This is a genomic window from Rhodoferax ferrireducens (assembly GCF_031458075.1).
GTDB classification, from domain to species: domain Bacteria; phylum Pseudomonadota; class Gammaproteobacteria; order Burkholderiales; family Burkholderiaceae_C; genus Rhodoferax_B; species Rhodoferax_B ferrireducens_A.
This window is the reverse complement of the sequence record NZ_JAVDXT010000002.1, coordinates 1,078,974-1,135,906: the sequence shown is the minus strand read 5'-3', so window position 1 is coordinate 1,135,906 and position 56,933 is coordinate 1,078,974. Positions and strand designations below refer to the sequence as shown.

Below are 56,933 nucleotides of genomic sequence, written 5' to 3'. Positions count from 1 at the left end.
GCGTCGGCAGCTCGGTGCCCGCATCCACAATCGCCAGGGCCAGCAGCCAGTAGTAACCGGTAAAACCCAACATGCTCAGGCCCAGCGCGGCCCAGGCCTGCTGCCGCGTTGGCCGGGGCCGAGAGCGCCAGCCCGCACACACCAGCACAGCTGCAAACGCGCCATAGACCACAAACCGCCCCACGGCCACATCCACCGGCGCAAAGCCGCTGAGCACCCGCGGCGCGATGAACACCAGACCCCACAGCGCACCGGCCGCCAGCCCGGCCAAAATCCCCGTCAGCATTTCAAAGTCATATCAAGCACGGAAAAAAACACCGACCGCGCCTACAGACGCCCCCTCCAGAACACCGCGGAACTGGCTACGCCAGGCCGCAGGTGTTGCCCCCTGCAAGGGGGTTGGCGAAAGACGCGAAGCGCTGCAGCCTGGGGGTGAGCCAATTCATTCAGGCAGCACCGAAACCGTCATCGGCGGCAATCACCGCACCGTTGATGAAATGGCTCTGCCCACTGGCCAGCATCACCAGCAGCGCGTCCAGGTCTTCCGGCTTGCCCACGCGCTTGCGCGGCAGCATGTTCACCAGCTTCTGGCCTTGCTCGGTGCCCCAGTGGTGGTGGTTGATTTCGGTGTCGATGTAGCCGGGGCAGATGGCGTTCACATTGATGCCGTACTTGCCCCATTCCACCGCCATGGCCTTGGTCATCTGGATCACCGCGGCCTTGCTCATGCAGTACACGCCGATCTGCGGCAGCACCTTCAGCCCGGCCATGCTGGCGATGTTGATGATGCGCCCGCCGGTGAAGCTGCCCGGCGCCGAGCCCTGAGCGCGGGCCAGCATGCGCTTGCCCACTTCTTGCGCCACGAAGAACGCGCCGCGCACATTGGTGTTGAACATGAAGTCGAAGTCGTCTTCGCTCACGTCTTGCAGCCGCTGCGTGGTGCTGACGCCCGAGTTGTTGACCAGGATGTCGATCGAGCCGACCTCGGTCTCGGTGTGCGCCACAGCCGATTTGATGGAGTCGCTGTCGCTGACGTCCAGCTCGACCACGGTGGCATCGCCGCCCTCGCCAATGATGTGGGCGCGCAGCTCCTTGAGCTTGTCGACCCGGCGGCTGGCCAGTACCACGGCCGCGCCGGCGTGTGCCAGAGTGCGGGCGAATTGCGCGCCCAGGCCGCCCGAAGCGCCGGTAACCAAAGCCACCCGGCCCGAAAGATCCATGCTGTATGCCATTGCGAGTGTCTCCAAGATGATGCAGGAATGGCCCGATTGTGACAGTGCCCCCATGCCAGTCCGCATAAAATCGCGGCGATTTTGTCCCTTGTCGTAACAGCGCCGTAACTGCTGCCGGCAGCCCCACACCAGAAAAGAATGACATGACCAACGAAGAGATCCTGGCCCAGTTTGGCCCCCGTGAAGCGATGGAGTACGACGTGGTGGTGGTCGGTGGTGGCCCGGGTGGACTGGCCACGGCCATCCGCCTGAAGCAGCTGGCTGCGACCAAGGGCACGGACGTGTCGGTGGTGGTACTGGAAAAAGGCTCCGAGCCGGGCGCCCACATCCTCAGCGGCGCCATCATGGACCCGATTGCGCTGAGCGAGCTGTTCCCCAACTGGAAGGCCATGGGTGCTCCGCTGAACCAGCCGGTGTCCGACGATGCAATGATCTTCCTGGGTGAAAAATCATCGTTTCGCACACCGAATCTGCTGCTGCCCGACTGCTTCCAGAACCATGGCAACTACATCATCAGCCTGGGCGCGCTGACCAAATGGCTGGGCGAGCAGGCCGAGGCGCTGGGCGTGGAAATCTTCCCTGGCTTCGCCGCGGCCGAAGTGCTCTACAACGCCGACGGCTCGGTCAAAGGCGTGGCCACCGGCAATATGGGCGTCAGCAAGGAAGGTGAGCCCACCGCCGACTTCCAGATCGGCATGGAGCTGCACGCCAAGTACACCGTGTTCGCCGAAGGCGCACGCGGCCACCTGGGCAAGCAGCTGATCGCCAAGTTCAAACTGGACGATGGCAAAGACCCGCAAACCTACGGCCTGGGCATCAAGGAAGTCTGGGAGATTGACCCCAAACGCCACCAGCCCGGCTTCGTGATGCACACCGCCGGCTGGCCCATGGACAGCAGCACCTACGGCGGTGCTTTTCTGTACCACATGGAGGGCAACAAGGTCACGCTGGGCTTCATCACCGGCCTGGACTACGCCAACCCCTACCTGAGCCCGTTCGAGGAGTTCCAGCGCTGGAAGACCCACCCCAATGTGCGCTGGTACCTGGAAGGCGATACCGAGCACGGCGTGGCCCCGGCCAAGCGCCTAGGCTACGGCGCGCGGGCCATCACCGCCGGCGGACTGTCCAGCCTGCCCAAGACCGTATTCCCTGGCGGCGCGCTGGTCGGCTGCGATGCCGGCTACCTGAACGTGAGCCGCATCAAGGGCAGCCACGCCGCCATCAAGACCGGCATGCTGGCCGCCGAAGCCGCCTATGACGCGGTGACCAGCGGCCGCCAGCACGACGAGCTCAGCGCCTACCCGGCGGCATTTGAGAAAAGCTGGCTGCACACCGAGCTGCACAAGGCACGCAACTTCAAGGCCTGGTTCAAGAAGGGCTTGTTCACCGCCACGCTGATGAACGGCATCGAGCAGTTCCTGTTCAAAGGTCACATCCCCTGGACCCTGCACCGCGACAGGCCCGACCACGCCTACCTCAAGCCCGCGGCCGAATGCAAGCCCATCGTGTATCCCAAGCCCGATGGCAAGCTGACCTTCGACCGCCTGAGCAGCGTGTTCATCAGCAACACCAACCATGCAGAGAACCAGCCCGCGCATCTGACCTTGAAGGATGCCAGCGTGCCGGTCAACATCAACCTGCACACCTACGCCGGCCCCGAGGCGCGCTACTGCCCGGCCGGCGTGTACGAGTTCGTGAAAACCGATGCCGGCCAGGACCGACTGCAGATCAACGCGCAGAACTGCGTGCACTGCAAGACCTGCGACATCAAGGACCCGACGCAGAACATCGTGTGGGTCACGCCGGAAGGCGGCGGCGGGCCGAACTACGCGGGCATGTGATTGCTAGGCCGAATTTCAGGCATGAAATAAGGCTCTAGCGCAGGTAAAACCTGCGGGATACGCTCCTTTTTTTGACATCAAAAACAGGAGCGTTTTGCTTTCAGGCGGCGCGCGGCCAGAGCTGGGCATCGGTGATGGCGCGCACATCGACGCGCACCGGCAGGATGCCATCGCGGGCCGAGCGGTCGGCCACGGTTTGCAGCGCGGTGATGTCGGCCTCGCTAACCGGGCGTCCCGTCACCGCGGCGCGCGCGGTGATGGTGCGCGCAGCCTCGATCGGCAGCCGGGTCAGCTGGGTGTAGGCCTGGGCATAGGCTTCGGGATGCGCCAGCGCCCAGTCGCCGGCCCGGGCCAGGCGGTCCAGAAACTGCACGATGGCTTTGCGCTTGCCGGCGTCGGCCAGGGCCTCTTCGCTGGCGGTGATAAAGCCTAAAGCGGTATTGATGCCGCGCCCGTCGCGCAGGATGCGGCCGCCGTTTTGCAGCGCAATCGTGTAGTACGGGTCGAAGATCGCCCAGGCGTCGATCTGCTTGGACGAAAACGCGGTGGACGCATCGGTGGGCAGCACGAACTTGATGCTCACCTCGTCGCGCCGCACGCCGGCTTCTTCGAGCGCACCGTACAGCTGGTACTGCGAAATGCTGCCGCGCGCCGACGACACCACTACCGTCTGGCCGCGCAGATCGGCCACGCTGCGGATGGAAGAATTGCCCTGTACCACGATGCCCAACGAATCGGCCTTGCCGACACGGGTGGCGACGATCTTCAGCGGCGTCTTGCCCACGGCTGCGGCCAGCACCGGCAGGTCGCCGGCCATGGCCGTGTCCACCGCGCCGCTGCGCTGGGCCTCGAACAAGGGCGCCGCGCCCTGGAAGTTGGCCCAGCGCCAGCTGAACGGCGCGCCGTCCAGCGCCTTCGAGGCTTCGAACAGCGCACGCAGGCCGCCGGCTTGGTCGCCCAGCACCAGAGCCGGTGGCGTCTGGGCGCGGCCCAGCAAAGGCAAAGCAGAAAGCGCCGGCAGCGCCGCAGCACGTTGCAGCCATTGGCGGCGCGAAACAGAGGAATGGTGTAGATCGGTCATGCCGCGAAGTTAGCAAGCCGGGCCGCGCGGCCCAACAACGCATTCCAACTATGGACATGCGTTTTTCTGCGTTGGCTTTCTGCGCTGCGCTGGTTACGGTGCAGGGCATGAACACTTCTGTACTGACCCGCCGCGAATGGCTGCAAGCCGCAGCAGCGCTGGGCGCTGCCGGCCTCGGCGCCGCCCAGGCGGCCTCCCCGACCTCCTCCCAAGACCTCAGCGGCGTGACCTTGCGCGTCGGCACCTACAAGGGCCTGTGGCGCCCGCTGTTGCAGGCCTCGGGCCAGGCGAATACGCCATACAAGCTCGACTGGCGTGAATTCAACAACGGCGTGCTGCACATCGAAGCCATCAACGGCGATGCGCTGGACCTGGGCTCGGGCAGTGAGATCCCGGCCGTATTTGCCGCGCGGCAAAAGGCCAAGGTGCGCTTCGTCGCCGTGACCCATGAAGACCTGAACAACCAGGCCACTCTGGCACGCAAGGACTCCTCCATCCGCAGCATCGCCGACTTCAAGGGCAAGCGCATCGGCTATGTGCGCGCCACCACCGCCCACTACTACCTGGCCAAGCAGCTGGCCGAAGTCGGGCTGTCGTTCAGCGACATCGATGCGGTCAGCCTGACACCGGCCGATGGCCTGTCGGCCTTTGCCCGCGGCGACCTGGATGCCTGGGCCATCTACGGCTACAACGGCCAGCTGGCTCGCACCCAGTACGGCGCGCGCACCATCAAGACGGCAGTGGGCTATCTGTCGGGCAACTTCCCCATCTACGCCAATCCGCGTACCCTGGACGACGCGCCCCGCCGCGCCGCCATTGGCGACCTGCTGCAGCGCCTGCAGCGCTCCTTTGCCTGGATCAACGGCAACTACCTGGCCTATGCCAAGGCCCAGTCGGCCGAAACCCGGGTGCCGGTGGGCGACCTGGTCGAGCTGTTCAACGGCCGCAGCGGCGACTACAGCCTGGCCGCCGTGGACGACAAGGTGGTGCGCAGCCACCAAGACGTGGCCGACACCTTCCAGAAGCTCGGCGTGCTCGATGGGCCGGCGAATGTGCTGCCGTTCTGGGACCGCAGCTTCGACAGCCTGCTGCGCCGCGCCTGACCCTCCCCCTACCCCATTTTTGCCAAGGACACTCCATGAGCCAGAACGATGTTGAATTCATCGGCATGATCCAGACCCACAAGGTTTCGGAAATCCATGCCGCCCAGGGCCCGGCCATCGACCGCGACTATGTGCGCGCCTTCGCCCAGGCGCACGAGCAGGCCGGCTTTGACCGCGTCCTGGTGCCCCACCATTCGACCAGCCCCGATGCGACCCTGACGGTGGCCTACGCGGCCTCGGTGACCGAGCGCATCCACTTCATGCTGGCCCACCGCCCCGGCTTTGTGGCGCCCACGTTGGCGGCGCGCCAGTTCGCCTCGCTAGACCAGTTCAGCGGCGGCCGGCTGGCGGTGCACTACATCTCCGGCGGCTCGGACGACGAGCAAAAGCGCGACGGCGACTGGCTGGACCACGACCAGCGCTATGCCCGCACCGACGAATACCTGGACGTGCTGCGCAAGGTCTGGACCGCCGACAAGCCGTTTGACCACCAGGGCGCGCACTACCGTTTCCAGAACGCGTTCTCCGACGTCAAGCCGGTGCAGAGCTTGAACGGCCGGCCCCATGTGCCGGTGTACTTCGGTGGTGCGTCGGAAGCCGCGATTCCGGTCGCCGGCAAGCATGCCGATGTGTACGCGCTGTGGGGCGAGTCGCTGGACCAAGCGCGCGAACTGACCACCCGCGTGCGCGCCGAAGCCGCCAAGCATGGCCGCCAGGTGCGCTTCTCGGTGTCCTTCCGCCCCATCCTGGCCGAGACCGAAGACAAGGCCTGGGCGCGCGCCGAGTCCATCCTGGCCGAGACCAAGCGCCTGCGTGTGGTGCAAGGCTTTGGCGTCGGCGGGCCGCAGCAAAGCGAGGGTGCCAAACGCCTGCTGGCAGCGGCCGACAAGGGCCCGCGCGTCGACAAACGACTCTGGACCGCGGTGGCACAGGCCATCGGCGGCCGCTCCAATAGCACGGCCCTGGTCGGCACGCCCGAGCAGGTGGCCGATGCCCTGCTCGACTACTACGACCTGGGTGTCACCACCTTCTTGATCCGCGGCTTCGACCCGCTGGAAGATGCCACCGACTACGGCCGCGCGCTGATCCCGCGCACCCGCGAACTGGTGGCCCAGCGCATCGCATCGCAAAGGAAGGCCGCATGAGCGCCGTACTCTCCATTGACCGCAACAGCACGAACACTACGCGCCTGCCGCTGAACCCGCATCCGCAGCAGAAGTTCTGGTTCGACCCGATTCCGCCGCGCACCAGCATCGAGGCCGAGCGCCGGCACCGGCAGGAGCGCTTGGCGGGCGCCTTCCGGCTGTTCGCCCGCTTCGGCTTTGCGAAAGGCCTGGCCGGCCACATCACCGCGCGCGACCCCGAGCTGAGCGACCATTTCTGGGTGAATCCGCTGGGCGTGCATTTCTCGCGCATCAAGGTGTCGGACCTGCTGCTGGTCAACAGCAAGGGCGAGACCGTGATCGGCGACCGGCCTCTGAACAAGGCGGCGTTTGCCATCCACGCGGCAATCCACGAATACAACCCGAAGATCGTCGCCGCAGCGCACACCCATTCGACCTACGGCAAAGCCTGGTCGACCCTGGGCCGCAAGCTCGACACGCTGACGCAGGACGCCTGCGTGTTCCACGACGACGTGGCGCTGTTCGACGACTTCACCGGCATGGTGGTCGATGAAAGCGAGGGCCTGCGCATCGCCAAGGCCCTGGGCGACCGCAAGGGCGCGATCCTGCAGAACCACGGCATCCTGACCGCCGGCCCAACGGTGGAAGCCGCGGCCTGGTGGTACATCGCGCTGGACAACGCCTGCCACACCCAGCTGCTGGCCGAAGCTGCGGGCACGCCCAAGCCCATAGACGAAGCCACGGCCCGCCACACGCACGAGCAGATAGGCAAGCCCGAGGGCGCGCTGCATTCGTTCGAAAGCCTGTACGAGGGACTGGTGCAGGCCGAGCCCGAACTGCTGGACTAGCGCGACACGGGCGCATTGCCAACGTTGCCAACATTGATTTAGCGCAAACACCGGTGGAGCCCCCTGGCTACACTGGTGCGCACAACCAATGGAGGCATCGCATGAAAATTCTCCTCGCCGTGGACGGCAGCGCCCACACCAAGAAAATGCTGGCCTACCTGGCTACCCACAACGAGTTGTTTGCCACCGTCAACGACTACGTCGTGCTGACCGTGCAGCCCACGATACCGCCGCGGGTACGCAGCGCGGTGGGCAAGGAGGCCGTAGACAGCTATGCCCTGGAAGAAGCCGAGAAAGTGCTGGCCCCGGTCAGCGAGTTTCTGCTGCGCCATGGCATCGATGCCAAGACCAGCTGGAAGATGGGGCGGGCCGGCGAAACCATTGCCCAGTTTGCCGATGCCGAGAAATGCGACATGGTGGTGATGGGCTCGCACGGCCACAGCGCGCTGACCAATCTGGTGATGGGCTCGGTGGCCACCCAGGTGCTGGCGCACTGCAATGTGCCGGTGCTGCTGGTGCGCTAAAAACAAGGAATTTTTCAGACACCAAATCGCCCTCTGGCGCAGGCAGTACCTGCACCGGCCGCTCCTGTTTTTGACATCAAAAACAGGAGCGTTTTGCTTTAATGGCTGCTATGCTTGGCCGCCGGCTTCTTGCCGAACAAGGCACCGATCTCGCCCACCACGCCACGGCGGAACAGCAGCACGCAGACCACAAAGATTGCGCCCATGATGACGGTGACCCAGGAGCCCACCTTGTCGGCCAGCAGGTTCTCCAGGCTGACGATGGTGAAGGCCCCCGCCACCGGCCCGAGGATGGTGCCCAGCCCGCCCAGCAGGGTCATCAGCACCACCTGGCCCGAGGTATGCCAGTGCACGTCGGCCAGCGAAGCCAGCTGGAACACCAGCGACTTCATCGAACCCGCCAGCCCGGCCAGCGAGGCCGAGATCACAAACGCCAGCAGCTTGAACCGGGCCACGTCATAGCCCAGCGAGATGGCCCGCGGCTCGTTGTCGCGGATGGCTTTCAAAATCTGGCCAAACGGCGAATGGATGGTGCGATGGATCAGCCAGAAGCCGGCCAAAAATACCGCGAACACAAAGAAGTACATGGCGATGTTGTCGTTCAGATCGACCACCCCGAACAGCTTGCCGCGCGGTATGCCCTGCATGCCGTCCTCACCGCCGGTGAACGGCATCTGCAGCGCCACAAAGTAGACCAGCTGCGCCAGTCCCAGCGTGATCATGGCGAAGTAAATGCCCTCGCGGCGGATCGCCAGCATGCCAAACAGCGCCCCCAGCACGCCGCCAAACGCGGCCCCCGCCAGCAGGCCGAGTTCGGGCGACAGCCCCAGGTCGCGGCACAGGTAGCCGGTGATGTAGGCCGAGCCGCCGAAGAACGCCGCATGCCCGAACGACAGCAGCCCGGCAAAGCCCAGCAGCAGGTTGAAGGCGCAGGCAAACAGGGCAAAGCACAGCAGCTTCATCAAAAACGTGGGGTACAGCACGAAGGGCGCGACGCAGCCCGCGGCGATCAGTACCGAAAATAAGGCAATAGTGCGCTGGCGTTCAGTCATAGTGTTCATTCCAATCCATCTCGACTTTTAGGCTTGCTTGCCGAACAGGCCTGCGGGCTTGACCAGCAGCACCAACACCATGACCACAAAAATCACCACCGCCGAGGCCTCGGGGTAGAACACCTTGGTCAGCCCCTCGACCACGCCCAGCCCCAGGCCGGTGAGGATGGCGCCCAAGATGGACCCCATGCCGCCGATCACCACCACCGCAAACACCACGATGATCAGGTTCGAGCCCATCACCGGGTTCACCTGCATGATGGGCGCCGCCAGCACACCGGCAAAGGCGGCCAGCGCTGCGCCCACCGCATAGGTGGCGGTCAGCAGTACCGGCACATTGATGCCCAGGGCCTGCACCAGGTCCGGTCGCTGGGTGGCGGCGCGCAGCGTGGCGCCCAGGCTGGTGCGCTCTATCGCATACCAGGCGCCGAAGCACACGGTGAGCGCAGCCACCACCACCCAGGCCCGGTAGATCGGCAGGTACATGAAGCCCAGGTTGAAGCCGCCCTGCAGCAGCTCGGGCACCTCGTAGGACTGGCCCGACACGCCAAAGTAATTCTTGAAAACACCCTCGGCAATCAGGGCCAGGCCGAAGGTCAGCAGCAGGCCGTACAGGTGGTCCAGCTTGTACAGATGGCGCAGCATGGTGCGCTCTATCAGCACAGCCACCAGCCCCACCACCAGAGGCGCCAACAGCAACGCAGCCCAGTAGTTGATGCCCAGGTGGGTAAAGGCCAGCCAGGCCACGAAGGCGCCGACCATGTACTGCGCGCCATGGGCGAAGTTGATGATGTTGAGCAGGCCGAAAATGATGGCCAGGCCCAGGCTCAGGATGGCATAGAACGAGCCGTTGATCAGCCCCAGCAGCAGCTGGCCAAAAAATGCGGGTGACGGTATGCCGAAGATGTCCATAGCGGATGTTTCCCTCGTAGCGCAAAAGAATCCGGGGCCGCAAGCGGCCCCGGGGGAATCAACTTACTTTTTGATCAGAGCGCAGCGCGATGCCGACAGTGGCTGGAAAGCCTCGGCCGCAGGGATCACCGCCTTGACCTTGTAGTAGTCCCACGGCGTCTTGGATTCGGCCGGGGTCTTGACCTGCATCAGATACATGTCGTGCACCATGCGGCCGTCTTCGCGGATGCTGCCGTTCTTGGCGAAGAAGTCGTTGATCGGCATCTTCTTCATCTGCGCCATCACCTTGGCCGTGTCGTCGCTGTTGATGGCCTTGACCGCCTTCAGGTAGTGCATGGTGGACGAGTACTGGCCCGCCTGCACCATGGTCGGCATGCGCTTGTGCTGGGCGAAGAAGCGCTTGGACCAGGCCCGGGTGTCGTCGTTCAGATCCCAGTAAAAGCCTTCGGTCAGGTACATGCTCTGGGTGGTCTTCAGGCCCAGCGAATGGATGTCGGTAATGAACATCAGCAAGCCGGCCAATTGCTGCTTGGGCGTGATGCCGAATTCGGCCGCCTGCTTGATGGAATTGATGGTGTCGCCACCCGCATTGGCCAGGCCGATGATCTGCGCACCCGAGGACTGGGCCTTGAGCAGGAAGGACGAAAAGTCCGAGGTGGGGAACGGATGCCGCACGCCGCCCACCACTTCGCCGCCATTGGCCTTGACCACGTCCGACGCATCTTTTTCCAGCGCGTGGCCAAACGCGTAGTCGGCCGTCAGGAAGAACCATTTCTTGCCACCGGCCTTGGTCACGGCCTTGGCCGTGCCGTTGGCCACCGCATAGGTGTCGTAGGCCCAGTGCACGGTCACGTCGTTGCAGCTCTCGTTGGTGATGGCGGTAGAGCCAGCGCCGTTGACGATGGCGATGCGGTTCTTTTCCTTGGCGATCTTCTGCACTGCCAGCGCGGTGGAAGACGTGACCAGTTCGGTCACCACGTCGACCTTGTCGCGCTCTATCCACTCGCGCGCCTTGTTGCTCGAGATGTCGCCCTTGTTCTGGTGGTCGGCAGAGACCATTTCGACCTTGAACGTGGGCTTTTCTGCAGCCACGAAGTCATCAATGGCCATCTTGGTGGCGATCACCGCGCCGTTGCCGGCGAGGTCGGAATAGGTGCCCGACAAGTCGGTCAGCACGCCGATCTTGACGATGCCATCCGACACCTGGGCCTGGGCGGCGCCGGCCAGCAAGACACTGAGGCCTACAGCAAGGGCAAGGGGGGTGGGGGTGAACTTCATGGGTTGTCTCCTCTGGTCAACGGTGGATAAAAAAACCGGCTTAAACGCCGAGCAGGGCTTGCATGGCACTGGTCTTGGCTGCCAGCTCATCTTTTTGCACAACCATGGCCACCTGGCCATGCTCCAACACATAGTGCCGGTCCGCCAGGGGCGCGGCGAAGCGGAAGTTCTGCTCCACCAGCACGATGGTGTAGCCGCGGGTCTTCAGCAGGCGTATCACCTCGCCCAGCTTCTTGACGATCACCGGGGCCAGGCCTTCGGTGATTTCATCGAGCAGCAAGGTCTTGGCGCCGGTGCGCAGAATCCGGGCCATGGCCAGCATCTGCTGCTCGCCGCCGGACAGCCGGGTGCCCGGGCTGTTGCGGCGTTCCTGCAGGTTGGGGAACAGCGCATAGATTTCATCCAGTGTCATGCCGCCGCTGGACACCACCGGAGGCAGCATCAGGTTTTCTTCGGTGGACAGGCCGGCAAAAATGCCCCGCTCTTCCGGGCAGTAGCCCACGCCCAGGCGCGCAATGCGGTGGGGCGCCAGGCTTTGTACCTCGACTCCGTTGAACAGGATGGAGCCGGTGCGCTTGCCGACCAGGCCCAGAATCGCCTTCAGCGTGGTGGTCCGGCCCGAGCCGTTGCGCCCCAGCAGCGTGACCAGCTCGCCGCGGCTCACATGCAGGTCGACGCCGTGCAGGATGTGCGACTCGCCATAGTAGGCGTGCAGGCCCTTCAGGCGCAAAACTTCTTGGGAGGTATCGCTCATGCTTCCACCCCCACATAGGCTTCCAGCACCCGCGGGTCTTTGGACACGGTGGCGTAGTTGCCCTCGGCCAACACGCTGCCGCGCTGCAGCACGGTGAGCGTGTCGCACAGCGACTCGACCACCGACAGGTTGTGCTCGACCATCAGGATGGTGCGGTTCGCCGACACCTTGCGGATCAGCTCCACCACCCGGCCCACGTCTTCATGGCCCATGCCCTGGGTGGGCTCGTCCAGCAACATCAGCTCGGGGTCGAGCGCCAGCGTGGTGGCGATCTCCAGTGCGCGCTTGCGGCCATACGGCATCTCGATGGCCACGGTATCCGCAAAGCTTCGCAGGTCAACTTCTTCCAGCAAGGCCATGGCCCGGTCGTTCAGCGCATCCAGCCGGCGCACCGACGACCAGAAGTTGAACGAGTCGCCGCGCTTGCGCTGCAGCGCCACGCGCACGTTCTCCAGCGCGGTCAGGTGGCCAAAAGTGGCCGAGATCTGGAACGAACGCACCATGCCGCGGCGCGCCACCTGCACCGAGCTTTCGCGCGTGATGTCGATGCCGTTGAACTGGATATGGCCCTGGGTGGGCTGGATGAACTTGGTCAGCAGATTGAAAACTGTTGTTTTACCGGCACCATTCGGGCCTATCAGCGCATGGATGCTGCCGCGTTTGACCTGCAGGTTCACATTGGAAACGGCGGCAAAACCCAGGAACTCCTTGGTCAGGCCCTGCGTCTGGAGAATGGTGTCGTCAGGCAATGTTTTAAGCAAAAGTATTTCCTTTCTGACTCAATCCATAGACTTTACTTGCGCGCGCAGCAGAAATTTCTGGATTTTCCCGGTTGACGTTTTGGGTAATGTGCAGAACACGATGTGTTTGGGCACCTTGAAGCGGGCCAGTTGGGTGCGGCTGAAGTCGATGATGTCCTCGGCCGTGGCCTGGACGCCGGGCTTGAGCTCGACAAACGCGCACGGCACCTCACCCCATTTTTCGTCCGGCTGGGCCACCACCGCGGCCAGCATCACCGCCGGATGCCGGTGCAGCACGTCTTCGACCTCGATGGACGAGATGTTCTCGCCGCCCGAGATGATGATGTCCTTGCTGCGGTCCTTGATCTGGGCGTAGCCGTCGGGGTGCATCACCGCCAGGTCGCCGGTGTGGAACCAGCCGCCGGCAAAGGCCTCGGCCGTGGCGGCCGGGTTCTTCAGGTAGCCCTTCATCACCACGTTGCCGCGGAAGAAGATTTCGCCCATGGTGGTGCCGTCGGCCGGCACCGGCTGCAGGGTCTCGGGGTCGAGCACCGCAATCGCCTGCTGCAGTGGGTAGGCCACACCCTGCCGGCCGTTCAGGCGGGCCCGCTCGTCCAGGGGTTTGCTGGCCCAGGATTCCTGCTTGGCGCAAACGGCCGCCGGGCCATACACCTCGGTCAGGCCATAGGTGTGGGTGACGTCGATGCCGGCTTTCTCGCAGCCTTCGATCACCGCAGCCGGCGGCGCTGCGCCCGCCATCAGGCCCAGCACGGTGTGCGTGATGCCCTCGCGCAGCGCGGCCGGCGCATGGATCAGCATGTTGAACACGATCGGTGCACCGCACAAATGGGTGATGTGGTGCTCGCGGATCAAGCCAAAGATGGCGGCCGGATCGACCCGGCGCAGGCAGACGCTGGTGCCGGCCACCAGGGCCATGGTCCAGGGAAAGCACCAGCCATTGCAGTGGAACATCGGCAGCGTCCACAGATAGACCGCGTGGTGCGGCATCTGCCAGGCCAGCACGTTGTTGGCCGCGTTCAGGTAGGCGCCGCGGTGGTGGGTGACCACGCCCTTGGGGTTGCCGGTGGTGCCGGATGTGTAGTTCAGCGCAATCGCATCCCATTCGTCGGCCGGCAGCTGCCAGGCGAACTGCGGGTCGCCCTGGGCGATGAAGGCCTCGTAGCTGGTGTCGCCCAGCGCCTTGCCGTCGGGCGCCAGCGGGTCTTCCACCTCGATCACATAGGGCCGCTGCCCGCCCAGCAGCGACAGGGCTTTCTCCACCACCGGCGCAAATTCGCGGTCGATCAGCAGCACCTTGGCCTCGCCGTGCTGCAGCATGAAGGCGATGGCTTCGCCATCCAGCCGGGTGTTCAAGGTGTTCAGCACTGCGCCCGACATGGGCACGCCGAAATGGGCTTCCAGCATGGCCGGCACGTTGGGCAGCATCACGGCCACGGTATCGCCCTCGCCTATGCCGCGGGCCTGCAAGGCACCGGCCAGTTGGCGGCAGCGGGTATAGGTTTGGGCCCAGGTCTGGCGGCGGTCGCCGTAAATGATGGCCAGGCGGTCGGGGTACACATGGGCCGAGCGCTCGATATAGCTCAGCGGCGACAAGGCCACAAAGTTGGCAGGGTTCTTGTCCAAACCCTGTTGGTACGGGTGGGTGCTGCGCATGGATGCCTCCAGTTCCTGTTCACCGAATACCGGTCCAGGCTTATTTTGTTGACGGGATTATGAGCACAGCTTTTTGACAAGTTACTGACGGGTTACCCAGCCGATCACAGGGAGTTTCCCGTAGTTAAAAATATATAAGAAATTGCCTTCCCGCGCTTATTTCACCTGCGCCAGCAGCTATTTAAATGGTAGCAATTAGGCGCTACTGATAGCGTTGCGCAGATAGTCGGCCAGGCTGCGCTGTGCGGCGCTCAGCGGCAGCGCGGCCCCGACCAGGGCCAGTTCGCAGGGCGACAGCGCGGGATAGCCGTCGGCCGGCCCCAGCACGCGGTGCTCGGCCAGCACCGCGCTGGTCGGCAGCACGCTGACGGCCAGGCCCGAGGCCACCGCCGCCTGGATGCCGGCCAGGCTCTGGCTGCCGAACACGATGCGCCAGCGCCTGTCGGCCTTGTCCAAGCTACGCGTGGCCCGCAGCCGGTAGATGCAGCCCTGTGGATACAAGGCCAGCCGCACCTCGTCCGCCGGCGGCACATGCGTGGTGCCGGCCACCCACACCAGGGGCTCGGGCCAGGACGCGATGCAGGGGCCGCTGCCGGGCTCGCGCTTGAGCAAGGCCATGTCGATGCTGCCGGCGGCCAGAGCACGCTGCAAATCAACACTCATGCCGCTGGTGGTTTCCAGCCGCACATGGGGGGCGATGGCCATGTAGCCAGACAGGATGGCCGTCATGCGGCGCGCGTCGAAATCCTCTGGCAAGCCGATGCGCACCGTGGCCAGCGCGCTGGAGCTGGCCAGCGCGTCCTCGGCCTCCTGGGCGATGGCCAGCAGCCGGCGCGCATAGCCGGCCAGCATCTCGCCGCGCTCGGTGGGGGCCACGTTCTTGCCGGTGCGGTCGCGCTGCAGCAAGGCATGGCCCACGCTGTCTTCCAGCCGCAGGATCTGCTGGCTGACGGTGGACTGCGTGCGGTGCACCCGCTCGGCCGCGCGGGTGAAGCTGCGCTCGTCCACCACGCACACCAGGGTCTTCAGCAGGTCGAGGTCGAGCATGGTTTCGTTAGTGATTATTCAAATCAGAAATCAATATTAAATCAATTTGCAAATATGCATCGCATGTTCCACAGTGCAGGCTCGATCCACCCACCGCACACCACCATGTCCCTGCACCACACACCCCGGCCGCAATGGCTGACCTTCGACTGCTACGGCACCCTGATCCAGTGGGACGAGGGGCTGCAAGCCGTCTTCGCCGAGATTCTGCGGACCAAAAACGCTCCCCACGTCGACCCGGCCACACTGATCGCCGTGTACGACCGGCACGAGCACGCGCTGGAGCAAAGCCCGCCGCACCGCTCGTTCCGCGAGGTCTCGGGCACGGCGCTGCACCTGGCGCTGGCCGAGCTGGGCTTGCCCAGCCAGGCCGACGACGGCCTGCGCCTGACCGAACGCATAGGCGCTATGCCCCCCTTCCCCGAGATGGTGGGCGCGCTGCAGCAGCTGAAGGCGCGCGGCTACCGGTTGTGCATCATCTCGAACACCGACGATGACATCATTGCCGGCAACGTGGCCCAACTGGGAGGCTGCATAGACCGGGTCATCACCGCCCAGCAAGGCGGCGCCTACAAACCTGCGCGCCAGCTGTTCGAATATGCGTATGCCCAGCTGCAGGTGGCCAAGGAGGATGTGGTCCACATCTGCGCCAGCCCGCACCTGGACCACGCGGCCGCCCGCGACATCGGCTTCCGCTGCGTCTGGATCGACCGCGGCCGGCGCAGCCCGCTACCCGACTACAGCCCCGACGCCACCCTACCCACGCTGGCCGGCGTGCCGGCGCTGTTTGACACGCTAGGCTGGTGAGCAGGGGAGCTTTTACAAAAAATACGGCCCTCGCGCATATTCCACCAGCGCAAGCAGCTATTTAAACCATAGCAAACTACGGAACGGCCCGCAGCCGCCGGTGCTTGGCGAAGAAGGCCCACAGCAGCGCGCTGGCGTCCGGCCCCACACTGTCGTTGAAGCGCAGCGTGCCATCGCCGCCGCTCCAGGCGTGCTCCAGCCCGGCAATGCGGCACACCGACACGATGGGTTTGCGGCCCACACGGTAGTCCTGCGTCTGGAAGGCATGGCGCGGGCTGCGGCCCTTGGGCCGGGCGGGACTGAGTACGGTGACCGGGGCCAGGTCGGCGATGCCATTGATGCGCAGAAACTGCTGTGCCACCTGCTGCTGGTTGACGATGCGCACCACCTTGTCGGCCTCGCCGTGCAGGATGATGGCGGGCATGCGCGGAAAGCCGCCGCCATCCGCCAACGCATGTACCGCCTGCGCCACATGGGTGCCACCGCCGGTCTGCATCGCGCCAAAGGCCGCCATGCGGTTGTCCGCGGTGCCAAACACCGGGCCGGAATGCAGGCCCACAGCGGCAATGCGAAAGGGGTAGCGCAGCGCGATGATCTGGGCCAGCGCCGCGCCGGCCGAAATGCCGGCCAGGTAGACCCGGCTTGCATCCAACCCCAACCTGGCCACCACCTGCGTGACCATACCCGCCACCAGTGCGGCCTCGCCGCCGCCATTTTGCGTGGCGCGCTGGTACCACTGCCAGCAGCGGTGGGCGTCGATGGTCAGCAGCTGCTGTGGATACAGCACCGCAAAGCCTTTGCGCTGGGCCAGCTGGTTCATGCGCGTGCCCTGGGCGAAATCCGGCGCGGTCTGGGTGCAGCCATGCAGCATGACGACCAAGGGCAAAGGTTTGAAGGCCTGCGCCGTGCTGCGCTGTGGCAGGTACAGCCAGTAACTCATACGCTGGCCGTTGGGTGCGGCGAAGAAGGAACGCGTCCAACTGCCCGGCAACATCGCCGGTGGCGCGGATTTGGCGGCGGGCTTCGCGACAGGCCTGGCCGTTGGTTGGGCGGCAGGCCTGGGCGCCGGTTTCGGGGGCGCGAGCGCTTTTTTGACCGCGGCCTTGGTCGCCTTCTTGGTCGCCACCGTCAAACTTCTGACCAGCTTCTTCTGCTGGGTCTTGGCGATACGGGTTAGGCTTTTCAACCACAGACTGCTGAGACTTCGGGCCATGGGTGCAATCCTTGGTGGTGGTGGCGTTGACCGGGCGGTCAATCTCGATCGGGGGCGATCGCTTCGGCGTAGTCGTACAAGGCACCCAGAATTTCTTCGCCGCGCTCGTCCGCGGTTTCCGACAGGGCATCGATCTCGCTGAACAGCGTGTCGATGGTGCGGGCACCGCCCTCCCCGTCAAACAGGCGTGCGGCGCGGTGTTCCTCCCAACGCTGCTGCTCTTCAGGCGACAGGCTGGCCGGGAAGTTGCGCGCACGGTAGCGGAACAGCAGCTCGTCCAGCCGGCTGTCGTCAAAGCTGCTGCGCACCTGGGCCAACTTCTCGGGCGACAGCGTGCGCAGATCGCTCAGGCGGCGGCGGTCGTGGTCGCCGACAAAGCCGCCGTACAAGTCTTCGTCCACATCGCGCGCGGGCTCGGCCGGCCGGCTGAACACCTGCGGCCAGATGGCGCTCAGGTCGGGTAACGCCCGAATCTCGGCCGCGTGGGTTCGCAGCGTATCGCCCACCAAGCCCCAGCGCGCGGCCAGCTCGGGCGTCAAGGTCTTCAGGTTGGCCACCACCATGGGCGACTTGTTCAGGTGGATGGTCTTGATCGGCAGGCGCTCTACCCCTTCAGGCAGTTCGTCGGCCTTGCTGAAGAGGCGCAGGCGGATCTCGTCGGCGTTCATGCTGCCCAGTGCGGCGGGGCTGTGCGCCAGGTCCCAGGCGATCAGTTCATTCTTGTTATTCGGGCGCATGGCCAGCGGCCACATCAGCGCAAGGCAGCCACGCTCGGCCGGGAACATGCCGGAGATATGCAGAAACGGCCGCGCCGCCTGCACCGTGGTGGGCAGGCCCAGCTCGGCCGCGACCCGGTCTTTCTTGTGCAGGCCCAGGCAGAAGTCGAACAGCTTCGGCTGGGCGTTGCGGATCAGCCGGGCCAGCGCAATGGTGGCGCGCACGTCGGACAAGGCATCGTGCGCAGCCTCGTGCAGCAGGCCGTTGGCACGGCTCAGATCTTCCAGGCGGAAGCTGGGGCCGCCTTCGGGTTTGGTGGGCCATGCTATGCCGTCGGGGCGCAATGCATAGGCGGTGCGCACCACGTCCAGCAGGTCCCAGCGGCCACAGCTGTTTTGCCATTCGCGCGCATACGGATCGATCAGATTGCGCCAGAACATGAAGCGCGTGATCTCGTCATCGAAACGGATGGTGTTGTAGCCCACGCCTATGGTGCCGGGCTGGCTGAAGGCCTGCTCGATCTGGGCCGCAAACGCGGTCTCGGGCACGCCGCGCTGCAGGCAGATCTGCGGGGTGATGCCAGTGATCAGGCAGGACTGCGGATCGGGCAGAAAGTCCGGCGCCGGCTGGCAGTACAGCATCATCGGCGCACCGATCTCGTTCAGCTCGGCATCGGTGCGGATGGCGGCGAACTGGGCCGGCCGGTCGCGCCGCGCATTGGCACCAAAGGTTTCGTAGTCGTGCCAGAGGAAGGTGTGCTCGGACATGGCCTGTCGGGGTTTAGCGCTTGGCCAGGGCCAGGTCGACGCCACGGTTCGCCAGCGCGTCGGCACGCTCGTTGCCCGGGTGGCCCGCATGGCCCTTGACCCAGCGCCATTCGATCTTGTGGCCGGCGGTGTTCACCAGCGTGTCGAGCCGCTGCCACAGGTCGACGTTCTTTACCGGCTCTTTGGAAGCGGTCATCCAGCCGCGGGACTTCCAGCCCTTGAGCCATTCGGTCATGCCCTTGAGCACGTACTGGCTGTCGATGTACAAGGTGATACTGCAAGGCTGCTTGAGTGCGCTCAGGCCCTCGATCACGGCCATCATTTCCATACGGTTATTGGTGGTGGCCAGCTCGCCGCCAAACAGTTCTTTCTCGGTACCGCCCCAGGTCAGCAAAACGCCCCAGCCGCCCGGGCCAGGGTTGCCCTTGCAGGCGCCATCGGTATACATGTCAACGTGGTTCAAACACAGCTTTCTATATCAATCAAACAGGGGTCGTTTTTACCAGATGGCTTAGCGGCCATCGTGGGCGTCACGGTGGGCTTTGCGGTTGGCGATGGGGACCGGCGCGTTGGCCAGCACCTTGGGCGCCTTCCAGCTGGGCCCCAGCAAGCGCATGCCGCGCACCCGCTTGACCGCCACCACAAAATACACAGCGCCCAGGATGGGCCAGGAGCGCTCGCCCACGCGTTCCATCCAGGCAAAGCGCTGCAGCCAGGCCTCGCTGCGCACCGACGGGCGGTAGCAGCCAAACTGCACCGATTCCACCTCGAAGCTCAGCAGGCGCAGCCAGTCGCGCAAGCGCCAGTAGCCGATGAATTCCCCGGCCTCGGGCAGGTACAGGTCGCCCACGCCGAGTCGGCGGTACATCCGGGCCCGGGTTTGCCGCAGCCCCCACAGGCTGACCGGATTGAAGCCCGAAATCACCACCCGGCCCTCGGGCACCAGCACCCGCTCGGCTTCGCGCAAAGTGGTGTGGGGGTCAGGGCTGAGTTCCAGCGCATGCGGCAGTAGCAGCAGGTCCAGGCTGCTCTCGGGGAAAGGCAGGGCCGCGAAATCGGTGACCAGGGTGGCCCGCGGGTCGACCGCCCCGCCGGCCAGAGGCGCGCGGAACGCATTGGCGGCCAGCCAACGGTGCGGTATGCGGTTATTCTGCAAGGCTGGCAACTCTGGCAGCCCGAGCTGGAGTGCATGGTAGCCAAACACGTCGGCCACAGCCTCGTCGAAGCGGCCGCCCTCCCAGTCCAGCAGGTAGCGGCCGGGCGGGGTCTTCAACCATTCGTGCAAACTTATAATTTCACTACCCATGAACTTGCTTGCCCTGCCTGCTTTTACCGACAATTACATCTGGATGTTGCACGATGGCCACCGCGCGCTGGTGGTGGACCCGGGCGACGCACAGCCCGTGTTGCACGCGCTGCAGCAGCATGGCCTGCAGTTGGACGCCATTTTAGTCACCCACCACCATGCGGACCATGTCGGTGGCGTGACCGTCCTGCGCGAAGCCACGGGCGCCAGCGTCTACGGCCCGGCGCGCGAGCGCATCCCGGAGCCCTTGCGCAAGCTGAGTCAAGGGGAGCGTGTAACAGCGTTGGGCCTGGAATTCGCGGTCATCGACGTACCCGGCCACACCGCCGGCCACATCGCCTACTACTGTGCCGACTACGAGGGCGCGCCCCTGCTGTTTTGCGGCGACACCTTGTTCTCCGGCGGCTGTGGCCGCTTGTTTGAAGGCACGCCCGCGCAAATGCTGGCTTCGCTGAGCGCGCTGGCCGCTTTACCGGGCGCAACCCGGGTCTGCTGCACCCACGAATACACTCTTAGTAACCTGAAATTTGCCCGCGCGGTGGAACCGGACAATACTGCGCTGGCTCAGTACCAGGCGCAATGTGTCGTCTTGCGTGCGGCCAACCAGCCGACGCTGCCGTCCAGCATTGCGCTGGAGCTACAGATCAACCCTTTTTTGCGCACCCGCCAGGCCACCGTACAAGACGCGGCCCGGGCGTTTGATGCAACCACCTTTGATGAAGCCAGCGTGTTAGGCGCACTTCGCACCTGGAAAAACCAGTTCTAATGAAACTTCTCTCTCTTGTCGGCCTGTCGGCGCTGTTATGGCTTACCGGCTGTGCCACCGTTGGCCCCAAAACCGATGCATCGCTGGATGCACCGGCGGCCCGCACTGACACCGCGGCCAAGCCCGGTGCCACGACCACGCCCCATACCGCGGTCTACCCACGCGGCAGCCTACAGCCCATTACCGCGGCCGAGGCCAGCTCGCGCGGCGTAGCCCAGCTGAAGCCGCCCGTCGACCTGTGGGAGCGCATCCGCCGCGGCTTTGCCATGCCGAACCTGGAGAGCGACCTGGTGTCCGACCGCGAGCAGTGGTACGCCACGCGCCCGGACTACATCCAGCGCATGACCGAGCGCTCCAGCAAATACCTGTTCCATGTGGTGGAGGAGCTGGAGCGCCGCGGCATGCCGACCGAGCTGGCCTTGCTGCCGTACATTGAGAGTGCCTTCAACCCGCAGGCGGTATCGAGCGCCAAGGCGGCGGGCATGTGGCAGTTCATGCCGGCTACCGGCAATTACTTTGAACTCAAGCAAAACCTGTTCCGCGACGACCGGCGTGACGTGCTGGCCTCGACCCGCGCCGCGCTCGACTACCTGCAAAAGCTGTACGGCATGTTTGGCGACTGGCAACTGGCGCTGGCGGCCTACAACTGGGGCGAAGGCAGCGTCAGCCGGGCCATTGCCCGCAACCAGAAGCTGGGCCTGGGCATCAGCTATAGCGAACTGAACATGCCGGCCGAAACCCGGTTGTACGTGCCCAAGCTGCAGGCGGTGAAGAACATCATCGCCAACCCCGACATGTTCCGCACCGAGCTGCCGCTGATTGAAAACCACCCCTACTTCCAGACGGTAGACCTCTCACACGACATCGACGTGGCGCTGGCCGCCAAGCTGGCCGATATCCGGCTGGAAGATTTCAAGGCCTTGAATCCATCGTCGCACCGACCGGTGATTCTGGCGGCCGGCACGCCGCAGATTCTGCTGCCCTGGGACAACGCGAATATCTTCACCCGCAACCTGGAAGCCTACAAGCAGGGCCAGTACGCCAGCTGGACCGCCTGGACCGCGCCCAGCACCATGAGCGTCAGCGCCGCAGCCCAGCAGGTTGGCATGAGCGAATACGACTTGCGCAGCGTCAACAATATTCCGCCGCGCATGCTGATCAAGGCCGGCTCGGCCCTGATCGTGCCACGCTCTGCCGCCATGCAGGATGTCAGTGGCAAAGTGGCCGATACCGCCTACCTGAGCCTGGCGCCGGAAATCGTCAACCGCAAAACCTCGGTCAAAGCCAGCAAGCGCGATACCGTGGCCAGCATCGCCAAGCGCTATGGCGTAACCGCCAGCAATGTGGCCGACTGGAACGACATCAAGACCAGTACCGCCCTGAAGGCCGGGCAGCAGGTCGTGCTGTTCCTGCCGGTGCGGCTGAGCGCCCCCAAACAACGAAGCAGTAGCACAGCCCAGGTGGTCAAATCATCCCAGGCCAAGAAGGTCGTCAAAACGCCGCGCAAGCGCTAAAACCACGCGTCTCAACCTCAAGCCCTGAAACGCTGCTTGGCACGCAGCGCAAACACATTGGTATAGGTTTTGGCCAGGTCGATCTTGGCGGCCTTGACGACCGGATCGAAGCTGCCCAGGGCTTTCAAGGCCGTCTTGGGCCCGTCCTCGGGCAGCAGGCCGTCAATGGAAATGGTTTCGCGCGACTTGTTGAACGCCGCCAAATAGGTCGCGCGATCCCCCAGGAAATAGCTTTCGGGCACCAGCTTGATGATGTCGCTGGGGCCGGCGGTTTGCAGCCATTTCAGGCCATGAACCATGGCGTTGGTGAGCGCCTGCACGGTGTTCGGGTTCTTTTGGATGAACTCTTGTGAGGCGTACAGGCAAGCGGCGGGCATGGCACTGCCAAACACCTCCAGCGTGCCTTTGAGGGTGCGGGTGTCGGCAATGATCTTGACCTCGCCCTTTTGCTCCAGCATGCCCATCACCGGGTCGATATTGCTGATCGCATCCAACTGGCCGGCACGCAAGGCCTGCAAGGCATTGGCGGCGGTTCCCACGCCAACGAAACGCACTTCATCGGATGGCACGCCGGCCCGCGCCAGCACCACGTTCGCCAGCATGTGCGCCGGTGTTCCCAGCGCCGGCACGCCTATCAATTTGCCCCGTAACTCGGCCACCGACTGGTAAGCCGGCAGATTGCGCGCACTGATACCCAGCGCAATCTGCGGCGCCCGCCCCTGCTGCACAAAGGCCTGGTAAAACTGGTTCTTGCTTTGGTGGCTGATGGTGGATTCGAAGGCACCTGCGAACACATCCACCGCACTGCCCGGCACGGTCTGCGGCGAACGCGCGCCACCTACCAGATCGCTGATCTCCAGCTCCAGGCCTTCGGCCCGGAAGTAGCCCAGTTGGTCGGCAATCGTCAGCGGCAAATGGTAGAGCGCGGCCTCGCCGTCTACCGCCAACGCCAACCTCACCTTTTCCAGCTTGTTCTGCGCACGCAGAGTCGGCGCTACCACCGCGGCGGCAACCAGGGCGGTGGAGGCTAAAAAACTGCGTCGGTGGAGTGAAGGTAAAAGCATGCGGGCGGTGTTTGCCCCAGCTTAGTGCGTGGCCGCCCAATGCACATCGGGACCATCCCCGTGCGGGTTTGTCCGTAACGCTTTGGGGTACGGGTTAACGCCGATCTACGAACGCATGGGCGATGGTGCCCAGATCCACATATTCCAGCTCGCTGCCCACGGGCACACCGCGCGCCAGCCGGGTGACTTGCAGGCCGCGGGCCTTCAGTGCCACGCTGATCACATGGGCCGTGGCCTCGCCTTCGGCGGTGAAATTGGTGGCCAGAATCACCTCTTGCACCAGGCCATTGCTGGCGCGGTCGATCAGCTTCTGCAAGCCAATATCCTTGGGCCCCACGCCGTCCAGAGGGCTGATCTTGCCCATCAGCACAAAGTACAAGCCCTTGTAAGCCGCGGTGCGCTCGACCGCTGACTGGTCGGCCGGGTTTTCCACCACGCACAACTTGGACGCGTCGCGGCTCTCGTCCTGGCAGGTATCGCAGATGTCTGCTTCGGTGAAGGTATGGCACAGCGCACAGTGCTTCACATTGCCTGCCGCCTGCATCAAGGCCTGGGCCAGCATCTGCGCGCCCTCGCGGTCGTGCTGCAGCAAATGGAAAGCCATGCGCGAAGCCGACTTCACCCCCACGCCCGGCAAACGGCGCAAGCCCTGGATCAAGGCATTCAGCGCACTGGTATCAGCCATTCGCAGCCTTTATCCAGAACGCTACAGTTTCAGTAGCTGCTCCCGCAGATTCCCTATGCGCTAGCGGCCTGAAAAGCATGTAATCAGAATGGGAATTTCATGCCACCTGGGAGGCCGGGCATGCCTGCCGTCAGCTTGCCCATTTTTTCCTGGCTGGTTTCTTCGGCCTTGCGCACGGCGGCGTTGAAGGCGGCGGCCACCAGGTCTTCCAGCATGTCCTTGTCGTCGGCCAGCAGGCTGGGGTCGATGGTGATGCGCTTGACATCGTGCTTGCAGGTCATCACGACCTTGACCAGGCCGGCGCCGGACTCACCGGTGACTTCGATGAAAGCCAGTTCGTCCTGGGCCTTCTTCATGTTGTCTTGCATGGCCTGGGCTTGCTTCATCAGGCCGGCGAGTTGTCCCTTGTTGAACATGGTGTTTCCTTGGATAAAAATTAAAGTGGTTTGAGGGTTCCGGGCACAATTTTCGCGCCGTAGTCTCGCATGAGGGACTGCACCAGCGGGTCTCCCATGATGATCTCTTCGGCGATGCGCTGTTTTTCATTTGCCGCCGCCGCATTGCGCTTGGCCGGGCTGTCGGCAACGCTACCGACTTCGACCTCCAGCGTGGCATTCGGCGTGATGGCTTCCAGGGCCACGCGCAGGCGCTCGCGGCTCATGGGCTGGCTCAGGGATTCGCGTTCGATGCGCAGCCGCCAATGGCTACCGTCTACCGCCACCAGCTGGGACTGCAAGGCCAGTTCGCGCACCAAGCCACCCACGGCATCGGCCGCCACCAGCTGCTGCACCGTGGCGTACCAGTAGTCGCCATCGGCGGTGTGTACCGGGGCCGCGGCAAGCGGGACGGGGCGCGCTTGCAGGCGTTCGCTGGGTTCACTCTGGACGCGCACGGGCAGCTCCTGCACCGCTGGCGCTGGAGCGGGTGGAACAGGTACCGGGGCCACAGCTACCGCCGCGGGAGGTGGTGGCGGCACCGCCTCGGGCACGACGGCTTTGGCCACCGCCACCGGGGCTGCCACCGGGGCCGGCACAGGAGCTGGCAAGGGCAGCGGCGCACGCGCCACCGGTTCAATCAGAGTTTTTTTTTCCGCTGAAACCCGTACCGCGCTACCCGGCTTGAAAGCCAGCAGGCGCAGCAGCACCATGGTCAGCGCCGCGTATTCGTCCGGGGCCAGGCCCAGCTCGGCACGGCCATGCAGGCACATGCTGTAGAGCAGCTGGGTTTCATCGGCCGGCATGGCGGCGGCCAGCCGGGCGGTGTCGGCGGCTTCGGGGTCGGTATCGTCGGCAGACGTGCCGGGCACGGCCTGGATCACCGCCATGCGTTGCAGCACGGCGGTCATTTCTTCGAGTGTGGAAGCGGCGCTCAGGCCGTTCAGGCGCAAGGCCTCAGCGGTTTCCACCACGGTTTTGCCGTCGCCCTGGGCCAGCGCATCGATCAGGCGGAACACATAGCTGCGGTCCACGCTGCCCAGCATCTGGCGCACGGTGGCTTCCTGCAGCTGGCCGTTGCCAAAGGCAATTGCCTGGTCGGTCAAGGACAGGGCATCGCGCATCGAGCCCCGCGCAGCCCGCGACAGCAGGCGCAAAGCCCCGGTTTCGGCCTGCACGCCCTCGGTTGCCAGCACCTGGGTCAGGTGCGACAGCACGGTTTCGGGCGCCATGGGCCGCAGGTTGAACTGCAGGCAGCGCGACAGCACGGTGACCGGCACTTTCTGCGGATCGGTGGTGGCCAGCACGAACTTCAGGTATTCGGGCGGCTCTTCCAGCGTCTTCAGCATCGCGTTGAACGCGGTGTTGGTCAGCATGTGCACTTCGTCGATCATGAAGACCTTGAAGCGCCCCTGCACCGGCTTGTAGACCGCCTGCTCCAGCAGGGCCTGGACTTCGTCTACCCCGCGGTTCGAGGCCGCATCCAGTTCGGTGTAGTCGACAAATCGGCCGCTATCAATATCAGTGCAGGCTGTGCAGACTCCACAAGGGCTGGCGGTGATTCCGCCTGTGCCGTCTACGCCCTGGCAGTTGAGCGACTTGGCCAGAATCCGCGACACCGTGGTCTTGCCCACACCGCGGGTGCCGGTGAACAGATAGGCGTGGTGCAGGCGCTGGGTGGTGAGCGCATTGCTCAGGGCTTGCACCACGTGCTCCTGCCCCACCATTTCAGTGAAATTATGCGGACGGTACTTGCGGGCGAGCACGAGATAAGACATGCAGGGATTCTAAAGGGCTGGCCGCCCCGTTTCGGCGCCGGGCTAGCCGTCGATCAGGATCGCGCGAAAGTCGTTCACATTGGTCAGGGTGGGCCCGGTGATGACCGAATCGCCCAGCGCCTGGAAGAAGCTGTGTGCGTCGTTGTTGTCCAGGCTGCTGCGCGGATTGGTGCCCAGCGCCCAGGCACGCTGCAGCGTGTCGGGGGCCATGCGGGCACCGGCGATCTCCTCGGCACCGTCCACGCCGTCGGTATCTGCCGCCAGGGCGTACACCCCGGCCAGACCGTCCAGGGCGATGGCCAGCGACAGCAAAAACTCCACATTGCGCCCGCCCCGGCCCTTGCCGCGCAGGGTCACCGTGGTTTCGCCGCCGGACAGCAGCACGCAAGGTGTACTGAACGGCTGGCCATGCACCGCGACTTGCCGGGCGATGCCGGCCAGCGCCTTGCCGATGTCGCGGGCCTCGCCCTCCAGGCTGTCGCCCAGAATGTAGGGGGTGACGCCCGCCTCGCGCGCCACCTGGGCTGCGGCTTCCAGCGCGATCTGCGGCGCGGTGATCATCCGTGTCTGGTTGCCCTGCAAACGCGGGTCGCCGGGCTTGACCGTCTCGCCCTCGCCGCTTTCCAGCACGGCGCGCACTGCGGGCGGAATATCAATCTGGTAGCGCTGCACGATGGCCAGCGCATCGGCGCAGGTGGTGGGGTCGGCCACCGTGGGGCCAGAGGCGATATCGATGGGGTTGTCGCCCGGCACGTCGGAAATCAGCAGGGTCAGCAGCTGCGCCGGATGGCAGACCGCGGCCAGACGCCCGCCCTTGAGGCTGGACAGGTGGCGGCGCACGCAGTTCATCTCGGCAATGCTGGCGCCGCTTTTCAGCAGCGCGGTGTTGACGGCCTGTTTGTCGGCCAGCGTCAGGCCCGCACCCGGCGCCACCAGCAGCGACGAGCCACCGCCAGAAATCAGCGCGATCACCAGGTCATCCGCCGTCAAGCCCGTAACCAGCTGGCGGATGCGCTCGGCCGCTTCGATTCCCGCCGCGTCCGGCACGGGGTGCGCGGCCTGCACGATCTCGATGCGCTGGCACGGCACTTCGTAGCCGTAGCGGGTGACGACCAGACCCTCCAGCGGTCCGGCCCAGTGGTCTTCCAGCGCCCGCGCCATCGCGGCCGAGGCCTTGCCCGCGCCGATCACGATGGTGCGGCCCTTGGGTGGCGCTGGCAGATGCGGCGGCAGGCACAGCGCCGGCTGGGCCGCGGCCACAGCCGCATCGAACATGCGGCGTAGCAACGCGGTCCGGTCCGTTGCGGGCATGGCCGCCATATCAGGCCCCGGCGACGGCGTGGCCGGCCATCAACTCCAACGCCTTGACCAGGGCCGAGTGGTCCAGGTCGGCCATGCCATTGGCCGCGCAGACCTGCATCAGCTGGGCCGCGCCAGCGGTTTGCGGCAGGGCCACGCCCAGCTCGCGCGCGCCCTGCAAGGCCAGGCCCAGGTCCTTCTGGTGCAGGCGGATGCGGAAACCGGGGTCGAAAGTGCGCTTGACCATGCGGTCGCCGTGCACTTCCAGAATCCGGCTGGAAGCAAAGCCACCCATCAGCGCCTGGCGCACCTTGGCCGGGTCGGCACCGGCCTTGCTGGCAAACAGCAGGGCCTCGCCCACGGCGGCGATGTTCAGCGCCACGATGATCTGGTTCGCCACCTTGGTGGTCTGGCCGTCGCCGTTGCCGCCGACCAGGGTGATGTTCTTACCCATCAGCTCCAGCAAGGGGCGCACGGTCTCGAACGCCGCCTCGGGGCCGCCGCACATGATGGTCAGCGAGGCGGCCTTGGCACCGACTTCGCCGCCGGATACCGGTGCGTCGATGTAGTCGGCACCCAGGGCGTTGATCTTCAGCGCGAAGGTCTTGGTGGCGATGGGCGAGATCGAGCTCATGTCGACGATGATCTTGCGGCTGCTACCGTCTTCCATCAGGCTGCTGGCGGACAAGCCGGTGGCGATGCCATCCTCGCCAAACAGCACGGCTTCCACGTCCGGGGTGTCGGGCACCATGGTGAACACGATGTCGGCATTGCGCGCCACCTCGGCGGCGCTGGCGCAGCGGGTGGCGCTGGACTCGGCAATGCTGGGATGCACCTTGCGCGGCGCGTGGAAGAACACCTGGTGGCCAGCCTTGACCAGATGCAAAGCCATGGGCGCGCCCATGATGCCAAGACCGATAAATCCTAATTTCATAGCTACTCCTGCAGATAGATAGCGCGCTAGCGCCTGTTTTGGTTTAAAAAATGAAAATTAGTAGCCACCCGCGCTGGCGGGTGCCACCTTTGCGCGCATCTTGGCCACCACCTGCTGTGCGCCGGCCGCCATCAGCCGTGCGTCGGAGCTGACGGTGACGAACTGAAAGCCCTTGGCAATCCGCGCTAGCGCGCCTTCGGGCGTGCCGTTGTGGATGCCGGCCACCACCCCGTGGGCTTTGGCCCGGGCCAGGATGTGGTCGATGGCCTCGGCAGCCTTGGGGTCCACTTCGTCGAACACCGGGCGGCAGCCCAGCGCCAGCGACAGATCCGACGGGCCGATGTAGATCGCGTCCAGCCCTTCGACCGACAGAATGTCGTCCAGGTTGTCCAGCGCCTTGGCGGTTTCGATCATGGCGAAGGTAACGATGGTGTCGTTGGCCTGCTCGGGGTAGTCGACGCCGCCGTACAGCAGCGCCCGCACCGGGCCGAAGCTGCGCGTGCCGCGCGGCGCATAGTGGGTGTAGGCGACCAGCTTTTGCGCGTCTTCGCGGGTGTTGACCATGGGGCAGATCACGCCATACGCGCCCGCGTCCAGCGTCTTCATCAGGATGCCGGGCTCCAACCAGGGCACGCGCACCACCGGCACGGTGTCTGTCGTCGAAATGGCTTGCAGCATGGGCAGCATGGCTTGGTAGTCCACCATGCCGTGCTGCAGGTCGATGGTGAGAGAGTCCCAGCCTTGGTGGGCCATGGTCTCCGCCGAAAAGCTGTTCGGTATGGCCAGCCAGCCATTCACGGCGGCGCCACCCGACTTCCACAGCGTGCGTAAGCGGTTCTCTCTCATGGATGCTCCTTGGTAAAAAGCCGGCGTGTAGCGCATATGCAGCTTACAACTCATATGTCGTCTGACAACATAAGCAACTATCACCGATTTCAATCCGAATTTATTTAAGGGTTTCTACTTAAATTCTCCATTTTTTAGCAACCAAGTGCATCAACACCAGCATGTTGTACGATGACATAAGCGATAAAAAAAAGCCCCGCACCCCACTGATGGGCGTGCGTGGCTGGTACGTGGTCTGTGCGCTGGCGCTTAACGGTCGAGCGCCGGGCGCTTGGGGTCGAACTTCCAGCCTGGCACCAGGTACTGCATGGCCATGGCGTCGTCGCGCGATCCCAGGCCGTGCTGCTTGTACAGCTGGTGGGCTTTTTCGACCTCGGCCATGTCCAGCTCCACGCCCAGGCCGGGCTTCTTGGGTACTTGCACCAGGCCGCCGACGATTTGCAGCGGCTCCTTGGTCAGGCGCTGGCCGTCCTGCCAGATCCAGTGCGTGTCGATGGCGGTAACACGGCCCGGCGCAGCCGCACCGACATGGGTGAACATGGCCAGGGACACATCGAAATGGTTGTTCGAATGCGAGCCCCAGGTCAGGCCCCAGTCGCGGCAGGTCTGGGCCACCCGGACCGAGCCGGCCATGGTCCAGAAATGCGGGTCAGCCAGCGGAATGTCCACCGACTGCAGCGACAGCGCATGGCTGAGCTGGCGCCAGTCGGTGGCGATCATATTGGTCGCCGTGGGCAGGCCGGTAGCGCGGCGGAACTCGGCCATCACCTCGCGGCCCGAGAAGCCCTCCTCCGCACCGCAGGGGTCTTCGGCATACGCGACCACGCCGCGCATGTCGCGCATCAGACGGATCGCGTCCTTGAGCAGCCAGCCGCCGTTCGGGTCCAGCGTGACCCGGGCCTGGGGGAAGCGCTCGTGCAGGGCCACGATGGCCTCGATCTCCTCGTCGGCCCGCAGCGCACCGCCCTTGAGCTTGAAGTCGTTGAAGCCGTAACGCTCGTAGGCCGCCTCGGCCAGGCGCACGATGGCCTCCGGCGTCATCGCCTTTTCATGGCGCAGACGCGACCAGGCGTTGTCGGCACCGGGCTCGCTCGCATAGGGCAGATCGGTCTTGGCCTTGTCGCCTACATAGAACAGGTAGCCCAGCATCTCCACCGCATCGCGCTGCTGGCCTTCGCCCAGCAAAGCCGCGACCGGCACTTCGAGGTGCTGGCCCAGCAAGTCCAGCAGCGCCGACTCGATGGCCGTGACGGCATGGATGGTGGTGCGCAGATCAAAGGTCTGTAGGCCGCGCCCGCCGCTGTCGCGGTCGGCGAACTGTTTTTGCACCTGCTGCAGCACGCGTTGGTGCGAGCCAATAGGCTGGCCAACGACCAGCGGACGCGCATCTTCCAGCGTCTGGCGGATTTTCTCGCCGCCGGGCACCTCGCCTACGCCCGTGCGGCCGGCGTTGTCGGTCAGGATCAGCAGGTTGCGGGTAAAAAACGGGCCATGGGCGCCGCTGAGGTTCAACAGCATGCTGTCGCGCCCAGCGACAGGGATCACGCGCAGTTCGGTAATGACAGGGGTGGAATAAGTGGACATAAATAATCTCTGCTGCTTCAGATAAGAGTAGTTTGGAAAACCTGCATGCCAATGTTAACGATAACAAGACGGCAAAGCAAGCCGTGCTACGCACACAGTTTTCGGGGAAGAGAGACTTACAGGGAGATACAGCACGAAAAGCAGATGGGCTCTCGTGTCGCTTACAATAGCGCTTGACGGGCCTTCCCGCATGGTGAAGCGGCCAACCGGGTCAGGTGGGGAACCAAGCAGCCCTAACTGTGGAGCCAGTGCCGGGGTAAGGTTCGTCAACTAATTTCCAGAATAGTCAATGCGGGTGTGGAGTTAAGGCAATACGCTCCCCCAGCACCCCGACTGTGTACCTTAGCCGCGCCAGGCGCCCAGAGTCCGCCAATCAAGCTTAATAGCGCGGACACGAAAAGAGCTACAGGCGCACACGGCATGCTGCCCCCCATTGGCAGCGCACCGTGAAGCTTTCCAGAACCTCAACAATCCGTTTTCGGAAAAGCTGGGCACACCCGTTTGCTCGGCACTTTGACAACCTCAAAGCCAACGCAAAGGCCTTAAGACTCAGCACGAGTCAGGGGTGAAAGAGCTAAAAACGGCACCTGTACCGAAGGAGCAGGGAATATCTCCCCTGAACTCCTTTTAAGACTCCAAAACGCCTCCCAAAAATTACAGCGAAGCTATTTATTTTAAAAATAGCTCCGCCTGCATTTCTTGTTAAATTGTGCGGCGACGAGCCAACCAACCCAACACCGCCAACGCAGCCCCCATTAATGGCAATGTACCTGGCTCTGGCACATCGGTAAATGGCGTGGACGTAATGAGTATCTTGAAGTCGGCTGTCGTGCTTTGATTCTCTGCCGTTTCGAAACCCCGGCAACCAATAGCAGCACCTGCCGATAAACAAGCCGCATTCGACAAGGTGCCAAAGCCATCCGCAAAGAAGCTGACAAAATAGGGCTCGGGATCAAGACCGCCGGTAGCCCCGTCGGAATCGTAAAAAAGCGGGAAGTTGAGCGCGTTATTACTGATAACAAAAATATCGGCGCAACCATTTGCATTGACGCCACCAGAGCCTACCAGCGCACCATCGGCGCAAACCCCACCCGTGCCGCCATTCGGTGTTTCGAGGAACCTAACGCCAAAAGTTATATCGCCAAGGATTGTGCTACCCACGCTTGGAGCAAACGACTGCAGCGTTAGCGAAGCCAGAATGTCAACAGAGGCAAGAGAGTTGGAGGGAGTTGCCGCCGGGATCGGAAAATTGTCGTGGGTGATCTGAACCGTGGAAGTCAAGACCCCCGTAGGTACGAGGATCGGAGCCACCGAATTGGTAATGATCAATCCACTTTGTTGCGTTGCATCACCCCAATGCAGCTGTGTATTGCCAGCGCTCAGAACCGGAAAGGGATAGGTATTTGAGCTAGGCAGAACAGACGCAGGTACAAATGTAGCGGTATCGGTGACGGTCCATTGTGTAACCAGGGGCGACGCTTGCGCGAAACCTGTACACAACGCGAGAGCCACGAGCGTTTTGCTGGCGAATTTTAGAGTTTTCATTTTGTCTCCAATCACGTCCTACGTTGGAAATAAACCGCTGCTGAACCCCATCAACATTGCAGCAGTCGCCCAACCAAAATAAAGCATATCCTGTGCCAAAATCCAGTGAAATAAAATTCACCAACAAAATCATAGGCATACAAAATTATTCTGCAAACCATAAGCAAGCACATATTTCAAATGGAAGAATATTCGACATATTCCCACGCAATGTAATTCATGTAAAAAATCTTTAGAAACGTTATTTAAAATAACAAAATTAGCAAAAATCAACCCGACATCTAAAAAATTTTCCCACAACTAAATCAAAAAATTCAAAAACGTATTCATTCTTATTTTCATTAACCATCCTCTTTAGAGCATTATTTAAATCAAATAGAGGGGCAAAATTTGCAAAATTGGCCAGTTTTTGAACATATAAGCTTTAACCGAACACAACGGTCCAAAAATGGGAGCTCAAAACCAAACTATGGCGTGCAACCGGGCCTGGCCGGTAGGCGAAGGAGCCAGATCAAGGCGTTGTGTACGCCAGCCCGTCAATGCTCCATCGCCGTGGCAATGGCCGTGCTTTGCACGGCTATCGGCGGCAGCCATAGCTCGATCACCCCGGGCGTAGGCGTGAGGCGCCTGGGCAGGTCGCGCAGCCATACGGCGTCCTTGGCCTCAACCCCCAGTTGCGGGCCCCAGGCGGAACGCACCCAGGGCACCAGGGCTTTGGCGCAATCCTGGTAATGCGCTTGCTGCTCCGGGTCGGCCGCATCGTGCAGCACGAACGTGGGCTTGGCCCAGGGGATGGGCCGACGCTGCTGCCGCACATCGGCGCTGCGCACCACATTTTCCACCGGCGCCACCTGCACGGCAGGGCCGGCCACGCCTTGCAGCAGCGCGCGCAGCTTGGCAGCCACCGACTGCGAGGCTTCGTCGTAGACCTGGATGTAGAGCGTGGTTTTCCTATTGGCGCGGGCACAGGCTGCTACTACGGCCGGGTCCTGCGTTACTGGCGCCGGTGCGGTGGCCAGCGGCGGCACCGGTGTACCAGTGGGCGGCGTGCCTGCTGCGACGGGGGGCGGATACATGTTGAACGGGTCCACGCCGGCCGTCACTTGTGGGCGCGGCCCCAGCAGCGCCTGCAGGCTGTCCATGCTCCAGCTGCTCCGCAATGCCTGCAGCACCTTGTCACCGCTCCTGGCCTGGCCCTCCGGCTTCTCGCTCGGCTGCCAGTAGTCCATGGCGGTGTTCTGCACCTTCTTCAGGATGCCGGTGCACAGATCGGTTTGCATGCGCTTGTAGCTGGCCTGGCACAGATCGGACGGCGTGATGCTGGACGCCGGCACCGCACACTCCTCCTCCATCAGCACCGCCAGTCGGCCGACGGCCGCCGCATCCTGTTTGCGCAGATTGGGCGAACCGCGCCGGTCCAGCAGGTCCTGGATCTGCGCCAGTGCGTGCACCGACGGATTCGGGCAGGCCCGGGTCTGCTGCAATTTGCCGACGCTGTCCGACACCTTTTCCAGCAGCCGGCTGGTTTCGGTCTGGTCGTCGCGGGTTTGCCGCACCAGCTGGTCCTGCACCTGCCACAGCGACAGCACCAGTGTGCCGGACGCGCCCACACCCAAGGTGGTGCCGATGGCCGTGGCCCGCGCGCCACGCCGCCACAGGGGTTCGGTTTTGGCCGCCTCGGCGGGCTTGGCGCCACCCAAGCGGGCCGCCACTGCCAGGCTGTGGTGGGCTGGCCGGCTCCAGCCGGGCAGCAGGGTCAGCCAGGTGTCGGTGAGCGCGCGGCCAAAATCCTCGCCCAGGCGGTGGTAGCTCTCCCACTGGGCTTCGTCGAACGACTGGTCCGAGGTGGACTCGTGCGGAAACGTGCTGTGCTTCTGGGCATAGGCCAGCACGTCCACGTCCAGCGCGTCGTGCAGATTCGGCTTGACCACCAGCAGCGTGCCCTCGGGCCGCACCAGCGTGCCGTCCAGGCCTGGCCGCTCGCGGTAGCGGATGCGGGCCAGCAGCACGCCGCGGCAGGAATGGTTGTTGGCCATGTCCTCGGGCGACAGCACCGTAACCTCGCGGTTTTCTTGCACCAGCATGCGCACCGCCTCGGCGTGGCTGTAGAACTCGATCTCGGCACCGAAGTCGATGCGCGCCTTGCGCACCAGGTTCTCCAGGTCGCCAAACTCGTAGTCCACGTCGCAGCTGGCGTCGGACAGGATGATGAAGTCCAGCTCGCGCTTCAGCAGCGCATAGACGCCGGTGTTCTCAAAATGCCCGCCATCGGACAAATACCACCAGGGCCGGTCCTCGCCGTAAAACTCGGCAAACACCTCGCTGGCCAGCATCACCGGCTTGGGGCACCAGTGCCAGCCCATATGGCTACCCCAGCGCAGCTTGGGCGATGGACACGGCGCCTGCATCCAATGGCCCAGGCGCACACCCAGCAGGTACAGCAGCAGGGCCAGCCCGGTCGAGGTGTACGAGCCCGCGCCCGGCGACGCCGCCGCACCCGACACCGCCACCCAGCGCCCCAGCGTACCCACGTCCTGCTCGTCCCGCAGCGGGATGAAGGCACGCGGCCCGACCTCGAAGCCGCGGCAGGTGGCCGTCATCGCCGCGCCCTTGCGGTCGGCGTTGTACAGGCCGCTGCGGTCGTCCACGGTCTGGTTCAGGCAGGCGTTGACCAGGTGGATCGGCCCGCCCTGCTGCTCGGGGCTGTAATGCTGCAGGCCCAGGTCGTCGCCCTCCACCACCGTGGTCACATCGGGGCGCGGCACGCCGTGCTGGTTCAGCTGGCGCGCCGGGTTGCCCACGGCCATGTAAGCGCGGGTCAGCCGGGCCCGGTAGAAGCTGTGCAGCGACGAGGCATTGGCCATCTGCGCATTGCCCGCCGTCAAGCCCACCCACAGCAGCACCAGGATCAGCAGCAGCAGCGCGCGCAGGGTCGGCGGCACGTCGACAAACGGGTCGAAGGTGTTTTGCGCAAACACAAACCACTGCACCAGCACCACCCAGCCAAACACCAGCAACGCGCAACCCAGCAGGCTCACCAGGTTGACCGCGCGCGGCAGCCAGTCGCGGCCCTGCTTATTGGTTTCCGCCGCCATCTGCTGCAGCGGCTGGACCAGATTGCGCAGCACCAGCAGGCCCACGCCGCCGGCCCCCACGCTGCCCAGCAGCCAGGATTTGTCCGGCTGCAGCACCACCGTCAGCAGGAAGTTCCAGCTCAGCCAGTCGATCACGCCCAGGGCCACCAGGCCCAGCACCACCTTCAGGTACAAGCGCAAGGCCGTCGTCAGCACGTGGCGGATGCGCGCCACCAGCAGCGACTGCGACTGGCGCGAACCCCATTGCCAGAACATCACCACCGCCTGCCCGACTGCCAGCGATGACAGGCCCACCGCGCAGGCCGACAGCCAGCTCGGCCCCTCGCGCACCGAGGTCTCCAGCCCCACGCTCCAGGCCACCGACCCCACCCCCACGGCCACGCCGCCAGCGACCAGCAGAAACAACACCTCGCGCAGCCGCGGGCCGGGGTGCATGGTGCCGCCGTGCAGCGGCGGTTCGCGCGCCGCCCAGTAGCCAGCGATCAGCCCCGGCACGCCCAGCAAGGCCACCAGCAGCGCCAGCACCCACCAGGGCGTGCCCCAGGGCTCCCAGGCGCCCCACCACTGCCAGCGGTGGTGCAGCAAATGCGGCAGCACGATCACCAGCCCGCCGAGCACGCAGGCAAACATGAACTCCATATGGATCGCCATCCAGGCGCGCAGATAGGTGGCGATGGCGATGCCGGTGTCGCGCGAGCCGGCCGGGTTCAGGTAGCGGCCATTGCGGCGCAACCAGTTCAGCACCGGCGAACCGCTGTCGGCCATCAGCTGCTGCGCCGCCCGCATGCCGTAGGTGGCGACCAGCCGGCCCCACATCGCCCCGGTGTAGCCGCCGCCGGAGACGGTGGACAAATAATCCAGCCGGCCCAGCAGGCCGTCGCGCGACAGGCTGGGCGGCGCCGTCGGGTCGGCCGTGCGGTTGTGCGACAGGCCGCGCATCAGCCCCAGCGCAAAGGTGGCGCTGCGCACCCCGCCGCCCGACAAGGCCAGGCCGACCTTGGGCAAGCCATGGTCGCTGGGCGGCTTGGCCTCGTCCGCCCCCGGCGTGCCCAGCAGCAGCTGCCGGCGCGCCACAATCGCGGCCTGTTCCAGCGCCGTCAAGGCTTCCAGGCTGTCTGCGGGGGCGGGTGTGGGCATGGTGGTCTCCGGCGGTCGCACAGGCTCACCATTCTGAACCTGCACCTGCGCCAGCGCATCCCCTGAATGCGCTACGGTCGCAGCCGATAATTGCTATACATTAGATAGCTACCCGTGCAGTTGCAATCAGCGCCAACTGCTTAAATTTCATATAAATCCATGTTCCCAAGACTCCAAGGCCGCTGGCGTGCGCTGGCCGGCAATACCCGCGGCGTGCTGTTTGTGATGCTGGCCATGCTCTGCTGGTCGGTACTCGATGCGTGTAACAAACAGTTGATGGCCACCGGCATCACGCCCAAACAGGTGCTGTTTCTGCAGGCCACGGTGGTGCTGCTGATGGTGGCGCCCATCGTCGCCTGGACCCGCGGCCGCGTCATCCAAACCCGCAACCCGCGCATGCACCTGCTGCGTGCCGGCTTCATCGTCACCTCGGCTGCCTGCGCGGCCTGGGCGGTGTCGCACCTGCCGCTGGCCGAAGCCAGCGCCTACCTGATGACCGGATCGCTGTTCATGCTGCCGCTGGGCGTCTGGCTGCTAGGCGAGCAGCCGCACTGGCTGCGCTGGCTGGGTGTGGCCGTGGGCTTTGGCGGCGTGCTGGCCATCGTGCAACCCGGCTCGGCCGCCTTCCAGTCGGCGGCCCTGGTGGCCTTGTTTGGCGCACTGATGGAGGCCATGCTGGGCGTGGTGCTGAAGAAATACTCGAGCCACGAACACCCGATGGCGGTGCTGACCTGGAGCCAGACCGCCTGTTGGCTGTGCTTTGGCGTGCTCAGCGGCTTCGCCCTGCCCAGCGTGCCCATGGACCTGTGGCCGCTGCTGCCGGTGATCGGCCTGTCGGCCTCCGGCATTTACCTGGCCTATTTTTACGCCTACCGCTCGGGCGACGCCTCGGCGGTGGAGGCCGGCAGCTTCTCGCTGCTGCTGTTCAGCCCGACCCTGGGCTACGTCTTCTTCAACGAAACCCCGGCCGCCGCCTTCTGGGCTGGCGCCGGCCTGCTGGTCTGCGGCATTGCGCTGGTGATCGTCGAGCCATCCGGCCACGCCAAATAAGCAGATTGCTACTATTTATATAGCTTCCTGCGCAGCATTTACAAGGGCTAGAAACCCAAACAGCCCCATTTCGCCCCGATGGATTCGGTAATTTTTGCTTACCACAATCATTACAATCTACAGAGATATGCCTACACCATAGCGAGGGTATATGACGGAAAATATCCCCAATATTGGGGATGTTTCCATGGATTTCTTGCTTCACCGACTCTCACAGTCCATGTCCTCGGCCAGGACACTGGAGGAGCTGACACGCCCACTGCTGGAAATGCTGGAATCGGTCACCGGCATGGAGTCGACCTACCTGACCACGATTGACCTCGACAAAGGCCTGCAGCACGTGCTGTTCGCCCGCAACTCCCAGCAGTTGGTGATTCCCGAAGGCATCAGCGTGCCCTGGAACGACACCTTGTGCAAGCGCGCGATGGACGAAAAGCGCTTCTTTACCGATGACGTAGCCGGCTGCTGGGGCGATTCGGAAGCCGCACGGGCACTGGGCATACAGACGTATGTGAGCGTGCCGGTGACCATGGACGACGGCGGCCTGTACGGCACGCTGTGCGCCGCCAGCTCCAGCCAGCAGCCGATGGCGCCCAATGCCGAACATGTGCTGCGGTTGTTCGCCCGCCTGATCGCCCAGCACATCGACCGGGAACGGCTGCTCGACCAGTTGGGCAAGGCCAATATCGAACTGGCCTCGTATGCCCTGACCGACGCGCTGACCGGTCTGCCGAACCGGCGCTCGCTGATCGCCGAACTGGGCCGCACCCTGGCGCGCGCGCAGCGCGATGGCACCGGGGTGCTGGTGAGCTTCATTGATTTCGACGGCTTTAAAGAGATCAACGACACCCATGGCCACGACGTGGGCGACCAGTTTCTGGTAGCCATGGCGCAGAGCATGTCGAACAACCTGCGCGCCGGCGATGTGCTTGCACGCTTCGGCGGCGACGAATTCGTCTATGTGGGCCGCGGCCCCAGCCTGGGCGACCGGAGCAACAAAAACACTGTGCGCCAACTGCAGGAACGCATGACACAGCAATGCACCACCCGGCTGCAGCTGGGCGGCGTGGAGATCGACTGCGGCGGCGCCAGCGTCGGCGTGGTGCTGGTCGACCCGCATGCGACCAGCGCCGAAAAAGCCCTGACCCAGGCCGATGCCGCCATGTACGAAGTCAAGCGCGCACGCCGCATCGAGCGCGACTCGCAGCTGCAGGCCTTGTAGCCACCCTGCCCGTTGCGACCCACTGCCGCAGCGGGTCGCAACGGATCAGCTCACATCACACCACCGCGACAGTGAAGGTGTAGCTGCTGGTCACGCTGCCGTCTGGCGACACCACGTCGACCTTGATGCTGCTGCCCGCCGCGACCGCCACCGTGGTGCTGGCCCCCTGCGCCAGCGCCGTGCCATTCACCTTCATCGAACTGATCTTGTTCGACATGGCGGTGGGCTTGAGCACGATGCTGGTGGTGCCGGTGGGCACGTTGATGGTGTAGCCGGTGGTCCAGGGGTCGAACTTGTTCGGCAACTTGTTGGCCACGCCGTTGGCGGCTGCCGCCCAGTAGACATCGACGCCGACCAGCGTGCCACCGCTGATCTCGATATTGCTGAGCACCGCATACTTCTTGTAGCCATCGGCGGCGTTGTAGTCGATGCTGGCCGCGCAGGGGTAGGCGCTGGTGGGCTTGGTCAGGTAGTCGACCGCTGCCGCATACTTGCCGATCGGGCCGATGGCCATCCAGTTCTTGTCGCGCCACATGTCGCCGATGATGCTCATGCGGTCCCCCGTCTTGGTACCGCCGCGTATCGACGGTTTGGCCACGGCATTGCCCTCGTCGATCAGCTGCTGGAAGCACTTGACGAAGTTGTTCACGCATTCCATGCCCACCGAGGCTTCCTGGTGCGCATTGGTGACCTCGACGATCTCGCCGGTGGTGCTGCTCTTCTGGTAGTTGACCACCAGCTGCTGCACCAGCGACAGGAACAGATCCACCTTGACGCTCTGGTACTGGGTGGTGTCGGCGGTGTAGGCGCGGTTGCAGCCCCACATGTCAGAGCCGAACACCCAGCCGGTCTGGTTGACGATGCAGGTCACCGTGCCATTGGTGTGGCCGGGCTGCACATAAGCTGTGGCCTGCACATTGCCGAGGTTCAGCACCTGGCCGTCGGCAATGGCCACCGCCGCCGTGCCGGCCGATTGGAAGTCGCTGCGGCTAGAGGCCATGAAGGCGGCTTTTTCGATGGCCGACGCATACAAGGTGACGCCGGCCGAGGTGAAGTTGTAGATCTGCTCAGAGTGGTCCGGGTGGTTGTGGCCGACGATCACGTCATAGGGCTTGGTGGCCAGGGTGTCGATGAAGGTCTTGAGGTTGGCTTTCTGGTAGCCGTATTCGCCGGCGTCGAACACCAGGCCGCGCGTCGAGCCTTCGATGTAGAAAACGAAGGCCTGGAAATACTCGGCCGGGTTGTTGATCTTCCACACCGTGGGCGAGGTACTGGTGCCCGCATGCATCAGCTTGGCCTGGAAGCTGCCGACCTGCGGACGCACGATGTTCCAGACGAATTCGCGCACCGCGCTGACCGCCAGGCCGTTTTTCTTGGCCACGGTCTTCAGCCGGTACAGGCGCGAATCGGTGGTCGAGCTCAGGGGGTTGACGAACTGCAGCACGCCGTCGGCGGTGAAGTCATATACCGCGCCGGCGGTGGTCGGGTCGGCCGGCTCGCTGCCGTCAAAGGTCACGGTGTAGTAAATGGTGGCGCCGGCGGTCGGCGTGGAGATGCGCACATAGCGCCGTGGCGCCGTGGTGCCGGCCTTGCACATCACCTGCGGCGGAGCTACCAAGCCGGCAGTGATATTGGCCAGGATCGCCTTGGCGTCGTTCAAGGTGATGGTGCCGGCCGGCGCAAACAGGCTGGCGCTGCTGCCTTGCATAAAGCCTGCCGCCACGATGGCATTGACGCTGGCGCGCTTGCTGGCGCTGATGCTGCCGGCATCGCTAAAACCGGCCAGGGCATTGCCGGCCGCGGCCGGGATCTTGAAGGCCTTCACATAGATGTCGGCCACGTCCTCGCGGGTCACCAGCTTGTCGGGGTAAAAGCGCCCGCCGACGTTGCTGATGATGGCCTCTTCGAGGGCGGTCTCGATCTGCTTGGCATACCGGGTGGCGCCGAACACCACGTCCACAAAGGTGGGCTGCACCGCCTTGTACGGGTCTACGTATTCGGAGGAATGCACCCAGTCGAAGTAGTCGGAAATCGAGGCCACAAAGGCGGCACGCGTCAACACCTCGGTGCCGGCGTCGGTCGCGGAGTCGCCGCCGCCACAGCCCGACAGCGCCACCGTGGAAGCCATCAGGCTGGGCAGCCCCAGCAGCTGCGCAAACATGCGGCGCGAAATCTTGCCGGTAAGCAAACTGTCGGTCGCTACCGGCTGGAGTGGGAGTGGGAACGCGGGGTCCATTTGGCGTGTGTCTGTCATGTCGTCCTCTGGGTGGTGGATAAAGTTCTTGTGCTGTCGCTTACTTAAAACAAACTAGTCCGTACATTTTTGGTCGTGGTGTCTCCTTGTGGGGGATACGCGGTGCTAGGGGTGAAGATGCTGAAACTGCTGCCGCAGCCTGTTCTGGGCCGCGGCACACCCGGCCAGGTTGACTGGTCGGATGGGGGAATGGGCAGGCGGATCAGCCCGGTGCAGGCTGCTGCAACTCCACCAGCGCGCGCAAGGCGGCCAGGTAGGAGATCGGCCCCAGGCCTTGCACCGTGCCTTTGACGGCCGGTGAAATGATGGAATGCGCGCGCCAAGTTTCACGCGCGGCGATGTTGGACATATGCACTTCAATCGTCGGAAACGGCATGGCCTTGATCGCGTCGTGCAGCGGCACGCCGTGCTGGGTCAAGCCCGCAGGGTTGACCAGGGCGCCTTGCGCGGTGTCGATGTTCTTGTGCAGGAAGTCGATCAAATCGCCTTCGTGGTTGGACTGCAGTATGTCCAGCGTCACGCCCAGCTCGAGCGCCAGGCTTTCCAGGCGCGCATTGATCTGCGTCAGTGTGGTGGTGCCGTAGATATGCGGCTCGCGGCGCCCGAACAGGTTCAGGTTGGGGCCGTGTAGAACGAGGATTTTCATGGTGTGTCTTGCGCCCAGGGGCTTATTTGAGGATGCGGGCCAGCTCGTCGTTGTAGAGCTTGACTGTGGCCGGGTCGTAGCTGGCAGCGAAGCGCTCCAGCACCGGCTTGACCAGCTGGCGCATGCGTGCCACTTCAAGCGCGGCAAGCTCGTTGAACTGCATGCCCTTGGCCTGCAACTCGCCCACCGCCTTCTGGGCCGCGGCGCGGCTCACCTGGCGCTGGTAGGTGCGCGACTCGTCGGCGGCCTCGTGCATCATCTTTTGCTCGGCGGGGCTCAGCTGGTCCCAGAACTTCTTGCTGACCAGCACGATATTGGCCGCGTAGACATGGTTGGTGGCGCTTACGAACTTCTGCACTTCAAATAGCTTGTTCGACAGAATCACCGCATACGGGTTCTCCTGGCCGTCCACCGCCTTGGCCTCCAGCGCGCCATACAGCTCGGCGAACGGCATGGGCACGGGGTTGGCCTTGAAGGTGCGGAAGGTCTCCAGGAACACTGGGTTCGGGATCACCCGGATCTTCAGGCCATCCAGGTCTTCGGCCTTGGTGATCGGGCGCCGGCTATTGGTCACGTTGCGAAAGCCCAGGTCCCAGTAGCCCAGCGCGACCAGCCCCTTCTCGGGCAGTTTGGCGAGCAAAGTCTGGCCCAGCGGACCATCGAGCAGCCGGTCTGCCTGGGCGAAAGTGCTGACGGCAAACGGAAAGTCCACCAGGCCGAATTCCTTGACGATGCCGGCCAGCGAAGTGGTGGCCGGCGCCGACATCTGCTGGATGCCGCCCTGCAGTGCCGACTGCTGCTGCAGCTCGTTGCCCAGCTGGGAGGCCGGGTATTCCTGCACCTTGAGCTTGCCGCCGCTCTTGGCGGCCAGCAGCTCAGCGAAGCGCTTCACGCCAAAACTCACCGGGTGGTCGGCGTTATTCAAATGGCCGAAGCGGATGGTGCGTTCCGGTGCATCCTGGGCCTGGGCTGCGGTGCCCACAACCATAGCCAGGCCGGCCACAGCCAGTGAACGGATCAGTGTTTTCAAGTTTGTCTCCAATCGGATGGGGAGTGCTCTTTATGCCGTGTGGCGTGTCTGGCACCTTGGTTTCGGCGCCATCATAGCAATTTGTGGAAATGTTTTCCACTTTTTCAAAAACCCGATTGGCACGGCAAAAGCCTGCCCATTTCTGTTGCACACTCGGCGCAAACACAGCGGCCCACCGCGCCGAAAACTACGACCACAGCACACCAGGTAGATGACATGAGCGGAATCCTCGAACGCAGCTTCAAAGTGCTGGAGCATCTGGCCGACCACCCCGAAGGCACGGCCTTGTCGGCCATGGCGCAGGAGCTGGCCATGCCCTTGAGCGCCACCCACCGCCTGCTCACCGAGCTGATCCGCTGTGGCTATGTGCGCCAGGAGCAAAGCCACAGCGTCTATGTGCTGAACATCAAGCTGGTGTCGCTGGGCCTGCGCTTCCTCAGCAACAGCGGCATCGTCGACGTAGCCCAGCCGCTGCTGGACCGGCTGGCCGCCGAGTCCGGCGAACTGGTGCGCCTGGCCGTGGTCGATGGCGACGAACTGACCTTCGTGGCCAAGGCCCAGGGCGCGACCAAGGGCCTGCGCTACGACCCGGACATGGGGCTGTCGGTCAACCTGTCGTGCAGCGCGGCCGGCCACGCCTGGCTGTCCACCATGGACGACAAAGAGGCGCTGCAGCGGGTCAACCAACAAGGCTTTGGCAAGCCCGAGGACTTCGGGCCGAATGCGCCGAAGAATGCCAAAGCGCTGCTGCCGTTTCTGCACAACGCGCGGGCCCGTGGCTTCAGCATGATCAACGAGGTTTTCGCCCCCGCCATGACCGCCATGGCCGCGCCCTTGCGCGGCCACAACAATGTGGTGCTGGGCGTCATCACCATCGCTGGGCCATTGGTGCGCCTGACCGAAAAACGCATGGAGGCGCTAGGCCCCACCTTGCTGAGCACCGCCGACGAGGTGGCCCACGCCAGCGCTGCCTCGGCGCTGTTCAAGCGCAGGGCGTAACGCTATCTTTTAAATAGCTGCTCGCGCAGACGCTACCTGCGCTACAGCCCTAAAAACCTTAAAACGCCCTGCCCTGCGCGCTGGCCGCTGGCCATGCTGGCGGTCAGCAGGTAGCCGCCGGTGGGGGCCTCCCAGTCCAGCATCTCGCCGGCGGCGAACACGCCGGGCAAGGGCTCGAGCATCAGGTCGGCATTCAAGGCCTCGAAGGCCACGCCGCCGGCGCTGCTGATGGCTTCGTCGATAGGCCGGGTGGCAACCAGGCGGATCGGCAGCGACTTGATCGCCGCAGCCAAAGCCGCAGGGTTCTGGAAGCTGGCCTTGTCCAGCAGCTCGTGCAGGATACCGGCCTTGATGCCTTCCAGGCCGAGCCGGCTTTTCAGGTGGCTGGACAGCGAACGCGTGCCGCGCGGGTGCGCGACCTCGGCCAGCACGCGCTCGGCCGACAAGGCTGGCAGCAGGTCCAGATACACCGTGGCGCTGCCGTTCAAGGCGATCTCGTCGCGCACCAGGGCCGATGCGGCGTAGACCAGGCTGCCTTCGATGCCGCTGGCGGTGGCGACGAACTCGCCCTGGCGGCGGAAGCTCTCGCCGGCCGCATTGGTGAACGACAAGGCCACGGTCTTGAACGGTTGGCCGGCAAAGCGGCTGCTGAAATGCTCGGTCCAGCCCGCCACGTCAAAGCCGCAGTTCGCTGGCAGCAGCGGCACAACCGGCACGCCCGCTGCTTGTAGCAAAGGCACCCAGGCGCCGTCCGACCCCAACCTAGCCCAGCTGCCGCCACCCAGCGCCAGCACCACCGCATCGGCCGTGGCCTGCACCGGGCCCTTGGGCGTGTCGAAGCGCCAGGTATTCGCCTCCAGCCCGACCCAGCGGTGCCGCATATGGAACTGCACGCCGGCCACGCGCAGGCGGTGCAGCCAGGCGCGCAGCAGTGGCGCCGATTTCATATCGGTAGGGAACACCCGGCCCGAGCTGCCAACAAAGGTGTCCACACCCAATTCCTTGGCCCAGTCGCGCAGCTGGGCCGCGCCCAAATCCTGCAGCCAGGGGCCGACTTGCGCTTGCCGCGTGCCGAAGCGGGTGGCGAACAACTCGGCCGGCTCCGAATGGGTCAGGTTCAGCCCACCCTTGCCGGCCAGTAAAAACTTGCGGCCCACCGAGGGCATGGCGTCGAACAGCTGCACCGCCACGCCGGCCTGGGCCAGCACCTCGGCCGCCATCAAGCCTGCAGGGCCACCGCCGATCACCAGTGCGGTCTTGCCCGTGGGCTTTACTTCTTTTTGCATTGCATCTTTCATGATTGATGCCCCGATTTCACCACGCGCGCGGCAACAGCCCGCAAATGCCGGGTTTGCCGGCCTCGCTCGTTACACTGGACTACCGACCACGGCCCTCCTCCCATCCACCATGATGACCCAGACTCCTCAGACTCCTGGTAACGCCAGCCCTGCGGTGCTGGTCGTCGACGACGAACCCGAGCTGTGCACGCTGCTGGCCGAGTACCTGGGCCGGCACGGCTTCCAGGTGCGCACCGCGCCCGATGCCGCCGCCGCCCGCGCCCTGGTGGCCGAACAGGTGCCGGCGCTGGCCCTGCTCGATATCCACATGCCCGGCGAAAACGGCTTGTCGCTGGCGCGCTGGCTGCGCGACAACCATCCGCGCATGGGCCTGGTGATGCTGACCACCGCGGTCGACGCGGTAGACCGCATCGTCGGGCTGGAGCTGGGCGCCGACGACTACGTGCCCAAACCCTTCGACATGCGCGAGCTGCTGGCCCGGATACGCGCCGTGCTGCGCCGCGCCGAGGTCACGGCCGCCGCCATCGCCGCCGCAAGCGTGTCCGCCCCGGCGCCGCTGGACAGCAGCCCCACCACCCGGCGCGTGGCCTTTGGCGACTGCCTGCTGGACCTGGACCAGCGCCGCCTGCTGAACGCCGCGGGTGCCGACATCGAAATCAGCGCCGCCGAATTCGACCTGCTGGCGCTGTTCGCCCGCCACCCGCACCGCCCGCTGGACCGCAACCAGATCATGGAACAGGCGCACAACCGCGGCTGGGATGTGTTCGACCGCTCGATCGACCTGCGCATCATGCGGCTGCGCCGCAAGATCGAGCGCAACCCCGACAAGCCCGAGCTGATCAAGACCGTGCGCAACGTCGGCTACGTTTTCGTGCCCACGGCCTGAGCGCCATGCACCCACTTGACCCGCAGCTCAGCAGCCTGCTGCTGGACCACAGCACCGCCCAGTTGGGCGTACTGGACCGAGCCCATTGCTACGTCTACGCCAACCGCGCGCTGCTGGACTTTCTGGGCCGCAGCGCCGACCAGGTGCTGGGCCGCTCCATCGCCGAGGTGTTGGGCCAGGCCGCGTATGCCGCCTACCTGCCGCTGGCCGAGCGCGCGTTCCAGGGCGAATCGCTGCGCAGCGAAGGCTGGGTGGACCTGCCTGGCCGGGGCCGGCGCTACCTGGTCGAAACCCTATTGCCCTATTCCCCCGATGGCGGGCCGGTGCAGCTGGTGGCCAGCTTTGGCCTGGACCACAGCGCGCTCAAGCAGCACGAGCAAGAGCTGTCCGAACAGCTGGCCCAGCTGCATACCGTGGAAGCACTGAAGTCGGCCATCGTCGACCACGCGCTGGCGGCCCTCATATCGACCGACGCACTGGGGCAGATCGTCGAATTCAACCCCGCGGCCGAGGCCATGTTCGGCCACAGCCGGGCCCAGGTGCTGGGCCGGCCAGTCAGCGAAGTGATGATTCCCCCGCGCTTTCGCGCCGCCCACCAGGCCGGCATGCAGCGCATGCAGACCGGCCAGCCCGCGCGTGTGCTGGGCAAGCGGCTGGAGATGCACGCGGTGCGCGCCGATGGCAGCGAATTCCCGATGGAAATGGTGCTCTGGCGCACCGATGCCGAGGGCAGCAGCTTCTACACCGCGTCCATCGCCGACCTGTCCGAGCGGCACAACGCCGCGGCGCAGATCGAGCGCCAGCGCGAGGCCTTGCGGCAGAGCGAAAAGCTGTCCGCCATGGGCAGCCTGCTGGCCGGCGTGGCGCATGAGCTGAACAACCCGCTGGCCATCGTCATGGGCCGGGCCAGCCTGCTGGAAGAAAAATGCGCCGACCTGCCCGCGCTGCAGGCCGACGCCCAGCGCATCCGCGAAGCCGCCGAACGCTGCGGCCGCATCGTCCGCACCTTTCTGAACATGGCGCGCAGCCGGCCGGCGCTGCGCGGCCCGGTGGACCTGAACGACATGGTGCGCGCCGCCACCGACATGCTGAAGTACGGCTACCGCAGCCACGGCATCAGCCTGGAGCTGGCGCTGGCCGACGGCCTGCCCGAAGCCAACGTGGACGGCGACCAGATCGGCCAGGTGGTCATGAACCTGCTGGTCAACGCCCAGCAAGCGCTGGCTAGCGCCCAGGGCGCGCGCCGGGTGCTGGTGCAGACCGGGCTGGAGCCGCGGCGCAGCCACCGCGAACCGCGCGTCTGGCTGCGTGTGGCCGACAACGGCCCCGGCGTGCCGGCGCTGGAGCGGGACCGGGTCTTCGAACCCTTCTTCACCACCAAGGCCGAGGGCATAGGCACGGGCATGGGTCTGGCGGTATCGCGCAGCCTGGCGCGCGACCACGGCGGCGACCTGGCGCTGGAGCCCACGCCGGCCGAAGGCGGTGCCAGCTTCCGCCTGAGCCTGCCGATCAGCGGCCAGGCCGAGGCTCCTACAGACAGTGCGCCAGCGCCGCTGCCCGAGCCGCCGGCCGCGCCCCAGCGGCGCGTGCTGGTGGTCGATGACGAGGCCGAGCTGGTCAAGCTGATACGCTATTTTCTTGAAAGCGCGGGCTACGAGGTGGCCACCGCCGAGTCCGGCGCCGTGGCCCTGGAGATGCTGGACATGGTGCGCTTCGACGCCATCGTCTCGGACCTGCGCATGCCCGACATGGACGGCGCCGGCCTGTGGCGCGCGGTGTCGACCCAGCACCCGCGGCTGGCGCGGGCCATGCTGTTCGTCACCGGCGACACCTTGTCGCCCGATGCGCGCGCCTTTCTTCGCAGCACGCGCTGCGACGCGCTGGACAAGCCGTTTACCCGCGACAACCTGCTGGCCAGGGTGGCGGCGCTGATGGAAAAGACTTAGGCGACCACGGCCAGCCGTTCTAGCACCGGCGGTGTCTGCGCGCCCTCTTGCATCGTGCGGCTGACCACGCCATACATCGCCGCCCAGGCATCGCGGGTCTGCGCTGTAAAGGCCTCGCCCAGCCCCTGGCCCAGGGTCTTCAGCAGCGCCGCGCCCACGGTGTCGTAGTGCCGGTCCTGCACGCCGTAGCCTACATGCCGCGCGCCCAAGTTGCGAAGCACCGGCAGCAAGGCATCCGGCCGGTCCAGCAGGCCCACGGCGCCGCTAATCATCTTCATCAGCCGCTCGCCCTGGTGTTCCAGGCTGCCGTGGAACAGCGGGCGCAGCTGCGGGTCGGCGGCAAACAGGTTGTCGTAGAACAGCGCGGCGGCCTGCGGGGCGATGGGCTGCACCAGCGCAAAGCTGCTGCGCACGAGGGAGATGTGTTCAGGGGTCATGGGTTTCCTTGGATGAAGCCCCAAGCATCCGGCCCGCGTGTTGCACGCCGGTTTCGGCGCGTGGCTGGATTTGTTTCGTTTGTTGCGGCGGCCATCGCTACACATTCCATAGCTACCTGCGCTGGTAGAGCCTGCGCCAGAGGCCTAAAAGGCTTGAATCTCGGATAGCGGCGCTTCCGCCCCGGACTGCGTGCGCCGCAACGCAACAAATGAAACCTGCGCGCAGTGCGCGTGAAACACGGGCTGGCGAGCATTGCCTATCCGCCCCACCCGCTGCGCAGTCTGCAGGGGGCGGCCATTCAACCACCCATCAGGAGCCACCATGCACAGCCCTATCCATATCCACCGCCCCCATTACGAACTGGACCTGACCGCACAGCCGCGGCGCCCTTCGTGGCTCGTCCGTTTCAGCCAGTGGTTGACCGGTCAGCCCTCAAGCCAGCAGGCTCTGCGCCGTGAATTGCGGCTTGCGAGTTTTGAGGCGTATATCCATTGAGGCTTGGCCTATGTGCTGTTGATATCCCTGGCCGGGTGTGCGCCCGGCAGCGCAGTCACCTTTCTTTGCTTCGCCATCGAGCCGTAACCCAAAGAAAGGCGAGCCGAAGTCGTCGCCCGGCTACGCCGGTACGCTGCGTTGCTCGGTCTGAGCGGGGTCCCGCTCGAACTCTGCCTTTGGCCTCAAACAGTCGCAGGCCCTGATCCGCCCAGCCCTGCGCTACTCGCCGACGCCACACGGCGTGGACACGGGAGCGGACATCCAGCCCGGCAAGCCGGGCTCGCGCCCTAGGCGCGATGTGGCGCTGCGCGCCACCGATCCCGCTCCCGGGGTCCCCCTCTGTATGCGCCGAGGAGCGCAGTTTCAAGTGGATAAGGGCCCGCGACTGTCTGAGCGCAGCGAGTTCGAGCGGGACCCCGCTTGAAGCGAGCACCGCAGGTTCCCGTAGCGCCAGCAGAGGGCGCAGACAGTGGGGGGCCTTTTCTTTGGTGACTTTCTTTTGGCGAAGCAAAGAAGAAGTACCTCGCCTGCCGGGGCGAGACCCGGCCAGCGGCGTTGGCGGCTGCAACAGCTTCAAAAACAAGAGCAATCGCAAGGCAACCGACCCAACTCTCGGCCCGCGCCAAATCCCTAAGGCAGATCACCTACAGGCCGCCCCAGCCACCGCACCGCCATCTTGTCCAGATCCCCATTCTTGCGCGCGTCGGCGATGATGCCGTTGATCACCAGCCGCAGCTTGTCTTCCCCTTTGGCGACCCCGATGTAGTTGGGGCTGTCTTTCAGCAGCAGCTTGAATTCGGTGCTGACCTTGGGGTGCTGCTGCATCATGTTGCCCGCCACGGAGGCACCGACGGCGATCAAATCCACCTGGCCGTTGACGTAGGCGGACACGGTTTTGGTGTTGTCCTCGTAGCTGCGGACGTCCGCACTCGGGGGGGCCAGCTTGCGCAGTTCGGCATCTTCCACCGAACCCTTGGTGACGGCAATCGTCTTGCCCGCCAGGTCGGCAAAGCCTTTGACCTGGCTGGTCTTGGCGCCAAATATGGCCTGGAAGAACGGCGAGTAGGCCGCGGCAAAGTCGATCTGCTTTTCGCGCTCGGGATTCTTGCCCAGGGTGGCGATCACCACGTCGGCCTTTTTGGTTTCCAGGTAAGCGATGCGGTTGGCGCTGGTCACCGGCACCAGATTGACCGCCACACCCAGCTTGGCGCCGATGTAGTTGGCCACGTCCACATCCAGGCCCTGGATCTGAAAGTCCTTGCCCATGGAGCCATACGGCGGGTAGTCCGGCGGCACGGCGATAGTGACCTTTTTGTTCTTCAGTATCGTGTCCAGCGCGTTCTGTGCCTGCGCCGTGGCGCCCAGCAGCAGCAATGCGGCGCCCAAACCCAGTACGCGGCAACTTTTGCGGATGTTCATAGAGGACTTCAAAAAAGTAAAAGAAACACAGAGAGCACATCGCGTGCCATGTGCGGGGCCTGCCGCAACGGTCAGTCCAATGCTATCAGCGCACCTTGACCGGTCAGAAACGCCGCCTGCACCGGGGCATCGGGATACAGGGTCTGCAGCGCGGCCCGGTAGCTGCGCAACTGCAGCACCAGCCCCGGCTGGCGCTGCGGCGTGGCGGCGGACTTGTAGTCCAGCACCCACCAGGCGCCTGTGTCCCGGCGCCGCACCAGCCGGTCCAGGCGCTGCGTCTGGCCCTGGTAGCTCAGGGCGACTTCGTTGCCATGCCAGTCTATGGCCTCCGGGTTCCAGGCCCAGGCGCCCTCACCGGCCAGGATGGCGGCAGCCATGTCGGCGGCCTGGCGGGCCTGCTCGGCATCCAGCGCGAATTCGCGCACCACGGCCGGCAGGTGCTGAGGGTCCGGCGCGGCGCCCCCCAGCGGCACCCATTCCAGCAGGCGGTGCATGGCCTGGCCGACACGCGACTCGGCGCCATCGGCCTCGGCCGGCACACGCGGCGGCGCGGCCAACAAACCGATCTCGGGCAGCACCAGCAAGCTGAACGGCGCATCGGCGGCGGTATCGCCCAGCGGCTGGGCCTGGTCCAGCCCGGCCACATCGATAGGCTGGGCCAGGGGTTGCAGGCGCTGCCACCACGATCCATCGACAGCCTTGTGCGGCAACACCGACGAAATCACCAGCTGGCTGCGCGCGCGGGTCATGGCCACGTACAGGCCGTTCAGCTCTTCGCGCTGGCGTGCGGCCTGCTCGATGGCCAGCACGTCGACCACGCAGGCCGGCGGGTTCGATTCGCTGGCCAAGAACACCAGGCGCACCGGTGCCTCGGCCTCGCCCGGCCAATCGACCAGCACGCCCATGGTCTCGGCCTTGGCCGAGGGGGTATCGGTGTCCAGCAGCAGCACCAGAGCGGCCTCCAGGCCCTTGGCGCCGTGCACGGTGAGCAGGCGCACGGCATCGGGGGCACCGGTGACCGGGGCCTTGACGCCGCCGGCCTTGAGCGCGCGCACCAGCGCATACGGAGTGGCAAAGCGGCCTTCGTTGAGCTGCAGCGCCGTGCCCAGCACCGCGCGCAGATTGGCCAGCACCGCGCTGCGCAAGGCGGCCGGCGCAGCGGCGGCAAAGCGGGCCAGCACGTCGCCATCGGCATAGATCGCGTCCAGCGCGTCGTGCGGTGGCAGCACATCAAGCCAGCCCTTCCATCGCATCAAAACGGGCGCTAGCGCAGATAGGACGGGCGGCAGCTGCTCTGTATTGTGTAGCAAGCTCCACCAGCTGCTGTCGCTGGGGTTGTCCACATCGGCGCGGGCCGCGCGCTGCAGCAGGGCCAGATGAACCAGGTCGGCATCGGCCACGCCGAACAGCGGCGACTTCAGCGCCTGGGCCAGCGACAGGTCGTGGTGGGTGGAGACCAGCGCATCCAGCAGCGCAGCAATGTCCTGCACCTCGGGGGCGTCGGCCAGGTCGGCTTTTTCGGGCTGCTGGGTGGGGATGTGCAGGCTGCGCAGCGCGTCGCGCATCTGGCTCAGGCGGTCGCGCTTGCGGGCCAGCACCATCACGTCTTTGGGCTGCAGGCCGTCGGCCAATTGCAGCGCCAGCCACTGGGCGGCCTGGCGGCATTCCAGACTGCGCAAGGTGTCCTCGGGTTCTTCGCGCGGCGTGCCCAGGCTGTCGCGCCAGGCCAGCTCGGCGCCGTCTTCGGGTAGCTTGGCGCCCTGGTTGGCGTCGCGCGGAATCGCCGGCAGGCAGCGCAGCGCGCCCTGGGCGGTGGATTCCGTGGTGTGGTCGCGGAAGCCGTCATAGGCGCCCGCCGCCTGCGCGGCCGACATGACGGCGTTGACGGCGGCCATCACCGGTGGCGCGTTGCGCCGGGTGTGGTCGCAGCTCAGCAGGTCGCCGCCCAGCCCGTCCACCACAAAGGCCTGGGCGGCGCGGAACACCTGGGGCTCGGCGCGGCGGAAGCGGTAAATGCTCTGCTTGGGGTCGCCCACGATGAACACGCTGGGCGCACCGCCAGAGGCACTTCCCGCGCTACCGCCCGAGCCCGCATAGCCGCTGAGCCAGGCGTGCAGTGCCTGCCACTGCAGCGGACTGGTGTCCTGGAATTCGTCGATCAGCAAATGCTTGACCTTGGCGTCGAGCCGCTCCTGCACCCAGCCGCTGAGCACCGGGTCGGACAGCATCACCGATGCCGCGCGCTCCACGTCGTTCATGTCGACCCAGCCGCGCTCGTATTTGAGGGCAGCCAGCTCGGCGATCAGCACCCGGGTCAGCCGCGCCATGCGCTGCTGGTGGCTCCAGGCCGCGTGCTGCAGCTGGGCCTGGGCGACTTGCAACACCAGCTCTTGCGCCGTGCGGATGGTCTGGATGCCGACGATCTTTTCGCTGAACTTGCGTGCCGAACCGGTGGCGGTCAGCAAGGCCGTGGCCACGCCGGCAGCATGCTGGGCGGTGATCGCCTGCTCCAGCTCGCCGCCCTTGGCGGAAAAGGTGGGCGCGCTGGCCCGGCCCAGATTCGCCGCCGCCTCTTGCAGCAGCGCGCGCTGGGTCCACAAATAATCTTCCGGCGCGGCCAGGCCGGCGAAGGCCGGGAACTGGTCGCCAAACGGCGGCACCGACGCATCGACCACGCCATGCGCGTCGGCCAGTGCGAACTCGACACGCTTGCCTATGGCGGCGGCCAGCGCCTTTTGCGCCTGGAAGCGGCCATGGACGGCCACCAGGGCCTCGAAGTCGGCGCGCGCGTCGGGGTTGTCCACCACCGTGGCGTAAAAACGCGGCCAGACCTCGCGCACCGCCTCGGCGTCGTCTTCCAGCAGGCTGTAGTTGGGCGGCAAGCCCAGGTCTTGCAGTACGGCCAGCGGCGCGGTACGCAGCAAGGCGGCAAACCAGCTGTGGAAGGTGCGGATCTGCACCGGCCGGGCGCTGGCCAGCAGCTGGGGATACAGCTGCTTGAGTGCTGGGGACTGGGCCGCGATCTGCGCCAGCGGCACGCCGCGTGCCTGCAGCTCGGCGGCCAGCTGCTCGGGCCCGGCCTGGGCGAATTCCACCAGCCATTCGTTCAGGCGCTGGCGCATCTCGCCCGCGGCTTTTTTGGTGAAGGTGATGGCCAGGATTTCATGCGCGGCCACGCCATGGCCATCGGTGGCGAGGCTGCCTTCCAGCAGCGCGCGCAATATGCGCGACACCAGCATCCAGGTCTTGCCCGCGCCCGCGCAGGCCTCGACCGCAATGCTGCGCCGCGGGTCGCAGGCGATGGCGTAGAACGCCGCGCGCTCGACCGGCCGGCCGTTGTGTTCGTACGCCGCCAACGTCATGTACGTTTGCCCAACGAACCCGCGGCCAGCAGGCTCAGCAGCACGAACGGCAGGCATACGCCGTACAGGGTGCGCACGCCAAAGTGTTCGGCCACCTGGCCCAGCAGCGGTGGGCCGAGCAGAAACACCACGAAGGAAATCTGCGCCAGTGCCGCCACGTTGACCGCCGCCGGCCGGTCCACGCGCTGCGCCGCGGCCGACATGGCCAGTGGAAAGATGCCGCTGGTGCCCACGCCCATCAGGCCCAGGCCCAGCAGCGCCAGAGCCGGCGTAGGCGCCAGCGTGACCAGCAGCGCGCCGCAGCCCAGCACGCTGAGCAGGCAGCGCGCAAACAGCACGGGGCTGAAACGTTCGACCAGGCCATCGGCAAAAAAGCGCATCACCGCCTGGGTGAACGCGCCCGCCGCCACCGCGAGACCACAGACCCAGGGCGCGGCCGCGAACACATCGCGCATGTAGATGGCCGACCAGTCGGCGCCCGCGCCCTCCAGCAGCATGGCCGACAAGGTGACGCAGACCAGCGCCATGATGGCCCAGGTGGGCCGGGCGAAATGCGGGGCTTCCTCCGGCTCGGTAGTTCCGGCCTCGCGCAGCGGCGCCGGGCTGAAGCGGCCCAGCAGCAGCAGCGTGGCCACCAGCACCACCGGCACCATGCCGGCCAGGTGCAGCTGTGGGCTCACGCCCAATTGCGATATGCCCGCACCCAGCAGCCCCGCGGCAAAAAAGCCAAAGCTCCAGAAGGCGTGCGCACGGTTCATGATGCGCCGACCCAGCTGGTGCTCGACCCGGTCGGCTTCCACATTCACCACCACCTCGACCACGCCTATGCACAGGCCCGCGGGCACCAGGCAGAGGAACAGCATCAGCGGCCCGGAGGCCCAGGAGGCAATGGCAAAAAACACCGCGATCATCGGCGTCAGCACCAGCAGCGCGCGGCGGTAGCCTATGCGCTCCAGCAGGCGGCTGGCAAAAGTCAGCGACACCAGGGTGCCGGCCGCCGTGCCGATCAGCGCCAGGCCGAGCGCGCCCTCGCCTACACCCATGCCGCGCTGGATTTCACCCAACCGCGGGAAGATGCTGCCCAAGCCGAACGAGTAGAGGAAAAAGGCCGCAAACACTCGCATCGCAGGCGACAAGGCCAGGCCAAAGCGGGGTTCGCTGCCAAACCCGCCAGACACCAGGGCTACATTCGTATTGCTGTCAACCATGTCGCGCTTTCAATTCAACCAGCCAAGCGCCGTCAGGTCGCGCTCGCATTGCGCCGCGTCCAGAAACTGCACCGCCTGCCAGCCCCGGGCGCGGGCCGTCACGATGTTGTGCGCGTTGTCGTCGATGAACACGGTGTGCGCGGGCGACAGGCCGAACTGCTGTTCGGCCAGCGCATAGATCGCCGGTTCGGGTTTGACCAGGCCGACCCGGGCCGAAAAAATGCCGTCTTCGAAGTGTTCGAAGAAGTCGCGCTCGGCCACCAGCCGGTCGGCGTAGGGGCTGGGCATGTTCGACAGATACACCAGCCTATGGCCCTGGGCCTGCAAGCGCGGCAGCAGCGCGGCGGTGTCGCCCTTGGTGTGCAGATGGTCGGGGATGGCGTGGATGAAGCGCAGCAGCTCGGCCGCCTCGACCCCGCTCTGGGCCGACAGCAGCGCCGCCAGCGGCTCGGCGGCTACGCTGCCACGGTCGAATTCGGCCCAGGTGGCACCGGGGTGCAGACCCTGGAAGATGCGTTCGCACAGCTGCTCGGCAGCCGCCGGGTTGGGCGCGTGGGCGGGCAGGAGGTGCATGGCCAATTCGATCGGCTTCCAGTGCAAGAGCACGGCGCCCAGGTCAAAGACAACGGTTTGGGGAGTCACAGGGAATTCCTAATGGGGCGGCTGGGACGGCGGCGTCCGGCAGCCAGGCTGGGAGGTTAAGGCATTTTGGCCGGTGGTGCGGCCGCGCAGCGCCAAAGCCAGTGCTGTGCAGCAGCACAAGGCAATGAGCTGATCTACATACTTGGTTTTGTGCATACATGGGTATGCTAGAGGCATTGATGGGACGGGACTATCGATGAATTTTGCCAAAAGCATGAAATCAACTCATACCAAACAGACCTCGCCCATGCAACGCCGCCTGCCCTCCATGAACATGTTGCGGGCCTTCGAAGCGGCGGCACGCCAGCAGAGCGTGACCCTGGCAGCGCAGGAGCTGCACGTTACCCAAAGCGCGGTCAGCCACCAGATCAAGGCGCTGGAAGCCTGGCTGGGCGTGGCCCTGGTGCAGCGCAATGGCCGCGGCCTGGGACTGACGGCCGAGGGCGCGGCCTATTTGCCCAGCCTGAGCAGCGCCTTCGACCTGATGGCCCAGGCCACCGGCCGCATCGAACGGCGAGCCCAGCGCAACACCTTGTTGGTGAATTCCATGGCCACACTGTCGGCACAGTGGCTGATCCCCAGGCTGGCCGCGTTCTGCGCCGAGATGCCCGAAGTGGATGTGCAGTTGTCCACCAACGTCAACGCCTTTGAGTTCGACCCGGCGGCCTATGACGTGTCGATACGCTGCATGTACGACATCGAGCGCGCCGAGCTGCTGCGCAAGGATAAATGGCGCGGTGTACAGATCGAGGCCTTCTTGCCCGAATCCCTGACGCCGCTGTGCAGCCCGCGGTTGATGACCGGCAAGCTGGCGATCCGCAAACCCAGCGATCTGCGCAAACACACACTGCTGCTCAGCCGCTCCACCCCCATGTTCTGGCAAGACTGGGCGGCGGCCGCCGGCGAACCCGAGCTGCAAGCGGCCAACAGCCTGACCTTCGACCATACCCACTTGGCGGTGCAGGCCGCCGTGCAAGGCATGGGCGTGGCCCTGGGTAACCGGCACCAACTGTCTGACATGCTGGCCAGTGGCCTGCTGGCCACGCCATTTCCCACGATTGAAATCGACCTGAAAAACGTCTGCTGGATGCTGCCCCCGCACGCCGCGCAGAACCCGCACGCTCTGGCCTTCTGCCAATGGCTGAAGCGATCAGGCAACAATGAGAAAAGCCAGGCCTAGCGGGCTCCCGTCGTTCCTCGCGGGCCCACCTGGTGGGTGTATTCAGTCACTCCACCAGTCCTTGCGGCACAAGCCACGCGCCGCGCAGAAGGTGCAGGCCGCGCCCTCGCCCAGTGCCGCCAGCACGGCGCCATCGGCAATCCGCTGCATGTCGTCC

49 protein-coding genes and 1 other RNA gene (2 of these 50 cut by a window edge) are annotated in these 56,933 nt (G+C 65.0%); 16 read left to right on the top strand and 34 right to left on the bottom strand.

Features of this window, described 5'->3' with window-relative positions; genetic code table 11:
• Together J2X19_RS14240 and J2X19_RS14235 are read right to left on the bottom strand one after the other, a co-directional pair.
• A protein-coding gene (locus J2X19_RS14240; RefSeq protein WP_310374082.1) for a DMT family transporter crosses the window boundary here: on the bottom strand, window positions 1-286 show its start. Its footprint begins 605 nt before the window's first position; 286 of the gene's 891 nt are visible here — the first part of the coding sequence; the start codon lies at window positions 284-286; the stop codon falls past the left edge of the window.
• 160 nt (window positions 287-446) lie between these two features.
• On the bottom strand, window positions 447-1,232 hold the full coding sequence (locus J2X19_RS14235; protein WP_310374080.1) for an SDR family oxidoreductase: 786 nt from the start codon (window positions 1,230-1,232) through the stop codon (window positions 447-449).
• A 143-nt stretch (window positions 1,233-1,375) separates the two neighbouring features.
• Here J2X19_RS14235 and J2X19_RS14230 point away from each other — a divergent pair, with 143 nt between their 5' ends.
• On the top strand, window positions 1,376-3,073 hold the full coding sequence (locus J2X19_RS14230) for an electron transfer flavoprotein-ubiquinone oxidoreductase (RefSeq protein WP_310374078.1): 1,698 nt from the start codon (window positions 1,376-1,378) through the stop codon (window positions 3,071-3,073).
• A gap of 100 nt (window positions 3,074-3,173) precedes the next feature.
• Here J2X19_RS14230 and J2X19_RS14225 read toward each other — a convergent pair whose 3' ends face one another.
• Complete coding sequence (locus tag J2X19_RS14225; protein WP_310374077.1) at window positions 3,174-4,154, bottom strand: ABC transporter substrate-binding protein; 981 nt, start codon at window positions 4,152-4,154, stop codon at window positions 3,174-3,176.
• A 107-nt stretch (window positions 4,155-4,261) separates the two neighbouring features.
• Here J2X19_RS14225 and J2X19_RS14220 point away from each other — a divergent pair, with 107 nt between their 5' ends.
• The 4 genes from J2X19_RS14220 (at window position 4,262) to J2X19_RS14205 (ending at window position 7,753) form a co-directional block, all read left to right on the top strand.
• Entirely contained in the window at window positions 4,262-5,257 is a 996-nt protein-coding gene (locus J2X19_RS14220; protein WP_310374075.1) for an ABC transporter substrate-binding protein, read from the top strand.
• Between the two features lie 35 nt (window positions 5,258-5,292).
• On the top strand, window positions 5,293-6,402 hold the full coding sequence (locus J2X19_RS14215) for an LLM class flavin-dependent oxidoreductase (protein WP_310374072.1): 1,110 nt from the start codon (window positions 5,293-5,295) through the stop codon (window positions 6,400-6,402).
• Complete coding sequence (locus J2X19_RS14210) at window positions 6,399-7,229, top strand: class II aldolase/adducin family protein (RefSeq protein ID WP_310374070.1); 831 nt, start codon at window positions 6,399-6,401, stop codon at window positions 7,227-7,229. Before J2X19_RS14215 ends, J2X19_RS14210 begins: the two co-directional genes overlap by 4 nt.
• A gap of 101 nt (window positions 7,230-7,330) precedes the next feature.
• Entirely contained in the window at window positions 7,331-7,753 is a 423-nt protein-coding gene (locus tag J2X19_RS14205) for a universal stress protein (protein WP_116606444.1), read from the top strand.
• A gap of 98 nt (window positions 7,754-7,851) precedes the next feature.
• Here J2X19_RS14205 and J2X19_RS14200 read toward each other — a convergent pair whose 3' ends face one another.
• The 7 genes from J2X19_RS14200 to J2X19_RS14170 form a co-directional block, all read right to left on the bottom strand.
• Window positions 7,852-8,805 carry a branched-chain amino acid ABC transporter permease gene (locus J2X19_RS14200; RefSeq protein ID WP_207776316.1) on the bottom strand — a complete coding sequence of 318 codons (954 nt, stop codon included), beginning with the start codon at window positions 8,803-8,805 and terminating at the stop codon, window positions 7,852-7,854.
• A 27-nt stretch (window positions 8,806-8,832) separates the two neighbouring features.
• Window positions 8,833-9,717: a branched-chain amino acid ABC transporter permease gene (locus tag J2X19_RS14195; RefSeq protein ID WP_116606442.1), complete on the bottom strand. Its 885-nt coding sequence runs from the start codon at window positions 9,715-9,717 to the stop codon at window positions 8,833-8,835.
• 63 nt (window positions 9,718-9,780) lie between these two features.
• Window positions 9,781-10,995 carry an ABC transporter substrate-binding protein gene (locus J2X19_RS14190; RefSeq protein ID WP_116606441.1) on the bottom strand — a complete coding sequence of 405 codons (1,215 nt, stop codon included), beginning with the start codon at window positions 10,993-10,995 and terminating at the stop codon, window positions 9,781-9,783.
• Between the two features lie 40 nt (window positions 10,996-11,035).
• Window positions 11,036-11,749, bottom strand: coding sequence for an ABC transporter ATP-binding protein (locus J2X19_RS14185; RefSeq protein WP_116606440.1), 714 nt, complete (start codon window positions 11,747-11,749; stop codon window positions 11,036-11,038).
• Window positions 11,746-12,498 (bottom strand): ABC transporter ATP-binding protein, encoded by a 753-nt coding sequence (locus J2X19_RS14180; protein ID WP_092755083.1) that lies wholly within the window; start codon window positions 12,496-12,498, stop codon window positions 11,746-11,748. The genes J2X19_RS14185 and J2X19_RS14180 overlap by 4 nt, the downstream gene beginning before the upstream one ends.
• 30 nt (window positions 12,499-12,528) lie before the next feature.
• Complete coding sequence (locus J2X19_RS14175) at window positions 12,529-14,163, bottom strand: acyl-CoA synthetase (protein ID WP_310374062.1); 1,635 nt, start codon at window positions 14,161-14,163, stop codon at window positions 12,529-12,531.
• 195 nt (window positions 14,164-14,358) lie between these two features.
• On the bottom strand, window positions 14,359-15,210 hold the full coding sequence (locus J2X19_RS14170; RefSeq protein WP_310374060.1) for a LysR substrate-binding domain-containing protein: 852 nt from the start codon (window positions 15,208-15,210) through the stop codon (window positions 14,359-14,361).
• A gap of 105 nt (window positions 15,211-15,315) precedes the next feature.
• On the opposite strand from J2X19_RS14170, the gene J2X19_RS14165 reads away from it, so the two are divergent.
• Window positions 15,316-16,017, top strand: coding sequence for a haloacid dehalogenase type II (locus J2X19_RS14165; protein ID WP_310374058.1), 702 nt, complete (start codon window positions 15,316-15,318; stop codon window positions 16,015-16,017).
• A gap of 76 nt (window positions 16,018-16,093) precedes the next feature.
• On the opposite strand, the gene J2X19_RS14160 is transcribed toward J2X19_RS14165, so the two are convergent.
• From J2X19_RS14160 to J2X19_RS14145, 4 genes are read right to left on the bottom strand one after another with little or no spacing between them, the layout of a single operon-like run.
• On the bottom strand, window positions 16,094-17,230 hold the full coding sequence (locus J2X19_RS14160; protein WP_310374056.1) for an extracellular catalytic domain type 1 short-chain-length polyhydroxyalkanoate depolymerase: 1,137 nt from the start codon (window positions 17,228-17,230) through the stop codon (window positions 16,094-16,096).
• A gap of 38 nt (window positions 17,231-17,268) precedes the next feature.
• Complete coding sequence (sbcB, locus tag J2X19_RS14155) at window positions 17,269-18,714, bottom strand: exodeoxyribonuclease I (RefSeq protein WP_310374054.1); 1,446 nt, start codon at window positions 18,712-18,714, stop codon at window positions 17,269-17,271.
• Between the two features lie 13 nt (window positions 18,715-18,727).
• Window positions 18,728-19,177 (bottom strand): ribonuclease HI, encoded by a 450-nt coding sequence (gene rnhA, locus J2X19_RS14150; protein WP_092755098.1) that lies wholly within the window; start codon window positions 19,175-19,177, stop codon window positions 18,728-18,730.
• A gap of 48 nt (window positions 19,178-19,225) precedes the next feature.
• Window positions 19,226-20,020: a class I SAM-dependent methyltransferase gene (locus J2X19_RS14145; RefSeq protein ID WP_405048653.1), complete on the bottom strand. Its 795-nt coding sequence runs from the start codon at window positions 20,018-20,020 to the stop codon at window positions 19,226-19,228.
• Between J2X19_RS14145 and gloB the strand changes: the two genes are divergently transcribed.
• Together gloB and J2X19_RS14135 are read left to right on the top strand one after the other, a co-directional pair.
• The gene (gene gloB / locus J2X19_RS14140; protein ID WP_310374050.1) at window positions 20,019-20,786 is read left to right on the top strand and encodes a hydroxyacylglutathione hydrolase; all 768 of its coding nucleotides are present in this window, start codon (window positions 20,019-20,021) and stop codon (window positions 20,784-20,786) included. The two genes, J2X19_RS14145 and gloB, sit on opposite strands and share 2 nt — an antisense overlap.
• Window positions 20,786-22,300: a transglycosylase SLT domain-containing protein gene (locus J2X19_RS14135; protein WP_310374048.1), complete on the top strand. Its 1,515-nt coding sequence runs from the start codon at window positions 20,786-20,788 to the stop codon at window positions 22,298-22,300. The genes gloB and J2X19_RS14135 overlap by 1 nt, the downstream gene beginning before the upstream one ends.
• A gap of 17 nt (window positions 22,301-22,317) precedes the next feature.
• Here the strand turns inward: J2X19_RS14135 and J2X19_RS14130 are convergent, their stop codons facing one another.
• The 8 genes from J2X19_RS14130 to gudD form a co-directional block, all read right to left on the bottom strand.
• Entirely contained in the window at window positions 22,318-23,364 is a 1,047-nt protein-coding gene (locus J2X19_RS14130; protein WP_310374046.1) for an ABC transporter substrate-binding protein, read from the bottom strand.
• 94 nt (window positions 23,365-23,458) lie between these two features.
• Entirely contained in the window at window positions 23,459-24,049 is a 591-nt protein-coding gene (gene recR / locus J2X19_RS14125) for a recombination mediator RecR (protein WP_116606431.1), read from the bottom strand.
• An 83-nt stretch (window positions 24,050-24,132) separates the two neighbouring features.
• Window positions 24,133-24,465 (bottom strand): YbaB/EbfC family nucleoid-associated protein, encoded by a 333-nt coding sequence (locus J2X19_RS14120; protein ID WP_092755116.1) that lies wholly within the window; start codon window positions 24,463-24,465, stop codon window positions 24,133-24,135.
• A 20-nt stretch (window positions 24,466-24,485) separates the two neighbouring features.
• A complete protein-coding gene (gene dnaX / locus J2X19_RS14115) occupies window positions 24,486-26,261 on the bottom strand; it encodes a DNA polymerase III subunit gamma/tau (RefSeq protein ID WP_310374042.1) in 1,776 nt (591 codons plus the stop codon).
• 42 nt (window positions 26,262-26,303) lie between these two features.
• A complete protein-coding gene (locus J2X19_RS14110) occupies window positions 26,304-27,581 on the bottom strand; it encodes a glycerate kinase type-2 family protein (RefSeq protein WP_310374040.1) in 1,278 nt (425 codons plus the stop codon).
• A 1-nt stretch (window position 27,582) separates the two neighbouring features.
• A complete protein-coding gene (locus J2X19_RS14105) occupies window positions 27,583-28,494 on the bottom strand; it encodes a 2-hydroxy-3-oxopropionate reductase (protein WP_310374038.1) in 912 nt (303 codons plus the stop codon).
• A gap of 57 nt (window positions 28,495-28,551) precedes the next feature.
• Window positions 28,552-29,340: an HpcH/HpaI aldolase family protein gene (locus tag J2X19_RS14100; RefSeq protein WP_310374036.1), complete on the bottom strand. Its 789-nt coding sequence runs from the start codon at window positions 29,338-29,340 to the stop codon at window positions 28,552-28,554.
• A gap of 249 nt (window positions 29,341-29,589) precedes the next feature.
• Window positions 29,590-30,924 carry a glucarate dehydratase gene (gudD, locus tag J2X19_RS14095; RefSeq protein ID WP_116606426.1) on the bottom strand — a complete coding sequence of 445 codons (1,335 nt, stop codon included), beginning with the start codon at window positions 30,922-30,924 and terminating at the stop codon, window positions 29,590-29,592.
• 175 nt (window positions 30,925-31,099) lie between these two features.
• Here gudD and ffs point away from each other — a divergent pair.
• Window positions 31,100-31,195, top strand: an RNA gene (gene ffs / locus J2X19_RS14090) — signal recognition particle sRNA small type.
• Between the two features lie 431 nt (window positions 31,196-31,626).
• On the opposite strand, the gene J2X19_RS14085 is transcribed toward ffs, so the two are convergent.
• Window positions 31,627-32,469 (bottom strand): THxN family PEP-CTERM protein, encoded by an 843-nt coding sequence (locus tag J2X19_RS14085; protein WP_310374033.1) that lies wholly within the window; start codon window positions 32,467-32,469, stop codon window positions 31,627-31,629.
• Between the two features lie 536 nt (window positions 32,470-33,005).
• Window positions 33,006-36,701, bottom strand: a complete 3,696-nt coding sequence (locus J2X19_RS14080; protein ID WP_310374031.1) for a hypothetical protein — start codon at window positions 36,699-36,701, stop codon at window positions 33,006-33,008.
• Window positions 36,702-36,860: 159 nt separating this feature from the next.
• Between J2X19_RS14080 and J2X19_RS14075 the strand changes: the two genes are divergently transcribed.
• Together J2X19_RS14075 and J2X19_RS14070 are read left to right on the top strand one after the other, a co-directional pair.
• Entirely contained in the window at window positions 36,861-37,751 is an 891-nt protein-coding gene (locus J2X19_RS14075; protein WP_310374029.1) for a DMT family transporter, read from the top strand.
• A 187-nt stretch (window positions 37,752-37,938) separates the two neighbouring features.
• Window positions 37,939-38,973, top strand: coding sequence for a sensor domain-containing diguanylate cyclase (locus J2X19_RS14070; RefSeq protein ID WP_310374026.1), 1,035 nt, complete (start codon window positions 37,939-37,941; stop codon window positions 38,971-38,973).
• 55 nt (window positions 38,974-39,028) lie between these two features.
• Here J2X19_RS14070 and J2X19_RS14065 read toward each other — a convergent pair whose 3' ends face one another.
• The 3 genes from J2X19_RS14065 to J2X19_RS14055 all read right to left on the bottom strand — a co-directional run bounded on the left by J2X19_RS14065 (window position 39,029) and on the right by J2X19_RS14055 (window position 42,903).
• A complete protein-coding gene (locus tag J2X19_RS14065; protein ID WP_310374024.1) occupies window positions 39,029-41,227 on the bottom strand; it encodes a cadherin-like beta sandwich domain-containing protein in 2,199 nt (732 codons plus the stop codon).
• A 202-nt stretch (window positions 41,228-41,429) separates the two neighbouring features.
• A complete protein-coding gene (locus J2X19_RS14060; RefSeq protein WP_310374023.1) occupies window positions 41,430-41,873 on the bottom strand; it encodes a type II 3-dehydroquinate dehydratase in 444 nt (147 codons plus the stop codon).
• Window positions 41,874-41,895: 22 nt separating this feature from the next.
• Window positions 41,896-42,903 (bottom strand): TRAP transporter substrate-binding protein, encoded by a 1,008-nt coding sequence (locus J2X19_RS14055; protein WP_310374021.1) that lies wholly within the window; start codon window positions 42,901-42,903, stop codon window positions 41,896-41,898.
• A gap of 216 nt (window positions 42,904-43,119) precedes the next feature.
• On the opposite strand from J2X19_RS14055, the gene J2X19_RS14050 reads away from it, so the two are divergent.
• Window positions 43,120-43,902 carry an IclR family transcriptional regulator gene (locus J2X19_RS14050; protein WP_310374018.1) on the top strand — a complete coding sequence of 261 codons (783 nt, stop codon included), beginning with the start codon at window positions 43,120-43,122 and terminating at the stop codon, window positions 43,900-43,902.
• Window positions 43,903-43,943: 41 nt separating this feature from the next.
• Here the strand turns inward: J2X19_RS14050 and J2X19_RS14045 are convergent, their stop codons facing one another.
• Window positions 43,944-45,188 carry a TIGR03862 family flavoprotein gene (locus tag J2X19_RS14045; protein ID WP_310374016.1) on the bottom strand — a complete coding sequence of 415 codons (1,245 nt, stop codon included), beginning with the start codon at window positions 45,186-45,188 and terminating at the stop codon, window positions 43,944-43,946.
• 124 nt (window positions 45,189-45,312) lie between these two features.
• Between J2X19_RS14045 and J2X19_RS14040 the strand changes: the two genes are divergently transcribed.
• Both J2X19_RS14040 and J2X19_RS14035 read left to right on the top strand, forming a co-directional pair.
• On the top strand, window positions 45,313-46,086 hold the full coding sequence (locus J2X19_RS14040) for a response regulator (protein WP_310374014.1): 774 nt from the start codon (window positions 45,313-45,315) through the stop codon (window positions 46,084-46,086).
• A gap of 5 nt (window positions 46,087-46,091) precedes the next feature.
• Entirely contained in the window at window positions 46,092-48,032 is a 1,941-nt protein-coding gene (locus J2X19_RS14035) for a hybrid sensor histidine kinase/response regulator (protein ID WP_310374012.1), read from the top strand.
• Here J2X19_RS14035 and J2X19_RS14030 read toward each other — a convergent pair.
• On the bottom strand, window positions 48,029-48,469 hold the full coding sequence (locus J2X19_RS14030) for a globin family protein (protein ID WP_310374010.1): 441 nt from the start codon (window positions 48,467-48,469) through the stop codon (window positions 48,029-48,031). The two genes, J2X19_RS14035 and J2X19_RS14030, sit on opposite strands and share 4 nt — an antisense overlap.
• A 322-nt stretch (window positions 48,470-48,791) precedes the next feature.
• Here J2X19_RS14030 and J2X19_RS14025 point away from each other — a divergent pair, with 322 nt between their 5' ends.
• Window positions 48,792-48,965 (top strand): hypothetical protein, encoded by a 174-nt coding sequence (locus J2X19_RS14025; RefSeq protein WP_310374008.1) that lies wholly within the window; start codon window positions 48,792-48,794, stop codon window positions 48,963-48,965.
• Between the two features lie 630 nt (window positions 48,966-49,595).
• Here the strand turns inward: J2X19_RS14025 and J2X19_RS14020 are convergent.
• From J2X19_RS14020 to J2X19_RS14005, 4 genes are all read right to left on the bottom strand, one after another.
• Window positions 49,596-50,384, bottom strand: coding sequence for a transporter substrate-binding domain-containing protein (locus tag J2X19_RS14020; protein ID WP_310374006.1), 789 nt, complete (start codon window positions 50,382-50,384; stop codon window positions 49,596-49,598).
• Window positions 50,385-50,455: 71 nt separating this feature from the next.
• Complete coding sequence (locus tag J2X19_RS14015) at window positions 50,456-53,746, bottom strand: UvrD-helicase domain-containing protein (protein WP_310374004.1); 3,291 nt, start codon at window positions 53,744-53,746, stop codon at window positions 50,456-50,458.
• Entirely contained in the window at window positions 53,743-54,954 is a 1,212-nt protein-coding gene (locus J2X19_RS14010; protein ID WP_310374002.1) for an MFS transporter, read from the bottom strand. Before J2X19_RS14010 ends, J2X19_RS14015 begins: the two co-directional genes overlap by 4 nt.
• A gap of 9 nt (window positions 54,955-54,963) precedes the next feature.
• Window positions 54,964-55,596, bottom strand: coding sequence for an HAD family hydrolase (locus J2X19_RS14005; RefSeq protein ID WP_116606397.1), 633 nt, complete (start codon window positions 55,594-55,596; stop codon window positions 54,964-54,966).
• 247 nt (window positions 55,597-55,843) lie between these two features.
• Here J2X19_RS14005 and J2X19_RS14000 point away from each other — a divergent pair, with 247 nt between their 5' ends.
• Window positions 55,844-56,776, top strand: a complete 933-nt coding sequence (locus J2X19_RS14000; protein ID WP_310373999.1) for a LysR substrate-binding domain-containing protein — start codon at window positions 55,844-55,846, stop codon at window positions 56,774-56,776.
• A gap of 42 nt (window positions 56,777-56,818) precedes the next feature.
• On the opposite strand, the gene J2X19_RS13995 is transcribed toward J2X19_RS14000, so the two are convergent.
• On the bottom strand, window positions 56,819-56,933 hold the 3' portion of the coding sequence (locus tag J2X19_RS13995; RefSeq protein WP_310373997.1) for a PD-(D/E)XK nuclease family protein. It continues 2,420 nt past the right edge of the window; 115 of the gene's 2,535 nt are visible here — the last part of the coding sequence; its start codon lies off the right edge, out of view; the stop codon is at window positions 56,819-56,821.

Coding starts and splice junctions, on each gene's coding strand:
- J2X19_RS14235 (WP_310374080.1), bottom strand. CDS start 1,232: ATGGCATACAGCATGGATCTTTCGGGCCGGGTGGCTTTGGTTACCGGC.
- J2X19_RS14230 (WP_310374078.1), top strand. CDS start 1,376: ATGACCAACGAAGAGATCCTGGCCCAGTTTGGCCCCCGTGAAGCGATG.
- J2X19_RS14225 (WP_310374077.1), bottom strand. CDS start 4,154: ATGACCGATCTACACCATTCCTCTGTTTCGCGCCGCCAATGGCTGCAA.
- J2X19_RS14220 (WP_310374075.1), top strand. CDS start 4,262: ATGAACACTTCTGTACTGACCCGCCGCGAATGGCTGCAAGCCGCAGCA.
- J2X19_RS14215 (WP_310374072.1), top strand. CDS start 5,293: ATGAGCCAGAACGATGTTGAATTCATCGGCATGATCCAGACCCACAAG.
- J2X19_RS14210 (WP_310374070.1), top strand. CDS start 6,399: ATGAGCGCCGTACTCTCCATTGACCGCAACAGCACGAACACTACGCGC.
- J2X19_RS14205 (WP_116606444.1), top strand. CDS start 7,331: ATGAAAATTCTCCTCGCCGTGGACGGCAGCGCCCACACCAAGAAAATG.
- J2X19_RS14200 (WP_207776316.1), bottom strand. CDS start 8,805: ATGACTGAACGCCAGCGCACTATTGCCTTATTTTCGGTACTGATCGCC.
- J2X19_RS14195 (WP_116606442.1), bottom strand. CDS start 9,717: ATGGACATCTTCGGCATACCGTCACCCGCATTTTTTGGCCAGCTGCTG.
- J2X19_RS14190 (WP_116606441.1), bottom strand. CDS start 10,995: ATGAAGTTCACCCCCACCCCCCTTGCCCTTGCTGTAGGCCTCAGTGTC.
- J2X19_RS14185 (WP_116606440.1), bottom strand. CDS start 11,749: ATGAGCGATACCTCCCAAGAAGTTTTGCGCCTGAAGGGCCTGCACGCC.
- J2X19_RS14175 (WP_310374062.1), bottom strand. CDS start 14,163: ATGCGCAGCACCCACCCGTACCAACAGGGTTTGGACAAGAACCCTGCC.
- J2X19_RS14170 (WP_310374060.1), bottom strand. CDS start 15,210: ATGCTCGACCTCGACCTGCTGAAGACCCTGGTGTGCGTGGTGGACGAG.
- J2X19_RS14165 (WP_310374058.1), top strand. CDS start 15,316: ATGTCCCTGCACCACACACCCCGGCCGCAATGGCTGACCTTCGACTGC.
- J2X19_RS14160 (WP_310374056.1), bottom strand. CDS start 17,230: ATGGCCCGAAGTCTCAGCAGTCTGTGGTTGAAAAGCCTAACCCGTATC.
- sbcB (WP_310374054.1), bottom strand. CDS start 18,714: ATGTCCGAGCACACCTTCCTCTGGCACGACTACGAAACCTTTGGTGCC.
- gloB (WP_310374050.1), top strand. CDS start 20,019: ATGAACTTGCTTGCCCTGCCTGCTTTTACCGACAATTACATCTGGATG.
- J2X19_RS14145 (WP_405048653.1), bottom strand. CDS start 20,020: ATGGGTAGTGAAATTATAAGTTTGCACGAATGGTTGAAGACCCCGCCC.
- J2X19_RS14135 (WP_310374048.1), top strand. CDS start 20,786: ATGAAACTTCTCTCTCTTGTCGGCCTGTCGGCGCTGTTATGGCTTACC.
- J2X19_RS14130 (WP_310374046.1), bottom strand. CDS start 23,364: ATGCTTTTACCTTCACTCCACCGACGCAGTTTTTTAGCCTCCACCGCC.
- recR (WP_116606431.1), bottom strand. CDS start 24,049: ATGGCTGATACCAGTGCGCTGAATGCCTTGATCCAGGGCTTGCGCCGT.
- J2X19_RS14120 (WP_092755116.1), bottom strand. CDS start 24,465: ATGTTCAACAAGGGACAACTCGCCGGCCTGATGAAGCAAGCCCAGGCC.
- dnaX (WP_310374042.1), bottom strand. CDS start 26,261: ATGTCTTATCTCGTGCTCGCCCGCAAGTACCGTCCGCATAATTTCACT.
- J2X19_RS14110 (WP_310374040.1), bottom strand. CDS start 27,581: ATGGCGGCCATGCCCGCAACGGACCGGACCGCGTTGCTACGCCGCATG.
- J2X19_RS14105 (WP_310374038.1), bottom strand. CDS start 28,494: ATGAAATTAGGATTTATCGGTCTTGGCATCATGGGCGCGCCCATGGCT.
- J2X19_RS14100 (WP_310374036.1), bottom strand. CDS start 29,340: ATGAGAGAGAACCGCTTACGCACGCTGTGGAAGTCGGGTGGCGCCGCC.
- gudD (WP_116606426.1), bottom strand. CDS start 30,924: ATGTCCACTTATTCCACCCCTGTCATTACCGAACTGCGCGTGATCCCT.
- J2X19_RS14085 (WP_310374033.1), bottom strand. CDS start 32,469: ATGAAAACTCTAAAATTCGCCAGCAAAACGCTCGTGGCTCTCGCGTTG.
- J2X19_RS14080 (WP_310374031.1), bottom strand. CDS start 36,701: ATGCCCACACCCGCCCCCGCAGACAGCCTGGAAGCCTTGACGGCGCTG.
- J2X19_RS14075 (WP_310374029.1), top strand. CDS start 36,861: ATGTTCCCAAGACTCCAAGGCCGCTGGCGTGCGCTGGCCGGCAATACC.
- J2X19_RS14070 (WP_310374026.1), top strand. CDS start 37,939: ATGGATTTCTTGCTTCACCGACTCTCACAGTCCATGTCCTCGGCCAGG.
- J2X19_RS14065 (WP_310374024.1), bottom strand. CDS start 41,227: ATGACAGACACACGCCAAATGGACCCCGCGTTCCCACTCCCACTCCAG.
- J2X19_RS14060 (WP_310374023.1), bottom strand. CDS start 41,873: ATGAAAATCCTCGTTCTACACGGCCCCAACCTGAACCTGTTCGGGCGC.
- J2X19_RS14050 (WP_310374018.1), top strand. CDS start 43,120: ATGAGCGGAATCCTCGAACGCAGCTTCAAAGTGCTGGAGCATCTGGCC.
- J2X19_RS14045 (WP_310374016.1), bottom strand. CDS start 45,188: ATGCAAAAAGAAGTAAAGCCCACGGGCAAGACCGCACTGGTGATCGGC.
- J2X19_RS14040 (WP_310374014.1), top strand. CDS start 45,313: ATGACCCAGACTCCTCAGACTCCTGGTAACGCCAGCCCTGCGGTGCTG.
- J2X19_RS14035 (WP_310374012.1), top strand. CDS start 46,092: ATGCACCCACTTGACCCGCAGCTCAGCAGCCTGCTGCTGGACCACAGC.
- J2X19_RS14030 (WP_310374010.1), bottom strand. CDS start 48,469: ATGACCCCTGAACACATCTCCCTCGTGCGCAGCAGCTTTGCGCTGGTG.
- J2X19_RS14025 (WP_310374008.1), top strand. CDS start 48,792: ATGCACAGCCCTATCCATATCCACCGCCCCCATTACGAACTGGACCTG.
- J2X19_RS14020 (WP_310374006.1), bottom strand. CDS start 50,384: ATGAACATCCGCAAAAGTTGCCGCGTACTGGGTTTGGGCGCCGCATTG.
- J2X19_RS14015 (WP_310374004.1), bottom strand. CDS start 53,746: ATGACGTTGGCGGCGTACGAACACAACGGCCGGCCGGTCGAGCGCGCG.
- J2X19_RS14010 (WP_310374002.1), bottom strand. CDS start 54,954: ATGGTTGACAGCAATACGAATGTAGCCCTGGTGTCTGGCGGGTTTGGC.
- J2X19_RS14000 (WP_310373999.1), top strand. CDS start 55,844: ATGCAACGCCGCCTGCCCTCCATGAACATGTTGCGGGCCTTCGAAGCG.